This window comes from Algoriphagus sp. AGSA1 (assembly GCF_021390545.1).
Taxonomy (GTDB): domain Bacteria; phylum Bacteroidota; class Bacteroidia; order Cytophagales; family Cyclobacteriaceae; genus Algoriphagus.
In genome coordinates, this window is sequence record NZ_JAJUWR010000021.1 from 57,672 (window position 1) to 115,342 (window position 57,671).

The following is a 57,671-nucleotide window of genomic DNA, read 5'->3' on the forward strand; positions in this document are numbered from 1 at the left end:
GTATGTTATCGACTGAAGAACTTACACTACTTTTAGAGAAGACCCAACAGATTGCAAAGGAAGCCGGAGCTTTTATCCGGCGGGAAAGGCAGCATTTCAGTCTGGCAAATGTGGAACATAAAGGATTCAATGATTTGGTATCCTATGTGGACAAGGAGGCGGAGAAAATAATAGTGGATAGACTTAGTGAGATTCTACCCGAAGCTGGGTTTATCACGGAAGAAGGGACCAATACGACTCAAGCTGAGCAATATAACTGGGTGATAGATCCTCTGGATGGCACCACAAATTTTATCCATGGCGTGCCGATTTTCTGTGTCAGTATAGCCCTAATGGAATATAAGGAGGTAATATTAGGTGTGGTCTATGAGGTGAACCTGCATGAATGCTTCTATGCGATGAAAGGCGGAGGTGCTTTTTGTAATGATACAAGAATCCGGGTAAGTTCGGCCCAGACGCTTTCCGCATCCTTGATTGCGACAGGATTTCCCTATTATAATTTCGATTTGATCGACAAGTATTTGGCAGCGTTGAAGTTTCTGATGCGGTCTTCCCATGGTGCCCGCAGGCTGGGCAGTGCGGCAGTTGATCTTTGCTATGTGGCTTCAGGACGGGTTGAAGGTTTTTTTGAATATAACCTGAATTCCTACGACGTGGCAGCGGGCACACTGATCGTAGAGGAGGCAGGAGGGCAAGTCACTGATTTTTCAGGAGGCAGGGATTTTGTGTTTGGCAGACAGATTTTGGCTACCAATAGAGCGATCCATGAAGAAATCTTAGGTGAATTAAAAACTATCTGGGCATTAGCCTAAGACTTGCTGATGCATGGATAAAGGCCTATGCTCCTCAATAAGCTTGCAATTGCTTAAAAAAACTACGCATAAAAAACGGGTTAATCATTCAAAATGATAGCTTTTGATCGATTAATGGCGTTTGTCAGCGGGCCCTAGCCTAGAAAATAATACCAGACCATCAAACTTAGTATGGATATAGGTATGCCCAGTCCTGCCAATAAAGTGGCCAGCTTGGGTTTTAATCCATATTGGATTGCCACGATGGAGCCCGTGATCATGGGAGCCATACCACTTTCCAGAACAGTTACTTTAAATTCAAGACTGTTTTCGGGCAGGAAATTTCTGTAAATCAACCATACTACCAGCGGTGCCAGCAAAAGCCGGTAGCCCATCCCGAACCAATAGTATTTGGAGCTGAGGGAGTCAAAATCAATAGAGAATTTCAGTCCGATCGCAAAAATAGCCACAGGGGCCATCGTCTTCCCTATCAGGGAAACTATGGGAAGGAGAAATTCAGGAGTTTTCCAACCTAAAATACTCATGGTGATAGTGACCAATAAGAAACTGAATGGTGGAAATCGAAGTATTTTTAGCGGTATGGTTCTTAGATTGCCTTCCTGATGAGAATAGATGGAGCCTACCAGAATAGCTAGAGAGGAGACCAATAAGAACGAGCCTCCCTGGTCTATTAAAAGTGCGATAGGCAATGCTTCTTTCCCATACAACCCTTCTACCACGGGAAACCCCAAAAATGAAGTATTTGCCAATCCTGCCACGATGACTAAACACCCTATGGTCTGATTATCCCACCTTAAAGCTTTTCCAAGCATTCCGAAAATAAGCCAGGAGCCTAGGAAGGTCAGCCAGGCGGACGAGATGGGAAGAAGTAAATTCCAACCAGGTTCGATCTGAGGGATATATAGAAGAGCCAAAGCAGGTAGTACAATATTTAAAAGATATGCATTGACCCACTTGGTGGTTTTTTCTATAGGGAGATTTTGTTGTTTCTGAAGAAAAAGACCCAATAAAAGACATAAAAACGCAATGATAACTCCCGTCATACGGTTTGATGATTATGCTTTGTTTTTAGTAACATTAAAATAATTTCGTATTATTGTATTTTGCTGAATGTCAGCATATTTTTGAGCAAAACAGTACAGATTCCATGAATAAACTTATACCGATTTTTATCAACGGAAGAAAGTGGATTCAGCTTTCACAGCTTTCAAATGAACAATCATCCAAGTTGAGAAGATGGCTCCCGGTAAGCTGTCTGAAGAAAATAGTATTTCAAGGAAGTGAATTTACCGATTGTCTGGATTTTGAGACCTATGAATATTGGTTTCGTACGCACCAGGTGTCAGAGCAAAAACAGGCATTGCTGGACTTCTAGTCCAGTCCTACATTTTTTCTTTTTTCCTCAAAATACTCCCCTAACCCAGGGTAGAAATCACTCTCCACTTCTGGAATACCGTCCAGAATTAATTCCATATTTCCTTCCATAGCGTCAGTATTCACTTGCATAGCTTCCAGAAGATAGATCAAGTCCTCCATACTCAACACCTCATAGCTCCATGACGGATAAAGTATGTAATCATTGCCATAGAAATCCACTGCCTCAAACTGGATTTTGCCATCCAGTGAATGGGCATATATACTGATCTGCTCTCCCCACTGACTTTCTGGGTAGCTCAACTTTACCAATAAAACAGAAGTGGTCTCATCAGTAAAATAGCTTTCTGGATGGAATTTGAAATCAATCATCAGCCAAAAATAGTAAATCCTCAGGATTGGAGAACCCATTCATATATTTGGATTGGATAATCGGGACTTTCGGACTATTTTTGGGCACATTTGCAGGTAGCCCTGTTGGCTATCATTCCATTAAATTTGGCTTTCAAACTCCTGATTATGAAAAGAGATTCGCTTGTTTTCGACCTTATCAACGAAGAAGAAGACAGACAAAAGAGAGGTATCGAATTGATCGCTTCCGAAAACTTCACCAGTAAACAAGTCATGGAAGCCGCAGGGAGCGTGCTGACAAATAAATATGCAGAGGGTCTTCCCAGTAAGCGCTACTATGGTGGCTGCGAGGTGGTGGATAAGATCGAGCAATTGGCAATTGACCGCGCTAAAGAACTTTTCGGTGCCACATGGGCCAATGTACAGCCACATTCAGGTGCCCAAGCAAATGCCGCGGTAATGCTTGCCTGTCTGAAAGCCGGCGATCCTATTTTGGGATTTGATCTTTCTCATGGAGGCCACCTTACCCACGGTTCCCCTGTGAATTTTTCCGGGAAATTATATGAGCCGCATTTTTATGGGGTAGAAGAAGAGACAGGAAGAATCGATTACGATAAGGTGGAAGAAAAGGCCCTTGCCGTTTCTCCAAAAATGATCATCTGTGGAGCATCTGCTTACTCTCGGGACTGGGACTATGCCAGGCTGAGAGAGATAGCTGATGAAGTAGGGGCCATTCTCTTGGCTGATATATCCCATCCATCTGGATTGATAGCAAAAGGTTTGCTAAACGATCCCTTGGAGCATTGTCATATCGTGACAACTACAACCCACAAAACGCTCAGAGGGCCAAGAGGTGGTCTGATCATGATGCGTGAGGATTTTGACAATCCGTGGGGACTTACTACTCCAAAAGGAGAAATAAGAAAAATGTCATCATTGCTTGACATGGGTGTCTTCCCAGGCACACAAGGTGGTCCACTTGAGCATATTATAGCTGCCAAGGCAGTGGCTTTCCAAGAGTGCCTTTCTGACGAATACATGCATTATGTGCTTCAGGTCAAAAAAAACGCATCCGTCATGGCTGATCAGTTCGTAAGTCTGGGATATCAGATCATATCAGGAGGAACTGACAACCACATGATGCTAATCGACCTAAGAAATAAAGACCTTACCGGGAAAATTGCTGAAGAAACCTTGGGCAAAGTGGATATCACCATCAACAAAAATATGGTTCCATTTGACACGAAGTCTCCCTTTGTTACATCCGGAATGAGAGTAGGGACGGCAGCGGTCACTACTAGAGGCTTGAAAGAAGATGATATGGTGAAAATCGTCGGGCTGATAGACAGAGCTTTAATCAATCATGCCAATGACGCTGAATTGGCAAATATCCGTGGCGAAGTCAATACCTGGATGAATCAGTTTCCACTATACTAGAATTTAGATACCACCCGTGGCGTTAGATCAATACCAAGAAGAGGAAGAAGAAGGCGGAATGTCCTTTTTGGATCATTTAGAAGCTTTGCGTTGGCATTTGCTTCGCTCCGTCGCGGCTATACTTATATTGTCGGTTGCGGCTTTTCTGGCCAAAAGCTTTGTGTTCGGAATAGTCATCCTTGGTCCATCCAAGGTTGACTTTGTCACCTACAGGTGGCTGTGTGAAATCAGTGATTATGTGGGGATGCCTGCTCTCTGTATTGATGAACTTCCCTTTACGATACAAAGCAGGCAGATGACCGGGCAGTTTACCATGCACATGACTTCGAGTTTTGTGGTTGGTTTTATTGCCTCATTTCCCTTTGTATTCTGGGAGGTGTGGAGATTTATCAGCCCGGGACTCTATGATCAGGAAAAGAATGCCGCCAGAGGTGCTGTTTTCTTTGTAAGCTTATTGTTCTTCTTAGGAGCTGCCTTCGGATACTATATTCTTGCGCCTCTCTCGATCAACTTCCTTTCCAACTACCAGTTGGATCCTTCTATTCTCAATGAGTTTGATATCACTTCCTATATCTCTACCTTGACCATGTTGGTGCTCGCTTCGGCTATCATGTTCCAGCTACCCGTGGTGGTTTATTTCCTTGCGATGTCAGGCTTGGTGACCTCTAGTATGTTAAAGGCTTACAGAAGACATGCAATAGTGGTTATCTTGATATTATCAGCGATCATTACCCCTCCGGATGTCATCTCTCAGATTTTAATATCCATGCCGATTTTGGTGCTGTATGAAGCTGGGATACAGATAGCTAAGAGATTGGAGAAGAAAAGAGCAAAGAGAAGAGCCCAGGAAGATATAGACGATGCGCTTTAAATATAGACGCTAGACTTAAGTATCAAGTAGCTGGATTTTAGAAGAAAGAGCCCAGAGAAAAGATGTCAAGTTCGAGGCTTTAGATTAAAAGAGTTAATTGAAAAACCTAAAAAATTAAAGACAAGATATGAGGCATTAATTACTAATGTCTTTTGTCTAACGTCTTGTGTCTTCAAAGAATTATGGCAAAGAAAATAGCAATAGGTGGTGACCATGCAGGTTTTGAATACAAGGCCAAATTAATAATCAAATTGGAATCCCAAGGATATGAGGTAAAGGACTTCGGGCCATTCTCCGATGCCTCTGTGGATTATCCGGATTATGTACATCCTTTGAGTTCGGCTATAGAGGCTGGAGAATATGAGCTGGGCATCGTAATCTGCGGAAGTGGTAACGGAGTTGCCATCACGGCAAACAAGCACCAGGGAATCCGTGCGGCACTATGCTGGAATGAGGAACTGGCATTGTTGTGCAGACAGCACAACAATGCCAATGTACTTGCGCTACCAGCCAGATTTATTTCTTATGAATTGGCGGAAAAACTAGCTGAGATCTTCCTGACTACCGAATTTGAAGGAGGAAGACATCAAAATCGGGTAAATAAGATCGCCTGTAGCTAAGTGTGGTAGGATGCTGGATGTCCGTTGTAGGATGAAAAACTTTTATGTATTAGTGCTTAGCAAAGTCGATTAATGGATTTATGTCTCCTTGGTCAGCATTTTTTAGGGCAGAAATATATGCTTTTCTCGTTTCGTCCGCTTTGACCATATTTGATTTATTCCATGAGAAGATTTCTTCTTTAAATATGGATTCCATGATGATATCTGCCATCAGTCTTGAATGCCGTCCATTCCCATTTGGGAAACAATGAATTGCAACTATTCTGTGTTTGAAACGAATAGCTATTTCATCTGGCTTAAAAACATTATGCTCGATCCAATATTTAGTATCGTCAATCAGCTTTTTTAACTCTACTCCAATCTGATTCCAAGGTATTCCAAGATTTTTATTACTCCTCCTAAATTCTCCAGCCCATTTCCAGACATCTCCGTACATTTTTTTGTGTAAATTTCTGATGAATTTTTCTGTTAGGATTTTTTCCGTTTTTAGATTTGTATGGATTGTCCACTCCACAGCTTTTTCGATGTTTAGCTGCTCGAATTCATCCAACTCTTTCTGGGTAGTAATTGAACTAATCTAAAGTCCTTCTTTTTCATCTTCATCAATTGGAGTCTGTCCCTCACCATATTGTAGTTCTAATCCCATATTGATTTTCTCATTTCTCTCTTGATTTCAGCAGTCAATTCCTTAATTGATTCAATGACCTTCTCTTCCTTGATACCCTGGTTTTCCAATTGCATATTCTGATTTGTTCGCAAGACAATTTTACGAGCTAATTTTTCAGCATGTTTATTTACTAGATTGTCTATTGTCTCATCTTTTGGGACGAATCCATATACAAATTGCAAATCCAATGCCTCTCCCAATTGCCTCAGCGTTTTTAGGTTTATAGAGCCCTTTTCTTCACTTTCCTCAATTCTTTTCACACCTTGTCTGGTCATATTCAGCCTTGAACCTAATTGTGCCAAAGTCATATTGAGAGCAGTGCGAATTGTGTGGATCCAACCTCTTGTAGGAATCTTAGTTTCCTTTGCAGTGTGAAAAGTTTTCAGTTTTTGGTCCAGTTGCTCGATTAGGAGTTTATTTTTATTTCTCATTGTCCTGTAAACAAATGTGGTTACAAATATATAAAAATGTAAATATAAGTATTTACAATATAGCATAAAGTCAATGAATAAGTTGACAAATAATGATAAAAGTCAATGAAAATGATTACAAAAGACTTAGGAATGCGAGGCGAGGCTTTCTTAACCGGCAGTCTTCAAAGGTAGAAGACACGAGAATAGGGTGAACAAAATCGCCTGTAGCTAAGTGTGGTAGGATGCTGGATGTCCGGTGTTATACACAAAAAAGCCAAACTTGATAATTCAGGTTTGGGCTTTTTCTTTCGAAACCCCGAGTGTAGCGGAACCTTTTTATTTTGCTTGTTTATGGCAAAACGGATAGTATTGGTTTATGAAATGTACTTTTTGTACTTTGAAAGTAGCTTTCCAAAATCGTTAAACTGACAAATGAACAAGGGATTGATCCTATTGAGTACTGTTGCCTTCATTTTCCAAGGAATAGCGTCTTTTGGGCAGTCACAGACTTATTTATCGCTTTACAGGGATCAGTTGCCCTATTTTCAAGAGTTGATCACCGGCGCACATTATGAAGATCCCCCAAACAGCTATGTTGGACATCCATACCTATATGGCCGTGATTTTCAGGATGGCATTCTCACGATCAATAATGTAAGCTACACTGATGTGCCGCTTTTATATAATATGCATGAAGATGAATTGGTTACCTTTCATCCGATATACCTGAAGAAGATCAGGATAAAACCAGAAAAGGTAGAAGAGTTTCAAATGGAAGATGGGGGGCTTTTTCGGCGGTTTTCTGAAAACCCCAATTACCCACCTCATAAAAATGGGTTTTATGAGGTAGTTTCTGATGGGATGATTAAAGTATTAGTAAAGCATTATAAGAAAAAGACAGTTTACAGGGAGACAGGAAGAGTGACTTATACCTTTTTGGCCTCAGAGGATTTTTTCTATTGGTGGAGCGGGGAATTCGCACAAATAAAGAATGGGAATCAGGCGATGAAGGCACTTGGGCTTACTAAAAAAGACATCAGACATTTTATCAGGACTCAGGGGCTAGATCGGAATTTAAGCCTTCAGGAGTATTTGGTTCGCCTTGTCAATCTAAGCCAGAGTCCAGAAGTGGAATTTTCCGGGTTTGCGAAACAGAAAGGCTATGACAACTAGAGGGCTAATGTTAGATGCGATATCCTTCGATTTTAGAGCAGGACAACTGTGCTTTTTTGTTGTAGCTTTAAGTTTCATCATCGGGTGTAGGGAACCATATAGCCCGGAAATTCTTCCTAAAGATGTAAAGGTATTGGTAGTAGAAGGATACTTGGATACAGAAGGCTTGCCAAGTATTTTGAGATTGAGTTTTACCAAGAATTTGGATGCTGAGGTAGATGAGGGGTTTCCAGAAGCTGAAGTTTACCTAAAAGCCGATTCGGGTGCTGAATTTCCTTTAACGGACATCGGAAACGGAGAATTTGAATTTGCTCAGGATATTCCTGAAGAAATGCAATATACCCTTCACATCGTCACCGAGGAAGGTAAAACATATACCTCGGAAAAGCTCTCACCGATCCTTACGCCCGAAATTGCAGAACTGGGTTTTGAAAAAGACGAAGAGGGAGTAGAGATTTTCATTAGGACCAAAGGCGGACAAAATGCGGAATACTTTATGTGGGACTATGAAGAGATCTATTCGTTTCGACCTGCTGTCCCCACCTACTTCAAATACGATGCAGCAAGTAAGGATATTGTCTATTTGGAAGAAAACGAGCGGACAGATATCTGCTATAGAGAGGGGACAAATGAAGAACTGATTTCCGAGACCTCCATTAGGTTTCAAGAGGACGTAGTATTTCGGAAGAAGTTGATAAAAATCTTCAATGGGGATGAGCGCCTATCGATGAAGTACAGTGTACTGGTTAGCCAAAGGGCTATCTCGAAAGATGCGGAGGAGTTTTGGAGGATTCTTAATAAAAACTCTACTGAATTGGGCTCGATCTTTAGCCCACTTCCCTCAATTATGCCTAGTAACCTCAGACAGGAAGGGAATCCTGATGCTCCGGTAATTGGGTATGTAAGTATGGGGATTATACGTCAGCAAAGACTTTTTATCAGTTTACGTGAGGTGATGCCATGGCAGGTAGCTGATATTCCTGAATATTTCCAGTGTCAGGTATCTGATGATACCATTCCGATCAGCGCCTATGAGGAGTTTTTTGGAAGTGGGGATTTTGTGCCTGCCACCCCCATTTCTGTTCCTGGGGTTCCCTACATCGTAGGCTATCAGGGAACGGAAAGGCGCTGTGCCGATTGCACGCTAAGAGGAACAAATGTAAAACCTGATTTTTGGGATGATTGAATAGGTCAAGGGAAAAATGATGGACTTTTAGCGATTCTTAAATGAAAAGCTTAGAAAGAAATAGTATTGTTTCAAAAATCGAAAGGAGGCTGTCTCATAGCTCATAATTGTTACATTGAGCGAAGTCGAAATGGGCTTAATTAGCTTATAAAAGGCTTCGACTTCGCTCAGCCTGACAAGAAAACCTACTTATGAGACAGCCTTCTTAGGTTCTTTTGCATTGGATGCAGGTTTGCTATATTCATTACAGCATATGGTTTTTACAAACTTGTTTTCCCGTTAGCTACCTCGCTTGCCAGAATCAGGGCATTATATAGGTTTGCGATTTTTCCGGATTTGGAGATTTCTGAAAGAGACTTTACGGTTCCATCCACATCCACTGTTATGCTGGGAGAAATCCCTGATTCCATGATGATTTTCTTTACTTGGGCGGCGCTTAAACCAGGAAAATAGGACCTGATCATCGCAGCTACGCCGGCCACCGCTGGAGCTGCCATAGAGGTGCCTCCCTGGAATTCATATGAATCACCTGGCATAGTAGAATAGATTTTGTCTCCAGGGGCAAAGATATCTACGCTCTTTTGGCCATAGTTGGAAAACACAGCGATCATATTAGGCCCATAAGCTGAGGTCAGTGCCCCTACAGTCAGGTAGTTGCTGGCTATTTCTTGGGATTGATCGTTCGGGAAATTATGATTTTCCGAAGAGTCAAGATTATTTCCATCATTTCCTGCGGCATGGACAAATAGTACATCCTTGGCAGCCGCATAGCTTAGGGCATCATATACCCATTCTGAGTTGGGAGAAAAACCTTTTCCAAAACTGGCATTGATCACTTTGGCGCCGTTGTCAGCCGCATACCGTATGGCCAGAGCTATGTCTTTGTCATATTCATCCCCATTGGGGACTGCCCGGATGGCCATGATTTTCACATTTTTTGCCACTCCATTTACCCCTTTCTTATTGTTCCGGGTGGCAGCGATGATGCCTGTTACATGTGAGCCATGACTTTCGCCTTGATCTCGAAACATAGGGTTCCCGTTCCCATAGCCAGTATCAGACACGTCATAAGGGTCGTCCCCCACCGGGGTTCTTCCGTTGAAGTCCACATTTAGATTATAATTAAGCTGTGCTTCATAGTACTCAATCCCATTTTGCAAGTCTTTTATAGCATCTGGAATATCCTGTCCCATCGCCGCGACTTGCATAAGCATTCCTACCACCCCTTCTTCCTGCGCATTTTTGGGAGTGTAGTTTTCTAAGTCTTCGAGGGAATACACTTCCTTGCCCAGTGCCTCTTGTATATTTCGGTTAGCCATGCTGACCAACTGTTCGATTTGCTTGATCTGAGGCAAGGTAGCCTGAGCCTCGCCAAGCTTTTCGTCCAATTGCGACTTAGCTGATAGCTGATAAGCATCATCTCCGATTTTCAACCTCAGTATCCTGGCCATTTCCAGTTGCTCATTGTAGGATTCACCGAGAAAGTTATAGCCATGTATGTCATCCACATAGCCGTTTCCGTCGTCATCTATCCCGTTCCCCGGCTTTTCACCTGGATTGGTCCAGAGAATATCCTTGATGTCCTCATGATCCAGATCAATACCTGAGTCAATCACCGCTACGATCACCTGCTCGCCTTTTTTCTTTTTCAAAAGTTCGGTGTAAGCACGATCCACGCTCATCCCGGGAATGGTGTCTTTATGTAGATCTAGATGCCCCCAGTGTCTGGATTGCTGATCGGTGAGTTCGGCTACTTTGGGACTGGTATTGGTATAACTGATGGGTGGTGCTGTCAATACTAATGAGGAATTACATCCCATCACGAGCAGGCCTATGCCTAGTCCTGCCAAAATTTGGATCTTGCTTTTAATCATAGTTAAAAGTAACGCCCGCACTTCAAAAAGTGTGGATTTTTACCTGTTAAAAATGGTGAAGTGATATCGGATTTACATGAATGGCTAAGGCGAATAATCTAAAGAATACTGTCTATATACTATAGTTGCTACTCAATATCCTAAGGGAGTCTTGATGAAAGTGTGGGCTGTTATGCAGTTATTATTTTGTCATAGACCTGGGAATTATCAAGCACACTCTTTGTCGTCTGGGCTCCTGAGATAGTTTAGGGGGCAATTATTTCCCTATCAACTTCTCCAGTCTGTTCATCATTTCATCTTTCTCCTTGAGCATGCGCTCATATAAGGCGATTTTTTCTTCGTGGAGTTGAATGATTTTCTCAGCTGGGTGAAAATTGATTGTTCCTTTATTGAAAGCATTGTCAAATGCGTGATCACCGAATGAATTTGATATAAAATTCACTGCCTGTTCCTCGTCAAAATTCTGGAATGCTTCTACGGGAAGCTTGAGTACTTCAGCGATCTGTGAAAGCAGACTTGCTTCGATTTCTTCTTTTTGCTCTAGCAAGGAGATTTTCTTTTGGTTCCAATCCTCCCCAAGCTCATAGGCCAAAGCTTCCTGCTTGATTCCCAGCATTTCCCTGAAGCGTTTGACATTACGGCCTTGATGGATTTGTTTGGATGGGGAGTCGGTCATGATTTACTTCTTTTTAGTACTATTTGGGAAGTCCTGCCCTGCAGGCAAGAACAGGCTGAGATTGATTGCTGTCTTAATTCAAATTTAAACCTTTCCGGCATTAGATGCAGGAATGGAGATTCATTTTCCTAGGTAAAATAGGGATTTGGCAGGGATAATTTATGCGATTACCTAAAAAACCGGACAAGCTCTGTCGGAAGATACTTTAAAGTAGGATGATGGATGTGGATTGCAGAAGGAATCACAATCATCTGAATTTCCCAAGAAAAAGTACTCGACGAGCTATATTTTGGTGGGCTGTTGCATAGGGAGAAGATTATGGGGAGGTAGTATGCTTTCTATGAACCTTTAAAATAGGAATTGCAAATTCAAGGGGATATAAAGCATGGTTACAATCTATCCTGAGATGGAGATAAAGTCGGTTGTTGCAAACTCTTAAAAGCATTGCTTAGAAAAAAGATCTGCATTAAATTTGGGTTTTTGATTTTGTTACTAATGATGAAGTTTTTATAAAAATATAGAAAGACTAGCCAGCTGGTCGGGAGTGTTTCCAGTAAATATTTTTTGCAAGCAGATTTTAATTTATAAGTATTTTGGCCTTTCTATTGGCTGATGATACTTTTGAAATCCAATCAACATGTAATGCGTCTTTTCTTATCATTACAAATTAATGGCATCAAATTATTAATGCTGCCGATATATAGTAAGTATACTTATTTCAGCTACGGTGAATTTGAAATTTCACCCTTTTCTCTGATACCACCGAAAACTCACATACCCAAAACCTACCAATCCCCAGAAAATAGCCATTAAAGTCAGGTTGTAAATGCTCATGGCTACCATGGCTATCACAGCTATTCCTAGAGCGATGGCTGGAAAATAAGGGTATAGCGGCACTCGAAAAGGCCTCTCTAAATCTGCGTGATTTTTCCTTAAAGCAAAGAATGCAATCATAGAGACAATGTAAAGTGTCAAGGCTCCAAAGCATGCAATGGTAATGATTTCCCCGGTTTTACCAGTCAGCAATGCCAAAATCCCAATTCCCATGTTTACGATTAAGGCATTTACCGGAGTCTTGGTTTTCGCATTTACTTTCCCCACAAAAGGTGTGACATATCGCTCTCTTCCCAGTTCCAAGGTGGATCGCCCTGCAGCCAAGATGATTCCATGAAAGGAGGCCACCAGCCCAAAAAGACCAACCGTAATCAATAGATGATATAGGATATTGCTTTCGCCTACGATCCTGGCCAAAGCCAGCGGAAGGGGAGAATCTGAGGGCTCCACGCTTCCCGGAGGATAGACGATAGCCTCCCAACCTGCAACTCCAATAGAAGAAGTGAAGGTCAGCAGACATAAAATCACCAGGGTCAGAATCGCCGAACCGAACCCTATCAGAATATTGCGCTGCGGGTTTTTGGCTTCTTCTGCCACATTTGCCACGCCTTCTATTGCCAAGAAAAACCAGATCGCAAAAGGGATAGCGGCGAAAGCTCCTCCCCATCCATTTGGAAGAGCATTGTGGGTCAGGTTTTCAAATTTGAATTCGGTAAAGCTGACTCCGGAAAAAAGCAGCAATTCTGCCACAGCGATAATGGTAATGACCAGTTCGAAGTAGGCGGCAAACTTCACCCCGGAGATATTGATTGCCGTGAAAATCAAATAGGCTGTTATCGCGATAGTGGTAATATTGATATCCGGGAAAAAGACATTGAAATAGGCACCTATTGCAGCAGCTATGGCCGGTGGAGCGAATATAAATTCTATGCTCTGAGCCATTCCAGCCAGAAATCCCCAGTTTTTACCTAATCCCAACCGTGCATAATCAAAGGCTCCTCCGGCTTTGGGAATGGCGCAGGCCATCTCTGTATAGCTGAAGGTGAAAGTGACATACATGATGATGATAAAAAGGGTGGCAACAGCCAGGCCAAGGGTTCCTCCTTCGGCCAAACCGAGGTTCCAGCCGAAGTACATTCCAGAGATGACATAACCCACGCCCAGCCCCCAAAGCATAAATGGCCCCAGCGTGCGTTTTAATTCAGTTTTTTCCTGATTCATTTTTTAGGAGATGATGGTCAAAAGTATCCTTCAAGAGGACACCGGAAAGTTTCAATCTCAGTGCTTCTGAGCATAAGAAAGCGAGTTTTTCCGCCGCATACGCATAGGGCAAACCGCCGGTTCGGATATTGGAAATGCAGTTTCGTTTTTCGTCTGTATTTCCTGCTTTTGGGTTGTATGTCAAATAAATCCCCATGCTATAGGGGGAACTCAAACCGGGTCTTTCCCCGATCAGGATAATGGAAATTTTACTGGAAAATAGTTCTCCTATTTCATCGCTGATGGCTACTCTTCCTTGCTTTACAATGGAAATAGGAGCCAGGGAATGGCGGTTGATTCTAGGTAAGAACTCCTGTAAAAAAGGAATCGCATGCAGGGGAATAGCATTGGCACTAAGTCCATCTGCCAGAATGATGGAAATAGCTGTCGCTTCGGATTTTGAGCTTTTGATGAGAGTGATAGACTCTTTACTCAACTTTCTGCCCAAATCGGGTCTTTTGATATAAGTTTCCCGATTTTCTGCCTGACTTGTCAGAGTGATGCTGGGAAGTTTTAAATCCTGGATTGCAGATTCAAGGGAATTAGTATCCAAACTGGCCCAAACGGCATCTTTTGCCAAGGCGTGATCTTTTCGGAATTGAAGCAATTCCTGGGTTTTGAGGCTTCCGCCCGTTCTTCCCAAGGCAATTCGGGCATCGGTAAAGTCTTTTAGCTTTTCCCAAGGGTTGGACACATCGCTCATAGGTTCAACAATTTATTCCCTTTGACCTCGAGAACTTTACCTGAAGCATCCGTCAGATTCATTTTGAGCAGCCATTCCTCAAATTCCGGTGCTCTTTTCAGTCCCAAGACCTGTCTAATGTAGAGTTGATCGTGAAAGGAAGTACTTTGGTAATTCAGCATCACATCATCCGCACCGGGGATTCCCATGATAAAATTGCATCCGGCTACGCCCAGCAGGGTCAGCAGATTATCCATATCATCCTGATCAGCGTCAATATGATTGGTATAGCAGATATCACAACCCATAGGCAAACCCATCAGCTTGCCACAAAAATGATCTTCCAATCCCGCCCGGATCACTTGTTTGCCATCGTAGAGATATTCCGGCCCAATAAAACCGACCACAGTATTGACGAGTAGTGGATTGAATTTTCTGGCGACAGCATAAGCGCGAACTTCGCAGGTTTGCTGATCCACACCATGGTTGGCATTGGCAGAATGCGCACTTCCCTGACCAGTTTCGAAATACATAAAATTATCTCCAATACTGCCTCTGTTCAATTCCTTCCCGGCCTGATGGGCTTCTTCCAAAGTTTCCAGATTAAAACCGAAGCTTGAGTTTGTCGCTTCCGTGCCTCCAATGGACTGAAAAACCAGATCTACCGGGGCTTTTCTTTCCATCAATTGCATAGTGGTCGTCACATGGGAGAGGATGCAGGTTTGGGTAGGAATATCGTATTGGAGCCGGAGTTTTTCCAACATTTCCAGCAAGCGAAGGGTAGTCTCTTCTGAATCTGAAACCGGATTGATCCCGATCACCGCATCGCCTACTCCGTAAAGTAACCCATCGATGGTGCTGGCCATGATTCCCTTGGCATCATCAGTGGCATGGTTGGGCTGGAGACGGGTAGAAAAATGACCTTTCAGGCCTAAGGTATTTCTGAATTTGGTGATGACTCTGATTTTAGATGCAGCAAGGATCAAGTCTTGATTTGCCATGATTTTGCTGACGGCCGCTACCATTTCCGGGGTTAGTCCTGAGGATATTTGAGCTATTTTGAATCCGTCAGTTTCGTATGCTAAAAGCCAATCCCGAAATCCTCCGACAGTCAGATGAGAAATGGACTGAAATGATTTAGCATCGTGAGATTCAAGTATTAGACGCGAAATGGCATCTATTTCAGAAGGGATGATTTCTTCGCTGAGAAATTGTTTTAAAGGGATATCTGCAAGCACCAGTTTTGCAGCGATTCTTTCCTGTTCATTTTTGGCCGCCAAATCAGCCATTTGATCCCCTGATTTTTCGGGAGAAGCCTTTGCCAAGACGGTTTTGAGGTCATCAAAGGTATAGTTGAAATTGCCGACGGTGTGCTGATAAACCATCTAATTAAAGTGGGGATTTATTGGGGGATATGCAATATGGAGCAGAATATTTTATGGAATTAGTAATATCGAAGGAAGAATCTTCAAATTACTCAAGAGGAAGATTTGGCTGATTGGATCAGGTTTTTATAATGAAGGGCTTTACGGAAATCAGGTTTCAGTTCTAACGCTTTTTCTAAACAAGTCAATGCTTCTTCGAATGATGAAATGCTACAAAGAACAACTGCTTTTTCTGTCAGTATTTTATAATCTTTTGGGTAGATCTGAAGGATGAAGTTGAATTGCTCCATGCATTTGTTTACCTCTCCAGATGCGAGGAAATTTAAACCTAAAAATTGTCGATATTCTTTGTTGTCCGGCATCAGTGCCAAAGCTGTTTTGAATGCTTTTTCGGCCAACCCATGATTACGAAGTTCATATTCACATTTGCCAATTAGAAACCAGTGTTCTGGATTGTCCCTGTTTTCCATCTGAGAAAGATATTCAAGAGCAATCTCAAATTCCTGAGCCAACATATATGTTTTGGCCAGTTCTAATAGGAATTCCGGTACAGCCTTTAGTTTGATAGCTTGTTTCCAAAAACGAATAGCCTCAGGATATTTTTTTTGGTGAGTTGCCAGTTTGGCAAGGCTGATATAGGCGCTCGTATAATTCGGGTTTAAGTTGATTGCTTTCTGGTAATAGTTTTCAGCTTTTGCTAAATCTCCTTTCATAGCATAGCTATTCCCAGTATTTAGATAGTAAACTGGTTTTTTTTCGATTTTAACAGCCTGATTAAAATATTGAATAGCCGTTTCAAAGTCTTGCTTTTGATGGTAAAGAAGTCCCAGATTGTTAAGGGATGTTGCATTTTTCGGGTTCTTTTCGAGAGCCTTATGATAACTTTCTTTCGCTTTTTCCAGCTCTCCGTTCATAAAGAATTGGACAGCTTGGTTATTAAAGTCTTTAGATTGATCCGTATCCATTTTTTCAGAAAATTTCGTCTTTTATATCCCTTGCTAAGCCTACTGCCATATTGACCACATCCAGATCGGGATAAATCACCTCTAGGTCATCAAAGGATAAAGCAAAAGGCTCACCCTCTTGGTAATGGATAGGGAACACTATTCCAAATTGTATATCTGGACCCCATTCGTAAGATGCCAGATTGTGTCGCCAAGTTTCCGAAACCGAGAGAAAGCCTACACCGAGGCTTGCCCTTGCAAAGGCATTTATCCCGAAAACGAACTTAGGATTGACAGTAATCCTACCACTTGCGTCTATAGTCAGGCCTGTTTGTGGGCTCCAGTTGACATCTACAGAAGCCAAAGCTTGACCTTCTAAGCCTAGAGAACCTTCGAGTTCTATACCTCCAGTTAAACTTGCAATTCCGGCGCTTACTCCCAAGCTCAGGTCTCCTCTTAAAGTTAGTCCTGCGTCCGCCGGAATTACAAATTCACCATGACCATTCAGCGTTGTTTCTTCTTCATGGGCAGGGTTGTAGGTAATTTCTGCCGACATATTTTGTAAAGCTCCCGGACCAAAACCAGCAGTGAAATCAAGGCCTCCCCCTATTTGGGCTACTAGCCCAATACTTCTAGGCCCTAGTGGAATTGCAAATATTGGGATTTCGATTGTTGGAACACGGAATAGATTTCTATTGATTTCTCTTCTGCCGAAAACTTCGTATTCATCAGAAGAAAGTCTGGCTGTCACCTCCAATTCACCATTTGGAAGGAATTGTACTTCCGCAGTGGCTGCCAGCCATGGGGTTATTTGAAGGGTTAGACTTCCTCCACCAAAAATCAGTATTTCGTCAGTAGGATCACCTGTTGGTTGACCTTCTTCACCGATTGACCTATTGGTGGCGGTTACATTTATTCTACCGGAGAGCATGCCGCGGCTGTATGCTGCATCACCTTCTATTGTCAATGCCCCATCCTCGTAGGTCACAGTTAGGGTTGAATTGATTCCAGGGATATCCGGTTGGGCTGTGCCTGAAACAAATACATGATACTCTTCTTCTCCGTTTTGTTTGGAGACTCTTGCTTCTACGCTACCTCCTGAAATGCCCGGAACCTCACTGCTGAGGTTAAAACTACCACCAATGGAGAAGCCATTTTCGCCGTATTCGATAGACATTCTGCCTTCTTCAATGCCCGGAATATCCAATTCAGCTACCCCTTCAGCCGAGAATAAGTTCTCGCTATAAGTGGCAGTGATTGTTGCACTTTTGACCCCCCTGATTTTACCTTCTGGAATTCCGATAGTACCGCCTATGGTCCAGATTTGATTTTTATATTCTACCCTGATTTCTGCTGGATCGAAAAGCTCTGAATCAAAATTAAATGCTCCTTCCAGCTCGAATCCTCCAGCTGTAGATGCTGCCGCACCAATATGACCTTCGCCGACGCCTTGGATTCCGAAGTTGACAAGGCCTTCTATGCCAAGACCTCTCCTACTACTTGCAAAAAGCGTAAGACTTGATTGTCTCAGCTCAAAAGGAGAGGGAAATGAAAAATCTGTACCCAAAAAGGTTTTCGAAATCTGAATATCACCGTTTTCAAAAAGTAAGTCCAGTTCAGTATTTTGAATGAATGGGATTGAAGGAAGTACTTTTCCTACAATTCTTACTCCTCCTTCTTCATACTCTATGGAATTTATTTCTATTGGACTAAACTGTCTAGCAGCAATATTTCCAGCACTTATTATCGAATTTCTAGCAGCAGCTTCCCCTTCTACATTGTCCACATATCCGGCAAATTGTGCTCCGGGGAGTTTTTTTATTTCAACGGTTCCGCCCGTGGCCCGAATTAGAGGGTTTTCACTGGGGAATTCTAATACAAAGTGGCCAAGAACTTCACTAGTTGGATCATTATAGAATGTCTTACTTGTAATTACCCAAGGCCTAAACCAATTGCGTTCATTTCTATTAGGGGAATTCGTCCTACCATTCCAACTGAAAACCTTGCCTACTTGGTAGTATCTTCTAGGGAAAACCAACATTTGCCCCTCGGATCCAAGCTCACTCATGTTGACTGGAATAATATGCTCTAGATGATCTCCTTGCTCTATTTGCGATCTGATCCAATATTTGTCAGTTCCCACCCTCCTTGGACCTCCTCCAGCACTAAAATCATTAAAAATTAGATCATATTTATTTTTAATTTGTCTGATTTTATCCTCATCTCTGGATGCCTCAGATATTCGAGGTATAGAAGCTTCTATCATTGCCAGAGAATCTTGTTGTCGCAAAGATTGACGGATTTTAGATTCTACGGACTCCCTTATAACTTCCCCGGAATTAACATTTGAATTGGGCTCAAGTAGTTCTAGATTATCAATTTGGTTAACCGAAGTGTCTTCAGGGTAACCTGAGATTTGCATTTCTACAATATGATCAACTTGAAAGTGCTTCGGAGACCTTCCTCTAATGTCCCATTTAGGGATAATTGCTTCTCTAACTACATTTTCTAAAGTTCCGGTTAGAAAGGTGTTGTCTGAATTTCTAACCTTATAAGCATAGATGGTGTGGCTTCCAGACCGAGAAGTTTCCACAGCATTTGCCTGATTGTGTTTTTCCAAAAGAATTCTTCTGATCTCCGTGGAATCTAATTCTCTCCTCCAAATATCCCTTTGGTTTACTCCAACTCGACTCCCTGAATAGTTTTTCTTTCTTCTTAACCTGTGTTGTTGGTAAAGCACTTCTCTTCCCCCAGTTGTTTTAAATGCGGTAACTGGAATACTGGAGTACGTTATAGTATGATTTGTATTGTTTACTAAACCGGTTGAAAGTTGTCCTGGAGAACTTGGGGTTGGAGCAGCCTCAACTTCCCCTTCCATTTGCACAACAGGCGTTCTTTTCACTTCAGCCCCTCCCTGCTGCACCGTATGCGTCAATTCATGTGCAAGGAGATGCTTGCCTTCCGCAGTTTCCGGCTGGTATTTTCCTTGGTTGAAATACACATCGCTGCCATGCGTAAAGGCCTGTGCTCCCATGGCGCTGCTCATCTGCGCCGCATTGGCGTCTGAATGAATTCTCACGCCACTGAAATCCGCACCGATTTTACTGCCCATTTCGGATTGAACTGGCGCAGGAAGGTTTTGGCCGCCACCTTTGGAACTTGAAATCTGCGCAGAAATAGAGGGTGAGGCTGTCATGCTGCCATCTGGGGAGAGTTGAATGCTTTCTTCCTCCTCTTTGGATCGTTGTAAGATGTTTGAATTTTTAGGAAAAAGCTGAACCGTTTCTTCTTCCTCTTCCATGGCACTCAGCTGCAGGAAAGACCCACTGGCAGAAATAGGCATCATCTGAAGAGACTCCTCCTCTTCTTCGGGTTGCATCTGAAAAGAATCCGAACTGCCGGGATTCATGGCTAAAGCGGGTTCGGATTGGGTCGGTGCCATTGTCACATGATTGGCGACCGATTCGGCTTCCCGCTCATATTTATCTCCGGGTCTGCCGATTTTTAAGCTTGGCTGAATGCTAAGCGATGCCGGGCCATTATGAAATGACGAAGGCAAAGGCTTACGTTCAGCTGCTGCGCTCATTATTTTTTGGTTTCGGTTTTCATAGGAGAGGCGGCTGCCAAAGGTGTCATGGGCTCCTGTTCCTCTTCCACAGGGCTCATTTTCACTTCAGGCTTTTTCTCTTCTTTTTCTTCCAAGAGGATGACCTCCTCTTTCTCAGGCTCCTGGTCGGCTTTTTTTCTGACTTTCTTCCTCATAATGTTCTCCCCATTTTGTGATATTCTCTTCTGATTCCTTCGCGTACATCTCCCAGCATGACCTGGTTGCTTCCTTTGTCCAGAGCTTTGAGCAAACTGTGCTGGATCACCTGCACTATCGAGCCGCCGGACAGCTCATAGCTTTTAGCCAATTCCTGAAAATTAATCCGCTTGTCCAGCTCGACTTTTTCCGGAAATCCTTTCTGCCATAGTTTTTTCCGCTCCTCGGGTTGTGGCATCGGGAAAAATACTGACGCCTGAAAACGCCTCATAAATGCCTCGTCCATGTTGCTTTTGAGGTTGGTGGCCAAAATCACCAAACCATCATACTCTTCGATACGCTGCAGCAAATAGGAAACTTCCTGGTTTGCGTAGCGGTCGTGGGAATCGGAAACCGATGTTCTCTTCCCGAAAAGCGCATCTGCCTCATCAAAAAATAGAATCCAGCCTTTGCGCTCTGCCCTGTCAAAAATTTTTGACAGGTTCTTTTCGGTTTCCCCTATATACTTGGACACTATTCTGGACAGATCAATTCTGTAAACATCCAGTCCTAGCTTTTTGCCTAATAGGGTGGTGGTTAGCGTCTTTCCGGTGCCCGGTGGGCCATAAAACAAAGCTTTGAAACCAGGTTTTAGCTTCTTGTTCATTCCCCAAGACTGGAGCAACTGGTCTTTGTGCTTCAGCCAAATTTCTATCTCCCTTAGTTCCTCTTCGGTATGTGGATTGAGCACCAAATCTTCCCATTCCATTTCAGTTTGGAGAAGTTGGGCTGGGAAATTAGCACTGAAATCAGGTTTGCGAACAGTTCCGCTGGTGATTTCCTGGAGCGTATCCCGGTTGATAATCAAGGTGCCGTTCAGATAGGGCTCATCGATATCGGTATCACTGAGTTGAAGGTGACCTTCTTTAAAAAGCCTGGAATTCTTATCGAATAGGTTCAAATACTGAAATCTCTTTTCCAGATTGCTTCCGGCAAGTATGAAAAGCACTGTCTCGCCCGTGGGGATAAAACCATTATGGTTTTTGCCTTTCCGTCCACCAAATTCTGTGAAAATCTGCTGTGTCAGCTGGTTTTTCCCCATAAACATATCCAGCATCTGGGGCTTGATGTGTGGGACAGCTGACAAAATCAAAAGAAATCGCTCGGCTGTCGTAAGGTTTAATTTTTTAGTAAAGAGTGCATAAGCTCCATAAGGTTCCATGAATTCTGGAGCAGGAAGTTCCAGTACATCCCGTACTTGGTTTCCGGGCTTAGCATTCATAGCCGATCGTGCTTTCAAAATACTTTGAAGCCAATCCAACTCCTGCTGTATGGTGCTTGCATTATGTTTTGTTGCCATTACCATTCCACTGATATTGTTTCTTCCATCCAGGGCAATTTGATGATGCCTATACTCCATGGAAGTCTGTCCAGAAGTATGTCAAAAGCCATTCGCTGAATGTGTAGTTGATAGCCTTTATGCACTTTTTTTAGAATCCCTTCTCTGGCGAAAAACCCTTCGGATACCATCTTTCCTGATTTGCTTTTTAAGGCCGTCCACTGAGTGGCCATGCTTTCCAAAAGAAGGTTTGTTTCGTTGAGGATTTTTGGGTCTAGCTCTCCCGTGAAGTCAATAGTTTCCGCAGTTTCCAAACCGCATAAAATTTTATTCAGAAGCAAGTCCTGCTCTTCCCATTCCAATTGCTCGGGCATCATGGACTGGAGAACGATAGCAGCAGTGGATTTTGCAGAATCTGAAACGAATTTTCCGTTTTTCACAAATCCTAGATTTGTGAAAAATCTGGGTAAAAATGCCGCGGTCAACACTAGTCCAGCATTGTGGATAACTTTTTTTTCATCCTCTTTAAAATTGAGGTGTTTTAATGCGGATTTATCTTGATTTTCCTGGTTGATGAGAAGGTTTTCGGTTGTGAATAAGTTTTTTTTGTCCGAAGTTATCTGCACTATTGATGCATAGACTTTATCCCAAAAATCTCCCCATTCAGTTTCAAAAAGGATTTTTCTTTGTTTATAAATTTTTTGAAGTTCCCGCTGAAAACTTTGTTTTTCTTCTTTTGTATAGCTTGATCGCTGCTGAAATGTTATCCACATTAACTTGATTAAAAAGTCAGCAAAAAGTGCTTCTTTTTTGGAGATTGTATCTGACAAAAGTCTAAATCCTTTAGTTAGGAAGGATTTGAATTCACCATCCTTGCCATAGCCAGCAAACAAAAAATATGCTACTAGTCTTTTTTGGATTTCTGCTTTAGTGATGGACTTAGTTTTAGCGTAAACCAAAAGAATTTGGGATATGGATGAGAGGTTTGGTTCAGCACCAAAATCAACTTTTAATTTCCCTAGAACTAAATCCTTATTCTTTTGTAGGATCAACTGGGCGATTCTTTTAGAAGTGGCCCAGGAAATGGGATTTTTAGCTAACCAAGTCTTTAGCCGATCTGGATTTTGATCTAAAATCCTGTGGAAGATTTGAGCTACCGAGAATCCAATTTTGGAACTTGCAAACCAAGGCAGCGTTCCTTTTTGCAGAAAGTAAATCAACACTTCCCAATCAGATTCCAGAGACTCTTTTCCGTTCTTTTGTGCTGGGCCTGGGTCTTTGATTTTATCTGTGTTCAGGTAGGTTTGCTCCACATAGATTTTTCTCAGTTGCTCTTCCAGCGTATTTCGTAATCGCTGTTGCATCAGATCCACAGGTAGGTCCTTTGGGATTCTGCCTAGATCCAAGTCTAGTTTTTCAATGCGGATGGGACTTCTCACTTGATCATATTCATCCATCACTTGCTCCATGACAGGTATCAGATGTTGGTAATAGATTTCCTGAAGGCTTTTTTGCCCAGCAAGAGCAGCTGTTTTGTTCCCAAATTCAGCAGCTAAAATCTGTGTATGGATCAAGTGACTGCCCATTATTTGCCCAGTAGTTTGTCGATCAATTTCGCTTTGGTGTCAGAAGTGGCTACTTCTATTGACTTCTCTTCCGAGATTTTGAGCAGCGTGTCTTTTTTAAAGATTTCCAGATCTTTTCTGCTGATGGAAGAATCAGTGGTGGAGGCTTTGAAAGTTTCTACCAATAGGTTTTTATCAGCGCCAGGGAGATAGGCTACTTTCTTTGCATCCAGGTATTTTCTCAATTCTGCCTCTGGTAGTTTTGCTGCATCGACTGTGATGGATTCCCTTCTTCTTGCACCGCAATTATAGGCTTGAAATTCTTCTATATAATTGGCATACTCTTCAGGACTTAGATTGGAGGTATCTACCCCAACACTTTCCAAAATCATTTTTAGAAATCCTGGATTATTTGCCAAGGATTCACGAAGCTCAGTGGATGTAAACCCAGCAGTGGGCCGTATGCTTTCCAAGAGATCATTTATTACATCCGGTAAATTTCCAGATGAATTGCTCAGTCGTCGATCCTTAGCGATCATGCGGATAAAGCCTTCATCCCAAGTGGAAATAATCGCAGTAGAATAGCATTCTCTAGCTGGAATGGCACTAGGTGCCATCGTGATGTTGACCACCTCTTGGCTACAAACCTTTATTTCCTGATTTTCAAATCCTTTCTGTTCAAATAGCAATGTTTGATTTGGTGAAGGAAACTGAATTTCATAAGTACCATTATCACTGGTGTAAGTGTCTATTTCAGTGTCCTTGATGGAAACTCTAACTTGATACATAGACGAACCATCTACAGTGGTAACTCTACCCCTTACACCCATAGAAGTACAATCCGGAGTGATTATGCCACCACAATTCTTGGCCTGATGATCCAAAATTGTCTGCTCGGATTGCTCCCAACTTAGATCCGTATTAGGAAGCCCAAGACATTCTAGGAGTTTCAACCGGGACTCATTTTCTTCCAAAACCCCGGATCGTAATTCCTCAAGTGTAAAGCCATTCGTTTTTCTGAGACTCTTTAGCAACTGATCAAAAGGATCTGTTTGGGACTCCTTATCGTATTTTATATGCCTATCATCAAGTGTTTGCCTTACGAATTCTAATCCCCAGCATTTCAAGACATCTAGAGAATAGCATCCCTGTTCGCCTCGAACCCAGATAGTCACTTTTCCCTGATCGCTCTCCTGGTTTTCCTTGTCTCTCAAAATGTATTGGAAGGAATCAATTCCAGTGAAGCCGGATGCTGAGGTATATCTGAAACTGTTGCTTTCCGGATCTTTTTCCACTTTGCCATTTTGTACCGAGCTTTCACTCACTTGGATCACTTCATAGTCACGTCCATTGGTCAAGAAATCATTGAGTGTGATATCAATTCTGGTGGTTTTCTCTGTAAAGGCAATTGCGTAATCCGGTCTTGCAAATGGAGGCAAAACAACGCTGTTTTCACCACAAGGATCTATGCAAGGCGTGCATTCGCAGCAATAATAAGGGAGGCTGAAGTCACCTATAATCCGCTTTTTCTTGGGATCATGAAGTAGGAAAAATGTTCCGTTTTTGTACACTCCGGCTTCATGTGTCAAGCCATTGTGTTTTTTCAGATAATTGGCAAACTGATTGGCCTGGATCAGGACTTTTATTCTGGATTGATAACTGAGGTAAACTCGCTGAAGTTTGGCAAAGAAAAGAAGATCCAAAATCTGATAAAGGAAAGGGGAAATCCTAGCCAGAATCCCGTTGATAAATTCAAGTTCCTTCTCATTCCCATCCTTCACTTTTATTTCCTGAAGAAGCTTTTGCTCAATGAATACAAAATCTATCAATAGCTGCAAGAGTTGTTTGTATGCAGTTTGGAAAGCAAGCCAATTGAGGTCTTTTAGACATTCTGGAAGTGCCTTCGCCATAGACAATAGCATTTCTACTGTCTCGGAAGCTTTGATATAGAATTCGTCATCGGTGAAATCATCCTCCCCTCCCTCTTGTTTTGCGTATTCAGTCACATAATCAAAAAGATCCTTTAGATCCTGAATGAACCCGGCGACAATCCTTCGTTGGTAAGCATATTCTTCCTGTAAGTCATTCCAGCCGCAATCCTCCAGATAGTCAGTTTCCTCACTTTCTCCCAAGTGAAGGACTTCCACATGTATAGGTAAATTGAACTGGAGGACCAGTTTTTTGATCTGGTTCACCGCTGCGTCCAATTCTTTGCTTAGATGTCCCTCGATTCTTAGAAAAGGATATTCCTCAATGTCATAGAACAAGGGCGTTTCCAAAGTAGATTTCGCTTCAGTTACTTCCTCATCTGGCTGATTGTCGTAAGACTGAATACCGGCTCTATAGGTACTGTGCAGTTGGGAATTTCCTGGATCCACCCAGTTTTCTTCCAATGAAAACCAATTGGAAACGGAGCTTTTCGACTTGATTTCGTAATAATAGGGGATGGCCCGGTCAGCTAATTTCCCAAGCTTTTCTCCTGATGGTGTGATTTTGATAGGGAATTTTTCGCTTTCTCCTTTTTTGAAAATCCCTGTTTCCAGCTTTTCAATCAGCATAATCATTCTGCGATGGCGCTGAATACAGGTTTCTGCTAATAATTTCTGGAGATTGTAAATCGGCGGCTGCACAAAGCCATGTCTGTATTTCAGGAACTGTGCTTGGGTTTCTGAACTGGTTATAGCCCTTCCCAACATCAGGTGAAGCGGAAAAAGGGAGCTATCGGTGACACAATTGTACCAAAGCTCCATAGCCGATTTTCTAAACTCGCTGTAGGCTTTGACCAGTTCTTTAGCAAAATCCCAGAGGTATTGGATGCCTTGAATATCATCTGGGCTTGCCTCGGTCATAGCCGTGATTTCAGCGATTTTATTCTGGATAGCAGCTGATTCAAGAGGATTTCCGAAGCTGTAGCTTTTGTTCAAAATCGGCTCAAAAAGCTTGTAAGAAAGATTCACGGCCTCAAAAAATTCCTTGCTGAGGGTTAAGGCGATGTATTTTTGGTAGTGCTTGACAAAAGCGCCAAATTCATTTGCCTCCGGATTTCCCGGATAGAAAAGCGGTTTTTGGACAGAGAATTCCGGCAAATCCAAAACATTTGGAAAGGGGGATTTGACATTGGAGGATTCTGTCAGAATCTTGTCGAGATCAGCTCCGCTTACTACCAATCGCCTAAGTGTCAAAAGCCGGTCCTGACCACGATCATCACAGGCATTTCCGAGACAGGATTTGAGGTCTTTGTCAAAAATCTCTATAAAAATCAGTACATATTTATCATTGAGAAAATTGGCAGGATTAGTCAGTTTTTTAACGTCAGTACTGTCTGTAGGAATTTCGGGAAGTAGTTCAAAAAGAGTCGCTTCGTAGTCTTCGTTTTTGAAAGGCTTGTAATCTACCCCTTCAGGTAGGGAATAGGGTCTGTAATGCGTGGCTTTGAAGTTACCTGCTTGGATCAAAAACCCCTCAGAAGTAATCCCCAAACCTTTGGTGATCTGCAATCCCTGCGGATAGGGTTGCACCTGCATGCCGCAGACGATTCCCATACCGATAAGCTTCGATCGGGTGAGCCTTCCCTGCTGATCTAAATAGGCTGCGAGTTGGTTGAGCTGGGTGCTGGTGAGCACTTGGCTTCCTTCAAAAATCGGATAAGTTGAAATGATCTGGCTCATAATCGTAGTTTTTAAAATTCTCCCAATGATGAAGAGTTGAGAATAATGGAGTTTTCCAAGTTGTCATCCTCGTCGCAATCGTGTAGTGTGCCGACAGGATAGACATTTCGGATTTGTGCCAAGGCTTCAATCAGCCCTGTAAGTGATTCTGAGAGCTTTTTCGGCTCTTTCTTGACCTTTAGCGATTCCAATAGCCATATTTTCCAGGCCAGTTCCAGCGCTTTCATATGCTTTGGGTGAATCCAGCAAATCGTCAAAAAGACATGTGCCGGAGTTTCCCGCTTGATTTTTTTCTCAAGAAACCTTCTGAAGTCGGTGCTGGTAAACCTTCCTGCCCAATAGGGTAGAATCACGTGTGCCATGCAGGTATAAGGATCCTCCAAGGTGCAGACGCATTCATCTTCCGAATGTGGATCCAGCAAGCGATCCTCTATCGTTTCAGTTACCAGACCACCCATTCCATCCGGAACTTTGAATTTTCCCTTCATCTTCGGACGAAGCAGGATGTGCTCTATCAGATGCGTGCCTTCATGGCTGAAAAATTCCCTGACGAAAAACTGCTGAACTTTCTGAACAGCGATTTTTTCTGCTCCTCCTGCTATTCGGAATTGATCTCCGGACACCGAGAGCACTTCAAATTGTCGGGTCAAAATCACCATTCCGCCAGGTTGTTCTTCCGTGTTTTCTGGATCTTCGATCAGATCTTTTCTTGGTTCGGATTTGGTCACCAAAACGGTGTTTCCGTCAAATTCCTTTACTTCATGAATGGTGTAGTAAATCAGGTGTTCGGTTTCTCCCAAAAGAAATTGAACCTCAAAATCATCGAAATTTTCAAATAGGGAAGCATGAAGACCCGCTAGGATAATTTCATGCTTTGGTAGATCGAGTCCGATTATTTCAAAAGCTCTTTCGAAGTGAATTTGATCGCCTTTTTGTGGGAATGGGGCAGCTTTTAGGTCTATAAAGGGTCCCTTCGCACTTGCTTCAGAAATAGTCATTTCCAGTGGATCGAACCCACCCTGAACCAGCCAGGCATCACCCCAATCTCCGTTTTGTATGGCCGTGGCCAAAGGAATATTGAAATCAGCATCAAAGCTTTTTGCCAAAACACCACCCCGGATGGGATCCGTCAAGGAGAATTTATAAGGCGAACCATAAGGAGCTGGATCAGGAACATAAGCTCCATCAATCACTCCAGCGGTGCAAATCTGCCAAATGAGTTCTTCCAAATGCTCTTCTGCCAGTTCCTGAAGTTCCGTTTCCGAAGGATCTCCAGAAACTTCTACCTCCTGGCTCCCCTCCAAAAGTTGATTTCCCTGACCAAATGGCGCATCAAAAAGGGTATATTCAAGCAAATATTTTGGAGGTTCCGGAGCTAAACTGATAGTGATATTCGCCTGCCAAAACGCATCTAAAGCCAGACTTAAATTTTTTCGGTTGGCCAAGGGATTGTTTAAAAATTCATTCCTCAGAATAGCCCAAAGCTCGGTTAAAGCCACTTCGGCATCTCCACCAGGAGTATCGTCCCCAAAATCTACTTTGGTGCTTTTTCCGACTAAGTTGCCTTCCCAAAGCAATTCGAAATAGAAGCCGGCATCACCTAAGCTGATCTGGAAATTCTCTGGATTTGAACCCAAAAGCAAGACAGTTTCCAATGCTTCTAAAGCTTTTTCTTGAGTTTGGAAATCTGCCGATAGCTCAAATACCAAGGTGTTCAACTCATTTTTGACCTCAACTTTCCAACTTTCTCCAACTTCTGAGATTTCAAAAGCAGGGGAGAATCGGAGCCAAGAAACTGGTTTCTTTCTGATTCCCATCAGTCCTTGGATCCGGTTTTCCAGTCCAGACAGATTCTCCTGATGCCAAAAGCTGTCGGCGATTTTATAATCGAAACCCTTGCCTCGTTCAGAAGAAATTTTAGGATAGTTATTGAGAAAAGCCAGTTTATCTTCAATCAGTCTAGTCTGTCCTTCGGTAGGATTCAGACGTAAAGCCAAAAGCCCATAATCTGTAAACTGCTCCGCAAATCTCCCAAGCAAATGATCCAAAAATCGGTTTCTCCTGACGTAAAAATCTTCCTTGCTTTCTGTGATTTCAGCTATAGAATCTTTCAGGCCGATCAGATCTTTCCAAAGCGGATTCCCATCCGGAACCAAGCCTTCAAGACTTTTGGAGAAATAGGTGGCATCTATCAGTGGATTTCCGAAGGCATCTTTTTCCTCATTGATGGAAAATAGATGACGGACATTTGCCAGCTGACTGAGGTAATTTACCAATAGCTGTTCAAACACCATCAGGAAGGCTTTCAGCTGTTTTACCTGGGCTGAATCTGGTCTTCCTTGGGATTTGGGAAGCATTCCTGCCTCAGTGATTCCATAGACCAGAGGAAAATCATTCTGGACTGATTCATAATCATCAGGATCCTTGAAGCTTCCCCTTGGCAAATCAAAATCCAGTGTTGGATAATAGATTTTTTGTTTGCGTTCAGAAGCTCTGTACTCAATTAAAAGATCCTCTACCTTTTCCCGATTAGCCCGGAAAGGGAGCTCTTCTTTGTAATAAGTGATTTTTGAAAGTTCGGTATTAAGCCTTGGTACATAAAACTTATCCACAGCCAATTCCAAGCACCAACGAACGCTTTTCGAGGCGATTGCACCCGATTCATTGTCCTGTGGTTTGTTGGCAATTTGTATACTTTTCACTGCCTCCACTCCATCAATATCCATGATAATGTGGATAAGATCAGTGACGTGAATGCTGGATTTTCTATCGGCTTTCGCCAGATCTTCCTCATCTATGAATCCATGTTTCAGCAGTGGGCCTTCAAAAAGCTCCTCGGTCGGAATACACTGCGTTTCTTCCCAATTTCCCAGATACACCTGATCATCGTCCATCAAAACAGGAGATGGGAAGTTTGGCGTGAGGAGAATTTCGCAAAGGGCAGCGTTCTTTGGGTCAGTCTTGAGCTCTAAGATTTCATACATACCCACATTACCACCCGAGCCGATAATACTGACTTTGGACTTAATCTTCGGGTAAGCTTCTTTTGGAATTTCTATCCAGATTTTGGCTGGGTTTTGTTGGATTTTTGAGATGGGCAAAGCTTCATCCTTGCAGCGATTCAGCATTTCCTCCAAGTCATAAAAATTAACCTGAGGCGAAAGAAATTCACTGATCGCCTGGAAAATCAAGGCCTCGGTTTCATTGATCGGCGCATTTGGAGAAAGCTCAATATCTGCGCAAACGAGTATCTCCTCCACTCGCAGGGCATGGAAATTCACAAAGTCCTCGCATAGGTTTCTATGGGCATGCAAACTCGCCTTTGCAGCATCAAGGATTTGGTTGATTTTGGCAACTTTGGCCAGATAAAGCGTCAAAATGCCTTCTGGACTGGAGTAAACAAATTGGTTTACCTGATTAGAAAGTGCCCCCAATCCATCCAAAGGATCTAGTCCTTCTGCTACCAGTTTTGTCCCTTTGATCTCGATCAGATTACTGGGACTCAGATCAAAATCCATGAAAATATCATCAGGGACATTCTGGAATTGTATTTCTATGGCATGGATGCTTTTACGGATCGAAACAGGATCAGCCCAATCGACTTCTGGAGAGTCCCATCTTGGAAATTCCACTTGGATATCGATCACTACGCCAGCTATATCAGGGTGCTCATCCACCTCGATCTCCATGCTGAGTTTGTTTTCATTGAGATCGCCAAGGTTTTCGGTCGTATCAAATTCCAGTAAAACATCATAGAGAATGCCTAGCTTCAAGGCTTCTTCTGCGCTAGGATAAGGTTTATATGCTAGTTTTTTCTCCTTTCTATCAGGGAAAATCTTAATCTCATTGGAGTCACGGATGATGAGCCAGGCGTTTTTAATCCCTGCTTGAGGACAAATTAAATCTTCTTCGTCTACCACTTCCACATCCATCAGGAGCTTGCGGTAATCATTAATCGTGACCGGAGTGCTGGGAAGAATCTGTGAAGCTTTGAAAAATTGATTGCTCAGACTCCCGCTTTCATCCGCCAAAAGATCCTGAACAGGAAAGTTGCTTCTATATCCTAAGTCGGTGATGGCATAGCAAAGCACTTCCAAAATGGTGATTCCCGGGTCATGGCTGTTGTAATCCGTCCAGATTTTACCGGAAATCCGTTGGATATAGCTGATGGCTTCTGAGCGTAACAGCTCATAATCCATGCTTTTTTGGATGGGTTTAGCTTTCGATATGGTGATTGATTTTTCCATTGTCATAATCAAAATTCTTCATCCAAATCCTCTTCCACCACTGAGGCGATGCTCGGAGCGGGTTTGATTTCATTGTCTTCACACAAACAATCTTCGGTTTCCAAAACTTCAATCAAATGATCTCCATAGCTTCCCAATGTCCCCACAGAACCCAGTACTGAAACGCCACGGCTGCCTTTTGCTGCTTCTACCCGAGTGCGGGAAAGGAGTTCTCCAGAAACCGGGTTAATCACCAAATGATACAATTCAAAGCAGGTCAGGTAATCCACATAATCGAGTTTTTCCACAAAATGAAGGACTACAGAACTATGCAGCGATTCGCTGAAAGTCCAGTTGAAATCAGCTTCAAATGCCCATGGGGAAAGAAATGCCTTGAGGTCGTCTTCCAACTTTCTGGCGAAAAAATTCTTATCGGCCCAGGAATGAAATTTCACTTTGGTTTTCACCTGAATTTCTTCGAAAACAGGATTGACCACATGTAGGTTAACAGCCGGGGGGTAAATGGCCGTGATGAAATTCCGGATTGCTTCAATCTGTGCCACACTTGCTTTCGGTCTCAATGGATCCACCGCGTTTTTGTTCTGCACATTGGAAATGATCAGCAGCGTCACATTTCTTGGTGCCAAAGCTTTGTATTTGGTCAGGTCGCCATCGTAGGAAGTATGGTTTAGACACTTGACTTGGTAAACTTCCGGGAACTGCTCCAAAACCAAATGCTCGTAATCCCACAGGGTGATCGCCCGTTGCTTGTGACGAAGCCTTTCGCTGATCCTTTGATAAAAATCTTCTGAGGATTCCTCTGTTTTCCCTCCAAAAGAGGAAAAAGGCTGTTGGATTTTATTGATGGCGCTATTGCCGATTTTCAGTTTGGAAATAGTTTCCGCTGGAATAGATTTAGCAATGCGGAGAGGATCGTTTTCATTTGACCCGTAGTCGGCTTTCACTGCCTGTGCCAAAACCGCAATAAAATCAGGAATGGCATCTGAGTCGGAACTTACCGAGGCTTTGATCCAAGTCAGGGAATCCAGAAGAATGGTATGGGAAGTATCGGCGGCTCTAGGCATGGCAAATGCCAAAAGCCCACTTTGGATCAAGCCATCTGTCTCATCTGTCAGTAATGAATATTGATCGAATTCCTTCCATTGATTACCTGTCAAATAGCTCCATTTGACATTTGGGACGGGTTTTTCAGGATTTGCCGTGCCGTCAAGAACCTGAATCAGAAGCTGGATGTTCTGGGCTTTTTGATGATCGCTCAAGCCTATCATCAACTCTCCCTCATTCTCGTATTCTGCCAAAAGTGGAATGATGTTTTTACCTTCGATTTTCGCTTCACCAAATGCTCCAATGTGGAAAAACCCTTCCAGTTCGTTTCCGGGAATGTCCAAGGTTTCTTCTGAACTGTAATCCAGACTGATAGACTGAAGCTCTGGAGTGTAGGGTTCTTTGGGAAGATTTCCTCCCCCATCCGGAACCAATGCCTCTTTGGCGAAAATCAAGGGATGATCCTTGTGTCCGAAATCCGGGGAATTAAGTTTCAGGCGTATAAATCCCCGGTTGCGGGCAGGCGACCATTCGCTGAGTTCTTCAAGTTTTGGACTGGCTTTTACCCCTGTCCACAGGGAAGTTGCCAGAGAAATTGTCTTGCTTGGGTTTAGTAAAGCATCATTATTCCCTGTAAACAATGTTTTGCTAGGACTGATAGACTTCCATTCTTTTTTCTCCAAAAAATCCACAGTTGCACTAAAGCTTTGGTTTTTTCTTTCCGGTGATTCCCCATAGGCACTATAATGGTCAGAAAAGCCCTTTGGGTCTTCTGGAAGACCATGCCACTGAAGATTTAGATCGACAGATTTGGGACTTTTGCCAAAGACTTCCTTGCTGCCAATGTAAAAGTTGGATCCTTTTACAGGTCTGAATCCAAATGGTTTGATGTTTTTCCCAATGGGTAAAATGCTTTGGTCATTTTGGAGAACAAGATTTTCTACCCCTTCTATTTCTATCGTAAACGAGGCTTTTTTTATTAGACAATCCTTCAAAATCTCATATCCATAACTTTGGGTGGTATTGGCCAGATTTACCTTCATCACTGGTGAGGTCGTCCAGAATTTTTGCATCAAGACTTCTTCTGAATAGTTGGTCACGGCGGGATCCTCAGGTAAAAGCTGGCAATTTAGTGTCAATTCTATCCCGTCAGAACCATTTTTAAGCAGGTGTTTTGTCTGTCTAAACGTATATTCCAAATCGTGATATTTGTCTTCGCCTATGCCCCGGACTGCCTTGACTTGGGCTACAGAAGTGAATTTCCCTCCAGTCAGGGAATTTCTTCTGCTCAGTATGTTTTTTGCGGTAATTTCTCCTATATCATAGCCTTTGAATGGTCGGTGATCTCCTTTCTCTGGATCATCCAGAACCGGCCCTACCATTGGTTCTATTCCTGCTATATCATCCCATGTTGAGGCTTTGTTTAAGAAGTCCAGGATTTTACCTTCCACGTCATCTTCCTCATTTTCCCAGCCTATGGTAGCCGGAATCCATTGCTCCTTGCCACTAAACCAGATTTCAAAAGTATCGTCCAGAAAGAGTAGTTTAAGCTTGTCGAGCAAACCTTCAGCAGGCTCTATTGTAAGTTTTAATGCTACTTTTCTGCTGCCTTCACCCATCAAAAGAATGGGAGATGCCACCGCAAACCCAATGGTGGCTAATTCCCGATCTTGGTGCGGAAATAATTGTGTAGGGCGACCGAAACTTCTCCATTGTTTTTCTTCACTCAGCAGCTCTCCGCCGCTTCCATCTGTTGAATTAGCAATAGTTGATCTGTAAAATCTGCCGTTTTGATCCTTATAAAGTGCCAAAAGAGAGGTCACTTCGGCTTTATTAAGAACGTTCTGGTTTTCTGTGTTGAAAAGTATTTCTTTCCCTAAATCATCTTTCCCTGCTTTAAAAGCAGTATTGGCAGGTAATATATGTGATTGGATATGCTTTGCCAGCTTCAGAATCAGATAGACCTGATCTTCCAATGCTGGCTTTTCTTTCAGCCTAAGCACATCTCTATAGTAAAAATCAAGATGTCTTTGAGTAAGCGTATTGATGTCTTCCTGGGCAAAGCTGAAAAGTTTCAAAAATGCCAGAAACAAGGCAAAGTGAGGATTTGTCAACTGGTTTTCATCGATTTTCTGATCAAAGAAACCACTCCAGTCTTCCCCAGTCCAAGCATTGGAAGAGTTGATGAATTTTAACTCACTTGCTATTTTGACTGCAAAATCCTGCAAATCCTCCATCTTCCTTTCGTCCACGCGCACGTATTCCGGTAGCAGGCTTTTCAAAAGTCGCTGTGCCCGGCTGCTGCCGTTTCCTGGGAGGGTGAGATCGTTGCAGTCTTTACTCATAATTTCAGATCAGTTGCTTCGATAAAGAGGTATGGATAAACTAGGTTTCTCCGGTTGTTGGTGGCGATAATAAGGTAGCTGACTACAACCTCAATTCGCCCTTCATTGTAATTAGGCCTCAAATCGATGTCCTCAGTTTTCACTCTTGGCTCATGATATAGAATAGCCTGTTTGATCCGGTTGGCGATCATATTGGCAGTGGTCACATTTAGTGATTCAAAGAGTAAATCTTCCATGTTTGCACCATAGTCTGGTCGCATGACACGCTCGCCCAAAGTCGTATTGAGTAAAATGACCAAGCTTTGCTGGATATCTTCCTCGTTTTCCGCAAGTCGTACTTGTTGGCTTTCCAGACTAAAACTTACCGGAAAAGCCCACCCTCTGCCCAAAAATGATTTTTCTTCTTCCATGTCATCCTATGATTACAGTTGGTTCTCCTACAGCTGGTGACGCACCACAAACACATGAATCGCCTACTCTTAAGGCCGGTATTCCCCCGATCAATACAGTGGAGCTTCCAGCAATGAAAGGGCTGACTGTGGGCTGGTGTGCATTGGGAGGCAGGACACAGGAATGATTATCTCCTACCACGGCTGCTGGCATTCCTCCTATCAGGACAGTAGGGACTCCTGGGCCGATAATCGATCCGCCGTGTGTACTTAAGTCTCCAAATCTTGCTGCTGCCGGCATAATCAATTGATTTGTACTAGTGAACCTGAAATGACCGTCTGACCTCCAGAGGAAACTTCCGCTCCGGCAGATCCTTCTGCTTTCAATTGTGCACTGGCTTTTAATTCTATCCCTGTGCCTTCCATTTTGATATCACCACTGGCTTTTAGGATAATGTCCTTGGCGCTTTCTAAAGTGATTCCATCCGAGTCCATACTTATTTTGTTCCCATTTTCATCTTCCAGAAGAATGGCTCCGTCCTCATCTGTGAATTGAAGCTTATTGCCATTTGGAGTCTCGATGTCAATGGTTTTCTTTTCATCATTAAAAACCACTTTGAGTTTTTCCCGGGTTACAATACCCTTTTCATGGTTGTCATCTGTGGCTTCAAATGGGACAGGTTTACTGCTGCTATGAAGCATTCCCAAAACCACCGGATCACGAGGGTCTTCATTGATAAAAGCCACTATTACCTCGTCCTCCAGTTCAGGCCTGAAGTAAATTCCCCGCTCATTTCCCGCATCTGGTGAAGCATATCTTGCCCAGATACCTTCTTCCTCTAAACTGATCATGGGAAGTTTCACCTGAATCCTGTTTTCACCGTCAGGATCGCCCTCTAATGCTGTGACGATTCCAATGTGAAGCCCCTTTATTGCAGGCAAAAGGCCAGATGCGGCCACATCGAGGATATCATCATATTCCCTGGCAAACCACTTGGGATCCAAGCCCAGACCGAGATGGGTAAACCATTTTTGGTTTGGAGAAAACTCATGGTAAACAGATGAGACAAATGCTTTTCCATTAAAGCGGCTACCAAAACCTCTGAGCTCAACCATATCGCCTGGCTTCACGGTGTTGTTACCTAGGAGTGTAACTCTTCCCTGTATTTTTGCCAATCGGCTTCTCAATAATCCGGCATCCGTCCAGGCCTGTAATTCTTCATCTGCTAATAGGCCACCATGCTGCATTTGGAAGGATTCCAATCCGATCACTGCTGCGAGGTCATCTCCACTGATATCCCCAGGTGAGATATTTCCCGGGTCAGCACCTTCTTTTTCGGAGATTTCCTGCTTTATAAAATCCCAGCTCAGACCTTTGGTGGCTGTGTATTGCTGCCTAGCATCCATGTCGGCCTCGAATTCCACCACATTATCTCCGTATTGGAGCTCAAGTACAGGATCTGCGCTGGTTTGGGGCTTTTGGATGGACACCGTTCCTGCTTCTGTGGTAATGATTTTTCCATTTGCATCTGCCCTGCTCATCATGAAGTCCCAGTCCGTTGCATGATACTGCACGATCTCGGCATGTTTCAAACTGGTACTTTCTACATCAGCGGAGAGATCGGGATACTTTCCAATCAGCTCTTCCATCACATCGCTGTCAGAACTCTCAAAAAAGTACTTGTTTTTCCTTCCCACGGTCATTTTGATGACAGGATCCCGGAGTTCGAGGATGAGTCTGGATGCTTTTTCAGGATTGATTTCCAGCCCATGTTTGATAATGATCCCTTCAAAAATTGTCTCTTCCAAATTGTGATAACCTGCATCAATTTTAAGAGTTACACCTGGTTTAAACAGCTCTCCTTCACTCAATTGAAACTGGCCAGTGGCGATATCACCATCAAAAAGAACCAATTTGGCCGTTGGGATTTTGTTCACAGCTTTGCGCACGGCGATCATGGCCACCCCGACAGAAGGTGGAACCTGCTCACCATCTGAGAAAATCTTAAAGGTAGCTAAGTCTTGCTGTGTTTCAGTTGATGTGGGTGCTAAAGGCATGCTATGATTTTGCTAAGGGTGGAAAAATGAGTTTCTGGCCTGGGATTAGTTTTCTGAAATTTTTAAGGTTGTTGGCTTTGGCTACTTCCAGGTAATATTCCTGGGTTCCATAGATTCTTTTGCACATGAGAAGCAGCGTGTCCCCGGATTTCACCGTTCTTTCGTGGGTTAAATCCGGTGAATTTCTGGCCGTGGTCGCAGCCTGCTCCTGACGGGAAAGAGACTGGTCAAAATTGGCTGAAACAGTCGCCCTGATCGGTAAACCTGAAGCATTGAAAAGCTTGTAATTGATAGTTGCAGTAGCCAAAACACCTCGAAATTGGTAAGCTCCCCAATTGATTTGCAGATAATTTGGCTTATGCGTATCGGACTGGATGTTTTGTGTGATATCCAGAAATTTCCGGATTGCCCCGTCCACATGTTTGTCCTTGCTGATGATGTCGATGGCACTGACCTTATTTTCACTGATGCTTTCCAGATTAGGCTTATTGTCTCCCAAATAGTCAAAGTTTGTATCGCCGGGTTTATCCGCACTTGGAGGCGAAGCTGCACTCGCGTCAAAGAGAAATTCAAAAGAAACTGAATCGGATTCCAAGGTTCTGAACTGGTATTGTTTCCCGTCCGCAGGCCCTTCCTCGGGAATCCACTTGGATTTAAATTCCTGGGAAAAGGTGGTAGGATTGTACATCACCACATAGGTAGCGGTGGCTTCATTGTACTCCTCATCCTTGAAAGCTGTGATTTTAAGCTTTTCTAGACCTCCTTTTTGGGAAAAAATATCGTTCAGTGACATGTTGGGTTTGGATTACCTTTCGTTTTTTTCTTTGATAAGTCTGCTGAGTTCACGGATTCCATCCATGACCGCTCCGGTATCAGGTTGTTTGTTTCCCTTTCCTGTGGGGCTGGATTCAGCCGCGTCCACAGTGGTTCGAATGATGAGCTCTTTGATTTCTATGGGCATGGTCTTATAGAGAAATATCGTCTGGACTGATCCTTCTATAGTATTGATAAGCGAATTCTATGTTTTCGATCATCATCGTGTTTTCCATGGCATTGAAGCCTTCGATGGACCATTTTACCGGCCAGGCATTGACAAAATTCCAGGCTTGTAAAGGAAGTTTCTCAGGGCTTAAAAGAATAACCGTAATGTCCTGAGCTTCAAATTCAAATCCTTCCACGCTGTCTTTAAACCATTTGGCAATCTGGGAACTGATAGCCATTCCTCGTTTCAAGGCCAGATTGGGGTAGGAGACCGGATTTGGCATACGATGTTTGAAGCGGTTCTCTCCTCCTTCGGCATATTCTTCCACGCCGATTTCCACACTCAAGCCCGAGACTTCCTGAAATCCAAAATCTGGCATTGCGGGATATTTGAGCAGCAATCCCTCAAAACGTACCAGAAAATGAAAGCCTGTAGGTGGATAGAGTAAAGCCATTTGATTATGGAGTTTCTATTGCCAGGCCTTCGTGGCAGAGCTCAATGCTTTCGATGGCCACTTCATTTCCGGTGGAATTCAGAGATGGGCCCTCCACTTTGCATGGCCAGGCTTCTTTGACTTTCCAAACCATCACGGGCTCGTGTTCTTCATTGAGCAAGCTGATCGTTAAATCCCGTCTCTCGATGTTGTTCATTTTGACGGTATTGAGCCATTGGAAAAATTCATTGTCGGCCCGGAAAATGCCCCTTTTCAATGTGATATTTGAGTATTGAGGAATACCTGGCATTTTGCTCACATGATATTCTAGGGAACTGCCTTCCCGATAATCTATGCTCTGAAGCTCCACAGTCAGGCCAGATACTTCTGTGAAACCGATGCGCGAACCGCCCCATTCTACCTGAAAATGAAAGACGGAAACTGGATATGCTACTGCCATAATTGTATGATTTTAATTTCTGTTCTTGATTTTTTAGTTTAGGATTCCTGAAGTTTATGGGAGAATTTCAGGATGATAAATTCGGCAGGCCGTACTGCCGCCAATCCGATTTCTATGTTCATCCTACCTTCCAAAATGTCCTGGGCTGACATGGTCTGTCCCAATCCAACCCGCACAAAAAAGGCTTCATCCGGTTTTGCTCCGGCCAGTGCACCGTCCCTCCATAGTTTGGAAAGAAAGTTTTCGATCATGGTCTTGGTTCTTAGCCAAGTGTTGGCATCGTTTGGCTCGAAGACCACAAATTCGGTGGCTTTTTTCACCGATTCCTCTATAAAAATATAGAGCCTCCTCACTGGAACATACCGCCATTCATTGTCATTTCCGGCCAGTGTTCTAGCTCCCCATATCAAAGTCCCTTTGCCTGTAAAAGTCCTGATGGCATTTATGGATTTACCGGAGGTTGCATCTACATTGAGATCTGCCTGCTGATCGTGGGATACTTTTCTGGACGGGCCTATGACTGTACGCACATCCACATTGGCCGGGGCTTTCCAAACTCCCCGCTGTCTGTCAACTCTTGCGTAAATCCCAGCTACTGCACCTGATGGAGGCAACGTGATGTAGTTTTTATTGATTTCGGCAATAATACTCCTATATAAACTGGGATCATTTTTGAGCACACTTGGGTCAGCAGGATCAATAGCTTCCAAGGGCAAGGTATCGTGTGGCCCTGCATCACTGGGGACTGGGCCTGTTTGATAAATATTGGTGTGAGTGATCGTCTGATCGGTTGGAGAGTAGGCGTAGTTTAACGCAGTACTCAAGTTGGGATAATAGGCTGCCCCATATTTCAGATTTGATATTCCTATGCAATCATCCCTGAAATGCTGAGCATCTGCGAAAGGATCAGCGGTGACATCTTTGACATCGATGATCACAAATCTGTCCTTCAATGATTCACATTGTGCCAAAGCGGCATCGTAAATGTCCTTATAGACAGTGCCTGTGGTTTCCGGAAGCACTGCTGGTATTACATCAGGAAATACGATCAAGGTCGGTTCATCTACTCCTTTTAATGCTTCCAAACCACCCAAAAGGGAATCCTCGTCCGTAGGATCTCCTTTTGCAGGCAAATTGTCAAAGTCATTCACTGAGACGATATAGCAAGGCCCGCCTCCATTGGAAAAATACATCTGAAGGGAGTAGTAAAGCTTGTATGGACTTGGTGTCGCTGGCGGAACTGCGCTGACTTTTCTGTTATCCAACTTTCCAGGGGCCCCTTGAGAACCTGGATAGATATCTTCTATGGTTATGGTAAAAGCTTCTGGGTTTGCTTTCCCAAAAATTGCTTCGAATTCCAGCATGCTGGTGATCCTCGTAGGAATGGTTTTGACGCTATCCCCATCTTTGATTGCGATTTCGGTATGCCCGATAAAAGCAGGGATGGCTGTTTCCACGGAGGCTATAGAAGCGGGGAGAGTGGAAATCTCTTGTATGTAAACACCGGGGGTAGATTGACTTGCCATAGCTTGTTTATTTTATGATTAAAAGATTAGGATTCCTGTAGCTTGTGAGAAAACTTCAGGATGATGAATTCTGCCGGCCTTACAGCCGCCATTCCGATTTCTACGATGAGTCTGCCTTCCAGAATATCCAATGGAGTCATGGTCTTGCCCAGCCCCACATTGACAAAAAAGGCCTCTTCTGCTTTTGCCCCTGCCAGTGCCCCATCTCTCCAGAGATTGCTCAGGAAGTTTTCGATCATGGTTTTCACCCTTAGCCAAGTATTGGCATCGTTGGGTTCGAATACGACAAATTCAGTTGCTTTTTTAACAGATTCCTCTACAAAAATGTATAGTCTTCTCACTGGGATATACTTCCATTCATTGTCATTTCCGGCTAGAGTTCTTGCGCCCCAAACCAAGTTTCCCTTTCCTTGGAAGAAGCGGATGGCGTTGATGGATTTTCCGGAAGTTGGATCCACATTGAGCAGTCCTTGATCTTCTGCATTGACTAGAATCATCGGTCTGCTTACCCCGCGAACATCCACGTTGGCAGGGGCTTTCCACACGCCTCTTTGGCGATCCACTCTGGCACAGATACCGGCCATGGAAGCACTTGGATAAAGTTCCATTTTTTTGGATTGAAGCTTGGCAATGATGGAGTTGTAAAGAGTTTTGTCTGGGGCTTGCCAAGAAAAAGTGCCAGAACCGGAAATTACGGCCCCTCCATTGCCATTCGTATCTGTGTAGGTCAAAGTAAGTAATCTTCCCTCCTCACCAGGTGCGGTGGCTGTAAGTGTGATCAGATTACCTGCCCTGGAAACTGAAAATTCCGGACTTCCATCTATGGCATCTTCCAAAGCATCTGCAGTTGTGATATCAGAGGTAGCTTTATTGAACTGATCGCCCTCCGTGTAGGTGCCTGAACCTATGTTAAAGACATCGTCATCCAGATTGTCGTAATTATTTATTCTAATTGTCGCAGTGGCAAACGCATCTCCGTTTCCCAAGGCATTCAAACTTTTGTTGTGAAATGGGCCAAGTCCCGCGCCTCCCCGATTATCTGTGATCGTAAGCTTGCTTTCGGAATAGTATTTATAAAGTGAGGTTTTCAAAGAAGGATAATATGATGCTCCATACTTTAAATCACTTGTTCCTACCTCTGCTCTGAAGGTAGCACCGTCTTCTGCGACAGATTGTCCTGAAATATGAAGGGCATCCATCAGGGCAAATCGATCCTGCAGCCTTGCACATTGGGCAAGGAGCGTTTCATGGACTGTTTTTCTATCGATCGTACTTAAAATCACAGCCTCTGGCACGACCAAAAGCGTAGGCTCATCCTCTTCCTCCAAGGCATTGATTCCTGCTACCAAGGCTGTAGCCGCAATGGAAGTCGGGGCAGGATTTGGACCGGGAACCATATCTCCCACAGACACGATGTAGCAAGGGCCGCCACCGTTGTTGAAATACATATAGACCTGGTAAGTCATCCGGTATGGCGAAAAATTAGTCGGGTCATTAACGGCTACCTGGGTATTCCCATCTGCATCCAGTGTCAAAGTGACTCCATAATCTTCCGGGTAGGATTCTCCAAAAATCTCCTTGTACTCAAGGTAGGAAGTAACACGCACCGGTTTATTGATGGGAAGTGTCTCTCCGTTTTTTGATCTCGATGCAGTATAGCCGACAAAGGCCGGGATCGCCGTGGCGACCGGAGCAATAGATGCTGGAAGGGTTGATATTTCCTGAACATAAACCCCAGGGGTTTTAAAGTCTGCCATTTTCGATTTATTTACTAGATATATACATATATTTCTGTGTTGGTTTCACCCCCAAAATCCTTCGTAGGCGCTGAGCGGGAAGGGTTTGGAAGACTGGGTATCAATACCTGATTGCCAGGGGATTTGACCAGTTTTAGATTTAGCTTTGGGATTTCGAAATAGGGGATCTTCGATTGGGAGCGGAAAACCACCGTTTCTTTGCCGTTGAGCTTGATGTCGGCATTAGGGCTAGCTCCAATCTGGCTGAAATTGTAAGTGTCATAGGGAACAGACCCCTCATTTCCATCATCTTGTATGGACAGGTTATTGGTGACCAAATCAATTTTTTGGTTGCCATTCACTACATAATATGTCCAAAGACTTTCCTTGCTGGCAAACTCAAGCTGATAGTATTCCTTAGCCCCATAAAGATGAGCGGGAGCAGCTGCGTAGTGGAGTTCCATTAGCCCAATGCTTTTCCCGGAAAAGTCATCAGCCAAGAAGTAATTCTTCGTCCATAAATCAGTCGTATCCCCTTCATCTCTCAACGTAAAAGTGTAAATGCCCTCTTTCCGTCCTTGCAGGTCAAAAATGAAGCGGAAATTCCCTTGGGAATCAGGAAGGACTTCGGTCATATCCGGTAGCCATTTTCCAGTTTGGGATTTCCCCGGAGAAATAAATTCATTCTTCGCATTGCGGATTTTGATCCGGACTGATGTTGGGGTAGGATTTAAGCGAAGATCCAGCGAAAATATCTTGAGCCTTGCTCCATCCAGTAATTGATAGGAAAGAACTTCGGGAGCTGAACCATCAGTAGAAGCTTGGGCAGGGGAGTTAAAGAAATATGGAACCTTCCCAGATCCAAAGGCCGTGCTTTCCGTATCTAAGTCTGTGATCTGGAAAAAGGAACCCGGGTTCTCTGATTCCAGATAAAAGAAGAACGACAAAGGGACTTTCAGTGGACTGAGAGGAGTGCTTTCATCTTCCTCAGTCCGATAAAGCAATACGGCACCTCCAGGGATGGTTTTAAATAATATCCTGCCATTTTTCAGGAGATTTGCGGTCTCTTCACTTGGGCGCAGCTGTATCCCTTTGGCGATGCCATCTTGATAAAAATCATGGCGAAGCGCTACTTCGCCGAGGCGTGTGTAGATAATGCTCATGATTTGTGAAGGGGATTAAGATGAATCTTTTCAATTGGATCACCGCTTTCGAGAAGTTGGTCTTCCTGAATACGGAGGGTTTTTACTTTGTACAGTACAGAGGGCAGATATTTTGCACCGACCACCGTCCAGAAGTTATAAAGTTGCTCGAAGGAATAACTATAGAGTTCTACTACTATTTTGGTAAGTTCAGGATCAGAACCTGATAAACCCGGGCTGTTTTCTTTGGTAAATACATTTTTGGACTGGAAAAAAGAGATGGCATAACCCAGTTGCTTGAGACCTTCTACATAGTCGTCAGAGGAATCATTGATGTTTTTATTCTGAAAATTGGCAGTAATCAGTACATAGAGATTGAGTTGAATCTCCGGATTTCTTTTTTCGGTTTTTCCTACGGCATTGATATAGGTGCTGCGCTGCTCCTTAATAGTACGTTCCTCTTCAATGTTGATCAGGGATAGCCCTAGGCTTTTGTCTGGAATAATGATTCCTGTCTCATTTGTGACAGAGGACAGAACTACCCTGTCCCCAATAGGGTCGCCTACCTTTAGTTTGATAAAGGCATTGAGCTCTGCGGTTAAAAATTCCAGTGTGGAATGAATCATATCTGAATAAAAAATGGTTAAAAATATTCAATTGAAAACCTGGATGAAGGTATTCATCTAACCAATAAAAAGACAGGAAACATTACCATGTTTTTATGCGATAATTAAGAATTAAAAAAATATAATCAGCTGGAAATCATTTGGATGTGTGGTATAAATTAACATCAGTTGACATGGTGATTCTTAAAAAGCAAGAATTTTAGGTGTGAAGGCGTGTCTTTCACGTTAGACGGACTCGATTATACCATATAGTCTTGCTGCCAGTTTGCCTTTGATCCATGTGTCATAGCGTATTAGTTCGAAGGAGGCCGGATCCCATTCTACCCCTTTGGTTTCATTTTGTAATTCGTGCAAGGCAGGGTGCTGATGAATCTGATTGTGATCGGGATTGTAAAGTGACTTTTGAAGCTTCGTGAAAAGGCAAAAGGAGCTTTGAATCCTTTTATTTACAACAAATGTGGTTCTTGCTATTAATTTCCGGAAGTTTTCGATTTTATATTCGAGCCAGTCTGTATCGTTTAGATCAAAAAGTATCATTATTTCCAACATTTTTGAACCCAAATAATAGTCGGGCAAACACTTTAGCGTGTTCTGGTTCTGATGGATTTGCTTGAGTGCATTTTTAAAATCCATAAGCTTGTAATTAAGGTGCATGTCTAAATACATCCATTTCGACATTTGTGAGGTGTCCAGTTGAATCAGCTCATTGTGGAGAACATGACGGGCATCTTCAATTTTGTCAAGATGAAATAATGCGTACCAGTGAGTCAAGGTAAAATTGAGTTTGTTCTCTTTAGAGAAGTGGGTAGTCTGCATCACTTCGACGGATTCCTCCAGCACTTTGTCATATTCGCGTTTGGCAAGAAATACTGACATTTTTAATAGCTTAAGACCCTCTTTGCAATATAATTGCAGCCCTGGTTTCCATTCTGAATTTGCTTGGTCAATTATGGATAAGGCATGATCATATTCTCTTTGTTGAATGGCATTTCGGATGATGTTTAATTTGTTCCAAGACTCCAAACTATGATTCAATTTCTTAATCATTGATTTTAGATACTTGTTTTTGGACGCTTTAGGGCTTTTCTTGGAGCAAGGGTTTTGTTTGATCAACAACTGCAGATGACCGTTGATGGCAAGCTCCAACTCAGGCAGATCGTTGGTATTGAGGACTTCAACTATCCCAAATCGTACTGCTGTGGTATAAATTGTCCATATCAAATCATGAAAATTGTACTTGATTGCCATTTTTAATACTTTTTCAAGCATTTTAGCCCCCTCGCCACGTACACCTCTGACCAGAATGTGTTGGCTTTTGAGAAGCAATTCCGAACACGAGAGGTAAAGCTGGTATGTCTTATCCACACAGGGGGGTTTTAGCAAGAGAAGAAGTTCTTTCAATTCATCTTTCACTCTTTTTTTGAGCTGGAAATAAGCGGCGGCATCTTGCTTTTTATAAATTTTCTGGGCGTATTCTGAATCTGATAGGTCAGGTTGGTGTACAAAAAGCTTCAGGAGCATCAGTTTTTTCGAACTGGGAGCATTTTTGATCTTCGCAAACTCTATAAGTTGGATTCTTTCGGGAAAAGAGCATGTGTCCAGCAACTTGCGAATAGATTCCATTGGGAAAAAGTGATCAAATAGTGAAAAAGCTGATTTTGAACTTTAAAATACATCTTATTTGTCTGACAATCAAATAAATAAAATATAAGTTAGCCTAATGTCCACTTACTTGAAAGTACTGGCTTTCTCTACTTTTTCACAATAAAGATACCTGCTGAGGTTTTGCTATATTGATGCTCCAAAGCGGGAAATTGCTTGAGCAATTCTTCAAAATCCCCATTTGGATCAAGGACTGTTGATGGCATTTGTTTTTGGAGCATTTGGAAGAGGCGCGCTTTCTCTCTCAGGTCCCTATCCTGAGCCAGATATATCTTACTCAATCGATAATTTAGAAAAGGGCCGCCTAATCTAGCATTTTGATAAGGGGCCACGTCATCGCCCAGTATCATAATATCTCCGGAATAGCCCATGTTGTCCTTTTGCACAAAATAATCAGAGTCTGTGATTTTATCCTGCCAGTACAGGATGCTGGTAGCAGGAAGACCCAGTACCAAGAGGTAAAAGGCGATTTTGGCCAGCATTTCCTTTTTTATGTTCAGAAAAAACTGGGTGATCAGGTAAGTCAGGCCCGGGATAAGAATGACAAGCTGGAAGGAAGCCTGTTTTTTAATGATGAAATATTGTGCTACTGAAAACAACATCCAAATAATGACCAGTTGGCGTTGTTTCTGCTGATTGATAGTGGCAGCTCGAAGCACAGTAGCCATAAAATACCCTAAGCCTGCAAGCAATAGCGGAAAAATACCAAGTATGAACCAATCCAAAAGTGATTGGTAGTGATACTTTTCTGAAAGAAAGGTGAGTGGCCATATCTGTATGGCTTCCTCCAGCCCACCATTCCAAAAGTAGAATACTGAAATCAAGAGCAGGGGTAGGAAGTATCCCACTAATGAGAGCATCAATTGTCTGAACGAGAAACCACTGATAGCTATCCCCGTAAAAACCATGTAAGGCAAAAAGAGCATATAATTTGGGTGAAATCCGGTCGCCAACCCAGCATAGATTCCTATCAGTAAGGTGGATTCGCTGGTGTCTTTCTGTAAAACCGTCTGTGAAAAAAGCTGGCCTAACGCTAAAATCAAAAATGTGCTTCCCATTAAGGCAGGGCTCAAACTCAATAAGTCAAAGGAGAAATGGAACAGTGCGGCCATTATGATTGCCGGAAGGTAGGTATTGACATCAAATGCTTTAAACTTGATCAGCATGGAGTTCCAGTAAAGTATCTGGTAGGATATCAAGAGTCTCCCAATTACCTCATAGGCGAGCATGTTCCTGCCAAATAGATAATCCACAAAGGTGAAAAAACCAGCCGACAGGGGGCCAATATCGTCTATGACATCCTGGTAAAGGTAATACCCTTCACCTAAGCGATCACCGAGCAGCATCCACATCAATTGTGGGGCTGTAGTGGGAAATGGGTTGAAGATCAAATAGACGAATGTCAGCAAGAGAAGGTATATTCCGATGCCGATTAGTCTGAAAGGGTCGTTTAATTTAAAAAAGCTAAACAAGGTGAGGATGGAGAAGGTTGTTTGGTAGGTTTTGTACGAAATTAAAGCTTGCCCAACTATTTCGCTAAATTTGTACCACAAATACTTTAAGATGGAAAGTAAAAGACAACAAAAATACGCAAAACTCATCCAAAAAGAGCTTGGCGATATCTTTCAAAAGGAGTCCAGGCATTTGGTCGGCCGCGCCATGGTGACAATCACCAGGGTGATGATGAGCCCGGATTTGGGTTTGGCTAAAGTTTACCTTAGTTTTTTGCTCGCTGATGCTGAAGCTACATTCAAGCTAATCAATGACCACAAGAAGGAAATCAGACATCAATTGGCTAAGCGTATAGGTAAATCAGTACGTGTCATCCCTGAAATCGCTTTTTTTCCGGATGACTCAGCCGCCTATGCACAACACATGGATCAAGTGATTTCCAAACTGGATATCCCACCTGCGCCTAGTGAAGAAGACCAAGAAGAAGAGGATTAATCAGAACATCGTTGAATCTTAGTTTTTTCATAGCCGCCAGGTATTTCCGCAGTAAGAAAAAGCGGAATTTCATAGCTATTCTGTCCAGGATCTCCATGATAGGAGTTGCTGTGGGCACAATGGCCTTGGTGATTGTGATGTCCGTATTTAACGGCCTGGAGGATTTGATCCGGGAGATTTTTGCGAGCTTCGACGCAGAACTGAAAATCGAAGCTACAGTGGGCAAAAGTTTTCTGACCAACGAGGAATGGCTGGATAGTATCAGAAGCATTGAAGGGGTGGCAATTCTCACTGAAGTGATAGAGGATAATGCCTTGCTGGAGTATAACGGCAATCAGATGGTTGGAAGAATTAAGGGTGTATCTGAAAACTTTCTTGAACAGGAAAGGTTTGCTAAGGGGTATTTCTGGGGAGATACTACACTAGGGACAACGCTCAATCCAGCGGCAATCCTGGGAAGAGGGGTGGGGTTCTTTCTATCTGTAAACCTGGACAATGTCAACGTTCCACTGAAAATCTATTATCCTAAGGCTCCAAGAAGTGCCGCTTCCATAGACCCTTCACAGTTTTATGAGTCGGCTGTATTGAAACCTGTAGCATATTTTAGCGTAGATAGGCAGTTTGACGATGAGTATGTGATCGCCCCATTGTACTTTGTCCAGGATCTGCTGAAATATGGAGATAAGAGAACAGCTCTTGAGGTAAAGGTGGCGAAGGGATTTGCCATCACCGAGGTGCAGAAAAGACTCAGGGCACACTTAGGATCCGGGTTTCTGGTCAAAAATGCTGATGAACAACACGCCGGACTACTCCGTACCGTGCAGATGGAGAAATTGTTCGTTTTTCTCACGTTGACGTTTATTTTGGCCATTGCATCCTTTAATATTTTCTTTTCACTAAGTATGCTGGCCATAGAGAAAAAGAAGGATATAGCGGTTTTGAAGGCTATGGGAGCGACAGATAAATTAATCAGGCACATATTTTTAAAACAGGGTGCCCTGATCGCCATTAGCGGTGCCCTGATCGGGCTGGTACTAGGTTATATGATCTGTTGGATACAGCAGACCTTTGGCTTGGTTTCGCTGGGAATCTCCTCTGCCGTGGTTGATGCTTATCCGGTCAAGATGATCTGGAAGGATTTTGTATGGATAAGTGTAGCTATGATAGGGATTACGTTTCTCGCTTCATCAAGACCGGCCTGGATAGCCTCTCAAGTCGATCCGGTGAAGGAAGTGTAAGCCGGTAATTTTTGCGTTCGTGATTTATTCAGAAAGCACTCTGGTAGGAATGAACACTACATGTGTTTCTCCTGAAAGCCCAGCCCAGATGAAATATCCGCATGACAAATAATCATCATAAAAAATCTTGGCGAATATTTGTCGTAATTTCCTGAAAATCAATTAATAATGACCGTTTTGTTGCATTGTTTATGATCAAGTGAAATATTATCCTCTTGCAATTGAGCCCCGAGGCATGTTTATTGGTGTCTGAAGTTGTTCACCCTAATTTGTAAATATATTCCCCAATGAAGAGAGTATTGCTGCTGTTCCAGATTTTGATCGTTGTTTTTACTAGCTCAAATGTAACTTTGGCACAGGAAGCCACCCAAGATAAAGGTTCCCTGAAGTCGGGTACCATAGATAGTCAGTTTGATTATATCTATAGTGTATCAAATAATTTTCAAGAGTACAAGGTGGTCAAGCGCACCAACTTGGATCAGTTGAAATCTAATATCTTGGATTCTATGCGTACGATGAGGGCAGAAGTAGGAGATCTGAAGACGCTGATTGTGAGTGAAAAAGATTCTATTGTAAACCTGAACTCTATGCTGGAAACCGCAGAAGCAGAGAAGCTAAATGCCATAGCGGAGAAAGATAATTTCTCTTTTTTAGGAATGGGGATTCATAAGGCTGTTTATTCTTCCATGATGTGGACTTTGGTTGCCGTATTGGCCGGGGCTCTTGCAATTTTCTCCTTCCAATATTTCAGTAGTTTCAAGAAAATCAAGAAAGCGCAGAGGGATTTGGCCGAAATCCAGGAGGAGTTTGACAATCACCGCAAGAATATGCTGGACAGGGAGCGCAAACTCAAGCGGGAGCTGGTTGATGCGCAACTGGGCAGATAGGGGGTTATGTCCTCAGCGGTTTCTTAATTCATCAAAAAAGGCCAGTCGTTCGGTTTTGGCTGTTTTGATCATTCTCCAGATAAAAAACACACATCCTGCCGTAACCAACAAACCGATAGTGTTTGCCTGAAAGAGCATCACCATTCCCAATATAGCAAGTAGAAGTATCCACGCTCTGTTCAAGAACATGACTTTGGCCTCACTTGAGGAGAAATATTCTTTTTCGGTGGTATGATTGTTCACGCAAAAGTATTTGCCGGTACTGCTCCCTACACGGATGTACCAATAAATGGTCAATTCGTTTCCGCTTCTACAAGCAAGGTTAAAGTCCTGGAGTTGAAAGGATTTCTCTTTCCCTTCAGGGCTGATCAGGAATACCTGATCATGGACTACTGTGGTAGAAGTGATACTTACCGGAGCCGTATAGCCACTTCCCCTGTAGCTGGATCCTCCACCACCTCCCCCGGATACTTTTGTTTCCATATTTTTGGCTGTTTCGGCTACATGTCCAGTGAATTGGTGAACTTCGAAGGCCTTTTGGTAAGTGGGTTTGACGATGCGGTTCATAGTATCTGGATTTGAAGAACTGGAAGTTAACAGTGAAAGCAGGGCTTTTCCACTAGGAATTATTTGTCGGTCATTTCCGCTTATTTTCTGCGCAAAAATGGCTGAGAGTCGCTAAAAACAGGAAGCTGCCTTTTCAGACGCTATTCCGGAAGCTTTCTTGATACACAGGTGAATTCCCTATAAAAAAGCGTAAGTTTGTGACCTTAAAATAGCAAAATCACCGAATGGCTAAGAAAAGAGGAACTGCTTTGGAAGAGAGCGAAAAAAGGAAGTTGAACAAGCAGAATTTAAGTAAACTTGGAGGTATATTCCAGTTTTTGATGCCCTACAAAGGAGCATTCTTTTTAGGGCTGATATTCCTTGTGTTTTCTTCCCTTACCCTGCTCACTTTTCCCTATGTGGCGGGTAAACTCATCGATACCGCACAAGGGACGGATTGGATAGTGAGTGATATTAACTCGATCGCTCTGATCTTGGTGGGGATTCTGGCGGTACAGAGTACCTTCTCCTTTTTCAGGGTCTGGCTCTTTGCCTTGGTTTCTGAGCGATCCATGCGCGATATCCGTCTGGCGCTATACTCCAGAATGGTCCGCTTGCCCATGACTTTCTTCGATAAGCGTCGTACAGGGGAACTGATCAGTAGGATCACTTCTGATGTAAGCATGCTGCAGGACACTTTTTCAGTGACACTGGCAGAACTCTTCCGTCAGGTAGTAACACTGGTGGCCGGTGTGATTTTCCTCCTGGTCAACACTCCTAAATTGACGCTGTTCATGTTGGCCACATTCCCTGTCCTAGTGGTGATAGCAATGGTCTTTGGGAAGTTTATACGCAAGCTTTCTAAAACAACCCAGGATGAACTGGCTTCTGCCAACGTGATTGTGGAAGAAACTTTACAATCGATCAGTACTGTCAAGTCTTTTGTGGGTGAAGCATTTGAATCTGCGAGATATGGCAATGGGTTGAACAGGGTAGTGGGGGTAGCTCTCCGGGCTGCCAAATATAGAGGTGCATTTATTTCATTTATTATTTTCGCACTATTCGGAGGTATCGTAGCCGTGATGTGGTACGGAGCTAGTTTGGTGAGCTCCGGGGAAATGAGTGTGGGCGAACTGGTTTCGTTCGTGTTATACACCACCTTTATCGGTGGTTCCATAGCCGGGCTGGGGGATATATATGGACAAGTGCAAAAAGCCATTGGTTCTTCTGAGCGCGTCTTGGAAATATTGGATGAGGAACCAGAACCTGCTACTGGTGCTAAGACTTCTGCTTTCCAGGGTAAAATAGCTTTCGATCAGGTAGGCTTTCATTATCCTACACGTCCTGAAATGGAAGTGCTAAAAAGCCTCAGCTTCCACGTCAATCCTGGAGAGAAAGTAGCTTTAGCAGGTCACTCAGGTGCGGGGAAATCCACCATTATCCAGTTATTGATGCGTTTCTATGAGGTGCAGAAGGGTTCTATTCAGGTAGATGACCGCCCGTTACATGAATGGGATTTGCAGAATCTTCGCTCACACGTGGGCATGGTGCCGCAGGAGGTACTGCTCTTTGGAGGCTCTATCCGCGAGAATATTGCTTATGCCAAGCCTGGTGCTTCGGAAGAAGAGATTATACTGGCTGCCAAGAAGGCGAATGCCTGGCAGTTTATTTCCCAGTTTCCAGAAGGGCTGGACACACTGGTGGGTGAGCGTGGAGTGAAACTTTCAGGTGGTCAGCGTCAGCGTGTGGCTATAGCACGTGCCATTCTGAAGGATCCTTCCATCTTGATACTGGATGAAGCGACTTCTTCATTGGACGCGGAATCAGAGCATTTGGTGCAGGAGGCATTGGATGAACTGATGAAAGGAAGAACCACCATTATTATTGCGCATCGGCTGGCCACTATCCGCAAGGTGGATAGGATATATGTGCTCAGTGAGGGAGAGATTGTCGAGCAAGGCAACCACCTGGATCTTCTCGGTAAAGAAGAGGGCTTTTATGCCAATTTAGTCCGGCTGCAGTTTGCGGATTAGAGGTTGTGTGCAGCCATGGATAGAGAGATGTTGATTTTTATACTTGGAAAATCCCTTTGATTTGAAAAATGCCTGTAAGTTCTGCGGGAGTTTGAGCCATGCCTCTTTTGAAGCGACGGAACGGATGTTTGGTCTTGGGGGCTCATTTGTCTATTCGGAGTGTCTGGATTGTGGGTCGCTTCAAATAGATGAAATACCAAAGAATCTTGGTGAATATTACCAGCGTTCAGGATATTACTCCTTCCTGCCATTGAATCATTCAGGCTTTGCCCGAAAAGTATATAAGAGGATTCGAATGAAACTGTTGCTGGCCACCCAATCTAAAATTTTTGAGCCCAGGGATTATGGGTATTGGCTGAAAAAACTGGCTCCTGGATTTCATTTCAGAATAGCGGATGTGGGCTGCGGAAACGGGCAATTACTCTATGAACTATATGCGGCGGGCTTCACTGATCTGCATGGCTTTGATCCTTTCATGGAAAAAGATCTGATGGTGAACCCAAGCCTGCATCTGTGGAAAATGCGCATTGAAGAAAGCGATGGGCTATTTGATCTGATTATGTTGCATCATGCGTTTGAGCACATGGAGGATCCTGTGGAAGCGCTTCAGGCCTGTTATGACAAGTTGAAACCAGGCGGAAAATTGCTGGTGAGAACCCCTGTGGCCGATGCTGCCGTATGGAAGGAAAAGCGGGCATATTGGGTGCAGCTGGATGCGCCCCGGCATTTGATTATTCCATCTGTGACAGGTTTTCAGCTGGTTTCCCAGGCTATTGGGCTTACGCTGCAGGAAGTGCTGTTTGATTCCAGTGCGTTCCAGTTCTGGGGGACATCCCTTTATGAAAAGGGTCTTTCTTTAGACCTAAAACTAGTGGGGCGGAATTATTCCCCGAAGGAATTGGCTGGATTGGAAAAAAAAGCCCTCCTATATAATCAGGAGGGTAAGGGGGATCAGGCATGTTTTTTTCTGAGTAAGCCGCTTTAAATTTTAAGCAGCGCTTCAAAAAAGCCCATCGTTTCGCCTTTTTTCTTGAATATCAGCATAGGAAGCACGTTGTTAACCGCAATGAGCTTTTCTGCTACACTTCCCAGCAGGATGGCAGCGGATTTGGTCCTGCCACGGGAGCCTAGCAAGATCATATCTGCACCTATCTCCTGGGCTTCCGATAGCAGGGCTTTGCCTTGTCCCTCTCCATTGTTCAATATAAAGCGACAGTCCACATTTTTATGACCGAATTTCTGTATAAAGCGGTCATAGTCTTGCTGGGCATTTTCTTTCATTATTTCTGCAAACTCCTCATAGGATTTTCCTGTTTTAGAATACCCATGTGGCACTTCGTAAAGATGGACGGGGATAAGTTCAGCATTTAACTCTTCTGAAATCCGCTCCCCAAACGTAAAGATCAAATCAGTGTGGTCAGAGAAGTCTGAGGGGATCATGATTTTTTTAGGCAATCCCGGAGGTCTTTTTTCCTGCAGAAGCAGAACAGAGCAAGGGGCTTTTTTTGCGATGCCTTTAGCAAGAGACCCGCTTCCCTCAATAGTTTCTTTTCTGCCCATGATGATGATATCCACATCCTTGATTCTGGCCTTTCTCAGGAAGGTGTCCAATGGGTGGGTGCCTTCATCTGCGGAGACCTCGATTTCCATGCTTTTCGGGAAGTCATATTCTTCGAGCTTGGTTTTGATCAATGCTTCTATGGATTCATCCCCCGGGGCCAACAGCTCGGGATGTTTCCTGAGGATCTCATCGGGCACTGCAAGATTCTTGGCTACATGGACAAAGTAGCATTTATCTATTCCTAAGAACTCCAGATATACTATTGTCTTTTTGATCAGGATATCATCCATCTCCGTAAGATCAAGACCAATCATGGCCTTATAAAAATGCTTCATAGCTGTTCGGTATTTATTCCCTTAATTTAAAGCTTTGATCCAGTTTATTGAATAGTTTTTTTGTTTTTACCTGTGGAATTCCTTTTCGAGGTAATTTAGTCGGATGAAAGTTATGCAAAAGTATTTTTTGGCAATCGTTCCTGAAGGGCGATTTCAAGAGCAGGTGACGCAGTTGAAGCTGGAGATCAGGGATCTGTTTGAGGCTAAATATGCCCTAAAGTCTCCGGCACATATCACTTTGAAGATGCCTTTTGTGTATAATGAGGCGAAGGAAGCTAGACTCATTGAGAAGCTTGGGGATTTTCTGGTGAACTATGTGCCACTGGCTCTGGAAGTAAAAGGGGTAAGTACTTTTGGAGATCGGGTGATTTTCTTGGGAGTAGAGGCAGGACAGGATTTGTATGAGTTTCAGGAAGCGCTCAAGGCTTACTGCAAAAAAGAGCTAAACCTTATCGATGAGCTGAGTGACAGGAATTTCCATCCCCACATGACTGTGGCTTTCAAAGACATCAAAAAACCGCGATTTCAGAATATTCTTCACTATGTAAAGACACGTGATCTGGCGTGTAAATTCACCATTTCTCATCTTGTGCTTCTGAAAAGGATAGATGGGCGGTGGGAAACCCATAAAAAACTGCATTTCATGTAAGATTGGCGAGCAGTTCTATTACATCGTCCAATTTTTATCCATTTAAAGACATTTCTGCATAATTATGCGAAAAAAAATTATATTTTGAATATCACTTCTTTTTCGAAATAAATCACTTTTCCTAGAAAAAGTTAAAATCCAGAGTGGCGGAATTTTATTTAGGTTTTTGACAGAGGGATGTCGAGAAAAGCGAATATTAATTGGCGAGAAAGATAAAAGAGTCATGTAGAGATTAATTGGTTGTGATTGATCTTAGTTGATGGCAGTTGTTTTATTTTACTTTATAACTAATTCCCACTATTTTTAAAAACGAAATTGACACAAAATGTTATAATATTTTGTTTTTTGTCCATTTTTGTACAAAACGGCTTGTTGTTCGTATTTTTTACAGATTTTCGATATAATCTTTTTTCTATGTGTTTTTCTTCAAGCCTGTTGGGTTTTTACATATCAAACTTTCCCATGATATTGTGACCAAAATGAAAACATATAGTTAAATGTTCAACCTATGAAGAAAATTTTATTAGCCTTTGCCTTCACCATACTGGCCTGTGCGTCGGTATTGGCGCAGAGCAGGACGATCACTGGTAAAGTTGTCTCGGCAGAAGAGCCAGATGGAGTACCGGGAGCAAGTGTAGTAGTGAAAGGTACTACTTTGGGAGTCATTACCGATCTGGACGGCAGCTATTCTATAGATGTGCCAGCTGATGCTTCCACACTTGTGTTTAGCTTTGTTGGCTATCTTACGAAAGAGATGCCAATCGGTTCCACATCCATCATCAATGTGACGATGGATGTGGATGTAAAAACCCTCGGAGAAGTAGTCGTAGTGGGCTATGGTACCCAGGAGAGAAGAGAGATCACCGGCTCGGTGACATCTATTGATTCCAAGTCTATCGAAAATCTTGTGACCCCCTCATTTGAATCACAGCTGGCAGGTAGAGCACCGGGGGTACAAGTGACAACTCCTTCTGGCATTTTAGGAGCAGCTCCTATCATTCGTATCAGAGGGGTCAATTCCTTGACCTCAAGCGCTAGCCCACTTATTGTAATAGATGGTGTTCCTGTAGTAGATGCTGACCGGTCTGCGGTAGTTTCTTCCAATCCATTGGCAAATATAAATCCGGCGGATATCCAGTCTTATGAAGTATTGAAGGATGGTTCGGCAACTGCTATTTACGGCTCTAGAGCAGCCAATGGTGTGATTTTGATCACTACCAAAAGAGGTTCTTCCGGAAAAGCCAAAGTAAGCTATAATACTTCTATAGGGATGAATCAAGCCGTGGAAAGATTTGATTTGTTAACTGGTGACCAGTTTGTGGAAATTGCAAACGAAAAAGTAACCAATGCAAATCCTGATGAAACCGGAAATGCACGTCCTGGGGTTAATACAGACTGGCAGGACGTAGTGCTAAGAAATGGATTTACCCAGCAGCATAACCTTTCTATATCAGGTGGCTCAGATGCGACTAAGTACTTCTTTTCGTTGGGATATACAGATCAGGAATCTGCGGTAGTTGCAAATGATCTTTCCAGATATTCCTTCCGCGCTAATGTGGATCACAGTATTTCCAATTCGGTGAGACTGGGAACTTCCCTTTCCTATTCAATGACTCAAATCAATGGATTGAATAATGGGGCAAACTCTCTTTCAGGAGCCATTTACAATGCTACCCGTGCCCTTCCAAACGTAGAAGTTTACGACCCTGAAAATACAGCATTTGATGGCTACAATGTACAGCCCGACGGTTCTACTACAGGTTGGGGAAATAACCTTTCCGGGCCGGACAACAATATCCCAAACATTGGTTTTGTATTGGATAACAATATTTTCAGAACCAGAGCTCATAGGGTTTTAGGTTCAGCTTTTGGAGAGGTAGATATTATCAATGGCTTGACCGCGAGAACCCAAATTGGAGTTGATTTGACTTTAGCTGATGATTTTCGTTCTTGGGATCCAAGGCACGGAGATGGCAGAGGAACCAATGGAAGTGTGTATATGGCCTACAATCCAGCATTGAGATGGAACTGGCAGAACACAGTTAATTACCAAACTGTAATTGCAGATGATCACAATTTGAATGTCACTGCAGGTATGGAGTATCAGTTTACTAACTTTTATGCGTTTTCAGGGTCAGGAACAGATATCTCAGATAACTTCTACAGACAACAAAACCTGATTACTGGTTCTTATAATAACCAATTTTCTAGTGGATCATATTCGGAGAGAGGATTTGATTCCTATTTCGGAAGATTCAACTATAGTTTCAAAGGTCGGTATTTAGCATCCTTCACTGTAAGAAATGACGGTATCTCCGATTTGGTAGGTGATAATAAGCGAGGAACATTCTTTGGAGGATCTGTTGGTTGGAGGATTTCTGACGAGGCTTTCTTCAATTCTGAATTGATTTCTGACCTTAAAATGAGAGCTTCCTATGCAGAAGTAGGAAATACAGGGATTGATTCTTTTGCTGCTTTTGGTGGATTCTCTCCAGTTTTAGGTGGTGCAGGTGCAGGAATTGGCTATTCGAGAGTTGCCAATGGAGACCTGCAATGGGAAACTTCCAAAAAATTGAATTTTGGCCTGGACATGACCATAGGTAGGGTAACTATTTCGGCGGACTATTTTGAAAATAATGTAGATGGCCTTATTCTGGCTGCTCCAACCTCTCCTTCTTTAGGTATCCCTGGAAATAGCATCAACCAAAACGTAGGTGCTATGGTAAATAAGGGATTTGAGTTAAGAGCGATGTCAAATGTCATCAATAGAGGAAGATTTTCCTGGAATACGGATTTCAACATCACATTTATCAACAATAATGTGACTGAACTGATTCAGCCTTTAACTGGAACCTATAATAGGACGGTGGTTGACGGCCCGGTAGCGCAGCTATATGGCTTCAAATGGGCAGGTGTAAATGCCGCTAATGGTAATGCCATGTATTACAGCGG

General features: G+C 43.2%; 46 protein-coding genes (1 of these 46 only partly in view). 14 read left to right on the top strand and 32 right to left on the bottom strand.

What is annotated here, in order from left to right:
* Positions 1–2: 2 nt before the first annotated feature.
* A complete protein-coding gene (locus LZF95_RS16920) occupies positions 3–812 on the top strand; it encodes an inositol monophosphatase family protein (RefSeq protein ID WP_233756207.1) in 810 nt (269 codons plus the stop codon).
* Positions 813–946: 134 nt separating this feature from the next.
* On the opposite strand, the gene LZF95_RS16925 is transcribed toward LZF95_RS16920, so the two are convergent.
* On the bottom strand, positions 947–1,855 hold the full coding sequence (locus tag LZF95_RS16925; protein WP_233756208.1) for an AEC family transporter: 909 nt from the start codon (positions 1,853–1,855) through the stop codon (positions 947–949).
* A gap of 104 nt (positions 1,856–1,959) precedes the next feature.
* Between LZF95_RS16925 and LZF95_RS16930 the strand changes: the two genes are divergently transcribed.
* Positions 1,960–2,187: a hypothetical protein gene (locus tag LZF95_RS16930; protein WP_233756209.1), complete on the top strand. Its 228-nt coding sequence runs from the start codon at positions 1,960–1,962 to the stop codon at positions 2,185–2,187.
* Here LZF95_RS16930 and LZF95_RS16935 read toward each other — a convergent pair.
* A complete protein-coding gene (locus LZF95_RS16935; RefSeq protein ID WP_233756210.1) occupies positions 2,184–2,597 on the bottom strand; it encodes a UDP-glucuronosyltransferase in 414 nt (137 codons plus the stop codon). The genes LZF95_RS16930 and LZF95_RS16935 overlap by 4 nt on opposite strands.
* A 108-nt stretch (positions 2,598–2,705) precedes the next feature.
* On the opposite strand from LZF95_RS16935, the gene glyA reads away from it, so the two are divergent.
* The 3 genes from glyA (at position 2,706) to rpiB (ending at position 5,465) form a co-directional block, all read left to right on the top strand.
* Positions 2,706–3,974, top strand: coding sequence for a serine hydroxymethyltransferase (glyA, locus tag LZF95_RS16940; protein ID WP_233756211.1), 1,269 nt, complete (start codon positions 2,706–2,708; stop codon positions 3,972–3,974).
* A 16-nt stretch (positions 3,975–3,990) separates the two neighbouring features.
* The gene (tatC, locus tag LZF95_RS16945) at positions 3,991–4,845 is read left to right on the top strand and encodes a twin-arginine translocase subunit TatC (protein WP_233756212.1); all 855 of its coding nucleotides are present in this window, start codon (positions 3,991–3,993) and stop codon (positions 4,843–4,845) included.
* A gap of 182 nt (positions 4,846–5,027) precedes the next feature.
* Positions 5,028–5,465, top strand: coding sequence for a ribose 5-phosphate isomerase B (gene rpiB / locus LZF95_RS16950; protein WP_233756213.1), 438 nt, complete (start codon positions 5,028–5,030; stop codon positions 5,463–5,465).
* A gap of 49 nt (positions 5,466–5,514) precedes the next feature.
* Here the strand turns inward: rpiB and LZF95_RS16955 are convergent, their stop codons facing one another.
* Entirely contained in the window at positions 5,515–6,042 is a 528-nt protein-coding gene (locus tag LZF95_RS16955; RefSeq protein ID WP_368670786.1) for a mobile mystery protein B, read from the bottom strand.
* A gap of 59 nt (positions 6,043–6,101) precedes the next feature.
* Positions 6,102–6,563 (bottom strand): mobile mystery protein A, encoded by a 462-nt coding sequence (locus LZF95_RS16960; protein WP_233756215.1) that lies wholly within the window; start codon positions 6,561–6,563, stop codon positions 6,102–6,104.
* Positions 6,564–6,977: 414 nt separating this feature from the next.
* Between LZF95_RS16960 and LZF95_RS16965 the strand changes: the two genes are divergently transcribed.
* Together LZF95_RS16965 and LZF95_RS16970 are read left to right on the top strand one after the other, a co-directional pair.
* Positions 6,978–7,718 (top strand): hypothetical protein, encoded by a 741-nt coding sequence (locus tag LZF95_RS16965; RefSeq protein WP_233756216.1) that lies wholly within the window; start codon positions 6,978–6,980, stop codon positions 7,716–7,718.
* Positions 7,719–7,725: 7 nt separating this feature from the next.
* Positions 7,726–8,904 carry a DUF4249 domain-containing protein gene (locus LZF95_RS16970; RefSeq protein ID WP_233756217.1) on the top strand — a complete coding sequence of 393 codons (1,179 nt, stop codon included), beginning with the start codon at positions 7,726–7,728 and terminating at the stop codon, positions 8,902–8,904.
* 260 nt (positions 8,905–9,164) lie between these two features.
* On the opposite strand, the gene LZF95_RS16975 is transcribed toward LZF95_RS16970, so the two are convergent.
* The 26 genes from LZF95_RS16975 to LZF95_RS17100 form a co-directional block, all read right to left on the bottom strand.
* A complete protein-coding gene (locus tag LZF95_RS16975; protein WP_233756218.1) occupies positions 9,165–10,778 on the bottom strand; it encodes a S8 family peptidase in 1,614 nt (537 codons plus the stop codon).
* Between the two features lie 256 nt (positions 10,779–11,034).
* Positions 11,035–11,454 carry a helix-turn-helix transcriptional regulator gene (locus LZF95_RS16980; RefSeq protein ID WP_233756219.1) on the bottom strand — a complete coding sequence of 140 codons (420 nt, stop codon included), beginning with the start codon at positions 11,452–11,454 and terminating at the stop codon, positions 11,035–11,037.
* Positions 11,455–12,195: 741 nt separating this feature from the next.
* Entirely contained in the window at positions 12,196–13,509 is a 1,314-nt protein-coding gene (eat, locus tag LZF95_RS16985; protein ID WP_233756220.1) for an ethanolamine permease, read from the bottom strand.
* Positions 13,490–14,251, bottom strand: coding sequence for an ethanolamine ammonia-lyase subunit EutC (eutC, locus tag LZF95_RS16990; RefSeq protein WP_233756221.1), 762 nt, complete (start codon positions 14,249–14,251; stop codon positions 13,490–13,492). Before eutC ends, eat begins: the two co-directional genes overlap by 20 nt.
* Positions 14,248–15,615, bottom strand: a complete 1,368-nt coding sequence (locus LZF95_RS16995; RefSeq protein ID WP_233756222.1) for an ethanolamine ammonia-lyase subunit EutB — start codon at positions 15,613–15,615, stop codon at positions 14,248–14,250. The genes eutC and LZF95_RS16995 overlap by 4 nt, the downstream gene beginning before the upstream one ends.
* A gap of 92 nt (positions 15,616–15,707) precedes the next feature.
* The gene (locus LZF95_RS17000; protein WP_233756223.1) at positions 15,708–16,580 is read right to left on the bottom strand and encodes a lipopolysaccharide assembly protein LapB; all 873 of its coding nucleotides are present in this window, start codon (positions 16,578–16,580) and stop codon (positions 15,708–15,710) included.
* Positions 16,581–16,584: 4 nt separating this feature from the next.
* A complete protein-coding gene (locus LZF95_RS17005) occupies positions 16,585–20,145 on the bottom strand; it encodes a DUF4157 domain-containing protein (protein WP_233756224.1) in 3,561 nt (1,186 codons plus the stop codon).
* A complete protein-coding gene (locus LZF95_RS17010; RefSeq protein ID WP_233756225.1) occupies positions 20,145–20,321 on the bottom strand; it encodes a hypothetical protein in 177 nt (58 codons plus the stop codon). Before LZF95_RS17010 ends, LZF95_RS17005 begins: the two co-directional genes overlap by 1 nt.
* Positions 20,318–21,661 (bottom strand): ATP-binding protein, encoded by a 1,344-nt coding sequence (locus tag LZF95_RS17015; protein WP_233756226.1) that lies wholly within the window; start codon positions 21,659–21,661, stop codon positions 20,318–20,320. Before LZF95_RS17015 ends, LZF95_RS17010 begins: the two co-directional genes overlap by 4 nt.
* A complete protein-coding gene (locus LZF95_RS17020) occupies positions 21,661–23,226 on the bottom strand; it encodes a contractile injection system tape measure protein (protein WP_233756227.1) in 1,566 nt (521 codons plus the stop codon). Before LZF95_RS17020 ends, LZF95_RS17015 begins: the two co-directional genes overlap by 1 nt.
* Complete coding sequence (locus LZF95_RS17025) at positions 23,226–26,873, bottom strand: carboxypeptidase-like regulatory domain-containing protein (protein ID WP_233756228.1); 3,648 nt, start codon at positions 26,871–26,873, stop codon at positions 23,226–23,228. Before LZF95_RS17025 ends, LZF95_RS17020 begins: the two co-directional genes overlap by 1 nt.
* A gap of 11 nt (positions 26,874–26,884) precedes the next feature.
* Complete coding sequence (locus LZF95_RS17030) at positions 26,885–31,120, bottom strand: hypothetical protein (protein WP_233756229.1); 4,236 nt, start codon at positions 31,118–31,120, stop codon at positions 26,885–26,887.
* A gap of 8 nt (positions 31,121–31,128) precedes the next feature.
* Positions 31,129–34,509 carry a baseplate J/gp47 family protein gene (locus LZF95_RS17035; RefSeq protein WP_233756230.1) on the bottom strand — a complete coding sequence of 1,127 codons (3,381 nt, stop codon included), beginning with the start codon at positions 34,507–34,509 and terminating at the stop codon, positions 31,129–31,131.
* Positions 34,506–34,919, bottom strand: a complete 414-nt coding sequence (locus LZF95_RS17040; protein ID WP_233756231.1) for a GPW/gp25 family protein — start codon at positions 34,917–34,919, stop codon at positions 34,506–34,508. The genes LZF95_RS17035 and LZF95_RS17040 overlap by 4 nt, the downstream gene beginning before the upstream one ends.
* A 1-nt stretch (position 34,920) precedes the next feature.
* Positions 34,921–35,199, bottom strand: a complete 279-nt coding sequence (locus LZF95_RS17045) for a PAAR domain-containing protein (protein WP_233756232.1) — start codon at positions 35,197–35,199, stop codon at positions 34,921–34,923.
* A 2-nt stretch (positions 35,200–35,201) separates the two neighbouring features.
* Complete coding sequence (gene vgrG, locus LZF95_RS17050; protein ID WP_233756233.1) at positions 35,202–36,956, bottom strand: type VI secretion system tip protein VgrG; 1,755 nt, start codon at positions 36,954–36,956, stop codon at positions 35,202–35,204.
* 1 nt (position 36,957) lies between these two features.
* Positions 36,958–37,749, bottom strand: coding sequence for a LysM peptidoglycan-binding domain-containing protein (locus LZF95_RS17055; RefSeq protein WP_233756234.1), 792 nt, complete (start codon positions 37,747–37,749; stop codon positions 36,958–36,960).
* 12 nt (positions 37,750–37,761) lie between these two features.
* Positions 37,762–37,917 carry a DUF5908 family protein gene (locus tag LZF95_RS17060; protein ID WP_233756235.1) on the bottom strand — a complete coding sequence of 52 codons (156 nt, stop codon included), beginning with the start codon at positions 37,915–37,917 and terminating at the stop codon, positions 37,762–37,764.
* Positions 37,918–37,921: 4 nt separating this feature from the next.
* The gene (locus LZF95_RS17065; RefSeq protein WP_233756236.1) at positions 37,922–38,392 is read right to left on the bottom strand and encodes a phage tail protein; all 471 of its coding nucleotides are present in this window, start codon (positions 38,390–38,392) and stop codon (positions 37,922–37,924) included.
* Positions 38,393–38,396: 4 nt separating this feature from the next.
* The gene (locus LZF95_RS17070) at positions 38,397–38,831 is read right to left on the bottom strand and encodes a phage tail protein (RefSeq protein WP_091696638.1); all 435 of its coding nucleotides are present in this window, start codon (positions 38,829–38,831) and stop codon (positions 38,397–38,399) included.
* 38 nt (positions 38,832–38,869) lie between these two features.
* On the bottom strand, positions 38,870–40,357 hold the full coding sequence (locus LZF95_RS17075; protein WP_233756237.1) for a phage tail sheath C-terminal domain-containing protein: 1,488 nt from the start codon (positions 40,355–40,357) through the stop codon (positions 38,870–38,872).
* 26 nt (positions 40,358–40,383) lie between these two features.
* A complete protein-coding gene (locus LZF95_RS17080; RefSeq protein ID WP_233756238.1) occupies positions 40,384–42,114 on the bottom strand; it encodes a phage tail sheath C-terminal domain-containing protein in 1,731 nt (576 codons plus the stop codon).
* A gap of 14 nt (positions 42,115–42,128) precedes the next feature.
* Complete coding sequence (locus tag LZF95_RS17085) at positions 42,129–43,256, bottom strand: hypothetical protein (protein WP_233756239.1); 1,128 nt, start codon at positions 43,254–43,256, stop codon at positions 42,129–42,131.
* The gene (locus LZF95_RS17090) at positions 43,253–43,861 is read right to left on the bottom strand and encodes a DUF4255 domain-containing protein (protein ID WP_233756240.1); all 609 of its coding nucleotides are present in this window, start codon (positions 43,859–43,861) and stop codon (positions 43,253–43,255) included. Before LZF95_RS17090 ends, LZF95_RS17085 begins: the two co-directional genes overlap by 4 nt.
* Before the next feature lie 225 nt (positions 43,862–44,086).
* The gene (locus tag LZF95_RS17095) at positions 44,087–45,484 is read right to left on the bottom strand and encodes a hypothetical protein (RefSeq protein ID WP_233756241.1); all 1,398 of its coding nucleotides are present in this window, start codon (positions 45,482–45,484) and stop codon (positions 44,087–44,089) included.
* Positions 45,485–45,612: 128 nt separating this feature from the next.
* Positions 45,613–46,932 carry a hypothetical protein gene (locus LZF95_RS17100; RefSeq protein WP_233756242.1) on the bottom strand — a complete coding sequence of 440 codons (1,320 nt, stop codon included), beginning with the start codon at positions 46,930–46,932 and terminating at the stop codon, positions 45,613–45,615.
* A 154-nt stretch (positions 46,933–47,086) separates the two neighbouring features.
* Here LZF95_RS17100 and rbfA point away from each other — a divergent pair, with 154 nt between their 5' ends.
* The 3 genes from rbfA to LZF95_RS17115 all read left to right on the top strand — a co-directional run bounded on the left by rbfA (position 47,087) and on the right by LZF95_RS17115 (position 49,595).
* A complete protein-coding gene (gene rbfA, locus LZF95_RS17105) occupies positions 47,087–47,470 on the top strand; it encodes a 30S ribosome-binding factor RbfA (protein WP_233756243.1) in 384 nt (127 codons plus the stop codon).
* An 11-nt stretch (positions 47,471–47,481) separates the two neighbouring features.
* Entirely contained in the window at positions 47,482–48,708 is a 1,227-nt protein-coding gene (locus tag LZF95_RS17110) for an FtsX-like permease family protein (protein ID WP_233756244.1), read from the top strand.
* A gap of 287 nt (positions 48,709–48,995) precedes the next feature.
* Positions 48,996–49,595, top strand: coding sequence for a hypothetical protein (locus LZF95_RS17115; protein WP_233756245.1), 600 nt, complete (start codon positions 48,996–48,998; stop codon positions 49,593–49,595).
* Between the two features lie 12 nt (positions 49,596–49,607).
* Here LZF95_RS17115 and LZF95_RS17120 read toward each other — a convergent pair whose 3' ends face one another.
* Positions 49,608–50,162: a hypothetical protein gene (locus LZF95_RS17120; RefSeq protein ID WP_233756246.1), complete on the bottom strand. Its 555-nt coding sequence runs from the start codon at positions 50,160–50,162 to the stop codon at positions 49,608–49,610.
* A gap of 224 nt (positions 50,163–50,386) precedes the next feature.
* Between LZF95_RS17120 and LZF95_RS17125 the strand changes: the two genes are divergently transcribed.
* Positions 50,387–52,174, top strand: coding sequence for an ABC transporter ATP-binding protein (locus LZF95_RS17125; RefSeq protein WP_233756247.1), 1,788 nt, complete (start codon positions 50,387–50,389; stop codon positions 52,172–52,174).
* A 61-nt stretch (positions 52,175–52,235) separates the two neighbouring features.
* The gene (locus LZF95_RS17130; RefSeq protein ID WP_233756248.1) at positions 52,236–53,159 is read left to right on the top strand and encodes a bifunctional 2-polyprenyl-6-hydroxyphenol methylase/3-demethylubiquinol 3-O-methyltransferase UbiG; all 924 of its coding nucleotides are present in this window, start codon (positions 52,236–52,238) and stop codon (positions 53,157–53,159) included.
* On the opposite strand, the gene LZF95_RS17135 is transcribed toward LZF95_RS17130, so the two are convergent.
* Positions 53,156–54,070: a universal stress protein gene (locus LZF95_RS17135; RefSeq protein WP_233756249.1), complete on the bottom strand. Its 915-nt coding sequence runs from the start codon at positions 54,068–54,070 to the stop codon at positions 53,156–53,158. The two genes, LZF95_RS17130 and LZF95_RS17135, sit on opposite strands and share 4 nt — an antisense overlap.
* Positions 54,071–54,182: 112 nt before the next feature.
* Here LZF95_RS17135 and LZF95_RS17140 point away from each other — a divergent pair, with 112 nt between their 5' ends.
* Positions 54,183–54,719, top strand: coding sequence for a 2'-5' RNA ligase family protein (locus LZF95_RS17140; protein ID WP_233756250.1), 537 nt, complete (start codon positions 54,183–54,185; stop codon positions 54,717–54,719).
* A 508-nt stretch (positions 54,720–55,227) separates the two neighbouring features.
* Positions 55,228–57,671 carry the 5' portion of a TonB-dependent receptor gene (locus tag LZF95_RS17145; RefSeq protein WP_233756251.1) on the top strand. The gene runs 637 nt beyond the window's last position, so 2,444 of the gene's 3,081 nt are visible here — the first part of the coding sequence; the start codon lies at positions 55,228–55,230; its stop codon lies off the right edge, out of view.

Coding starts and splice junctions, on each gene's coding strand:
- LZF95_RS16920 (WP_233756207.1), top strand. CDS start 3: ATGTTATCGACTGAAGAACTTACACTACTTTTAGAGAAGACCCAACAG.
- LZF95_RS16925 (WP_233756208.1), bottom strand. CDS start 1,855: ATGACGGGAGTTATCATTGCGTTTTTATGTCTTTTATTGGGTCTTTTT.
- LZF95_RS16930 (WP_233756209.1), top strand. CDS start 1,960: ATGAATAAACTTATACCGATTTTTATCAACGGAAGAAAGTGGATTCAG.
- LZF95_RS16935 (WP_233756210.1), bottom strand. CDS start 2,597: ATGGGTTCTCCAATCCTGAGGATTTACTATTTTTGGCTGATGATTGAT.
- glyA (WP_233756211.1), top strand. CDS start 2,706: ATGAAAAGAGATTCGCTTGTTTTCGACCTTATCAACGAAGAAGAAGAC.
- rpiB (WP_233756213.1), top strand. CDS start 5,028: ATGGCAAAGAAAATAGCAATAGGTGGTGACCATGCAGGTTTTGAATAC.
- LZF95_RS16960 (WP_233756215.1), bottom strand. CDS start 6,563: ATGAGAAATAAAAATAAACTCCTAATCGAGCAACTGGACCAAAAACTG.
- LZF95_RS16965 (WP_233756216.1), top strand. CDS start 6,978: ATGAACAAGGGATTGATCCTATTGAGTACTGTTGCCTTCATTTTCCAA.
- LZF95_RS16970 (WP_233756217.1), top strand. CDS start 7,726: ATGTTAGATGCGATATCCTTCGATTTTAGAGCAGGACAACTGTGCTTT.
- LZF95_RS16975 (WP_233756218.1), bottom strand. CDS start 10,778: ATGATTAAAAGCAAGATCCAAATTTTGGCAGGACTAGGCATAGGCCTG.
- LZF95_RS16980 (WP_233756219.1), bottom strand. CDS start 11,454: ATGACCGACTCCCCATCCAAACAAATCCATCAAGGCCGTAATGTCAAA.
- eat (WP_233756220.1), bottom strand. CDS start 13,509: ATGAATCAGGAAAAAACTGAATTAAAACGCACGCTGGGGCCATTTATG.
- eutC (WP_233756221.1), bottom strand. CDS start 14,251: ATGAGCGATGTGTCCAACCCTTGGGAAAAGCTAAAAGACTTTACCGAT.
- LZF95_RS16995 (WP_233756222.1), bottom strand. CDS start 15,615: ATGGTTTATCAGCACACCGTCGGCAATTTCAACTATACCTTTGATGAC.
- LZF95_RS17000 (WP_233756223.1), bottom strand. CDS start 16,580: ATGGATACGGATCAATCTAAAGACTTTAATAACCAAGCTGTCCAATTC.
- LZF95_RS17005 (WP_233756224.1), bottom strand. CDS start 20,145: ATGAGCGCAGCAGCTGAACGTAAGCCTTTGCCTTCGTCATTTCATAAT.
- LZF95_RS17010 (WP_233756225.1), bottom strand. CDS start 20,321: ATGAGGAAGAAAGTCAGAAAAAAAGCCGACCAGGAGCCTGAGAAAGAG.
- LZF95_RS17015 (WP_233756226.1), bottom strand. CDS start 21,661: ATGGCAACAAAACATAATGCAAGCACCATACAGCAGGAGTTGGATTGG.
- LZF95_RS17020 (WP_233756227.1), bottom strand. CDS start 23,226: ATGGGCAGTCACTTGATCCATACACAGATTTTAGCTGCTGAATTTGGG.
- LZF95_RS17025 (WP_233756228.1), bottom strand. CDS start 26,873: ATGAGCCAGATCATTTCAACTTATCCGATTTTTGAAGGAAGCCAAGTG.
- LZF95_RS17030 (WP_233756229.1), bottom strand. CDS start 31,120: ATGGAAAAATCAATCACCATATCGAAAGCTAAACCCATCCAAAAAAGC.
- LZF95_RS17035 (WP_233756230.1), bottom strand. CDS start 34,509: ATGAGTAAAGACTGCAACGATCTCACCCTCCCAGGAAACGGCAGCAGC.
- LZF95_RS17040 (WP_233756231.1), bottom strand. CDS start 34,919: ATGGAAGAAGAAAAATCATTTTTGGGCAGAGGGTGGGCTTTTCCGGTA.
- LZF95_RS17045 (WP_233756232.1), bottom strand. CDS start 35,199: ATGCCGGCAGCAGCAAGATTTGGAGACTTAAGTACACACGGCGGATCG.
- vgrG (WP_233756233.1), bottom strand. CDS start 36,956: ATGCCTTTAGCACCCACATCAACTGAAACACAGCAAGACTTAGCTACC.
- LZF95_RS17055 (WP_233756234.1), bottom strand. CDS start 37,749: ATGTCACTGAACGATATTTTTTCCCAAAAAGGAGGTCTAGAAAAGCTT.
- LZF95_RS17060 (WP_233756235.1), bottom strand. CDS start 37,917: ATGCCCATAGAAATCAAAGAGCTCATCATTCGAACCACTGTGGACGCG.
- LZF95_RS17065 (WP_233756236.1), bottom strand. CDS start 38,392: ATGGCTTTACTCTATCCACCTACAGGCTTTCATTTTCTGGTACGTTTT.
- LZF95_RS17070 (WP_091696638.1), bottom strand. CDS start 38,831: ATGGCAGTAGCATATCCAGTTTCCGTCTTTCATTTTCAGGTAGAATGG.
- LZF95_RS17075 (WP_233756237.1), bottom strand. CDS start 40,357: ATGGCAAGTCAATCTACCCCCGGTGTTTACATACAAGAGATTTCCACT.
- LZF95_RS17080 (WP_233756238.1), bottom strand. CDS start 42,114: ATGGCAGACTTTAAAACCCCTGGGGTTTATGTTCAGGAAATATCAACC.
- LZF95_RS17085 (WP_233756239.1), bottom strand. CDS start 43,256: ATGAGCATTATCTACACACGCCTCGGCGAAGTAGCGCTTCGCCATGAT.
- LZF95_RS17090 (WP_233756240.1), bottom strand. CDS start 43,861: ATGATTCATTCCACACTGGAATTTTTAACCGCAGAGCTCAATGCCTTT.
- LZF95_RS17095 (WP_233756241.1), bottom strand. CDS start 45,484: ATGGAATCTATTCGCAAGTTGCTGGACACATGCTCTTTTCCCGAAAGA.
- rbfA (WP_233756243.1), top strand. CDS start 47,087: ATGGAAAGTAAAAGACAACAAAAATACGCAAAACTCATCCAAAAAGAG.
- LZF95_RS17115 (WP_233756245.1), top strand. CDS start 48,996: ATGAAGAGAGTATTGCTGCTGTTCCAGATTTTGATCGTTGTTTTTACT.
- LZF95_RS17120 (WP_233756246.1), bottom strand. CDS start 50,162: ATGAACCGCATCGTCAAACCCACTTACCAAAAGGCCTTCGAAGTTCAC.
- LZF95_RS17125 (WP_233756247.1), top strand. CDS start 50,387: ATGGCTAAGAAAAGAGGAACTGCTTTGGAAGAGAGCGAAAAAAGGAAG.
- LZF95_RS17135 (WP_233756249.1), bottom strand. CDS start 54,070: ATGAAGCATTTTTATAAGGCCATGATTGGTCTTGATCTTACGGAGATG.
- LZF95_RS17140 (WP_233756250.1), top strand. CDS start 54,183: ATGCAAAAGTATTTTTTGGCAATCGTTCCTGAAGGGCGATTTCAAGAG.